The organism is Candidatus Accumulibacter vicinus, from assembly GCF_000584955.1.
Classification (GTDB): domain Bacteria; phylum Pseudomonadota; class Gammaproteobacteria; order Burkholderiales; family Rhodocyclaceae; genus Accumulibacter; species Accumulibacter vicinus.
Genome location: NZ_JDSS02000053.1, coordinates 46542 through 91369 on the forward strand (window position 1 = coordinate 46542; position 44828 = coordinate 91369).

The 44828-nt window shown below is 60.8% G+C and carries 39 protein-coding genes and 1 pseudogene; 22 read left to right on the plus strand and 18 right to left on the minus strand.

Features of this window, described 5'->3' with window-relative positions:
* A partial coding sequence (locus CAPSK01_RS20580; RefSeq protein WP_034931324.1) for an SDR family oxidoreductase occupies positions 1-372 on the plus strand: 372 nt, incomplete at its 5' end.
* A 12-nt stretch (positions 373-384) separates the two neighbouring features.
* Positions 385-1233 (plus strand): pyruvate, water dikinase regulatory protein, encoded by an 849-nt coding sequence (locus tag CAPSK01_RS20585; protein WP_034931328.1) that lies wholly within the window; start codon positions 385-387, stop codon positions 1231-1233.
* Positions 1234-1281: 48 nt separating this feature from the next.
* Here CAPSK01_RS20585 and CAPSK01_RS20590 read toward each other — a convergent pair whose 3' ends face one another.
* The gene (locus tag CAPSK01_RS20590) at positions 1282-1602 is read right to left on the minus strand and encodes an AzlD domain-containing protein (protein ID WP_034931331.1); all 321 of its coding nucleotides are present in this window, start codon (positions 1600-1602) and stop codon (positions 1282-1284) included.
* The gene (locus tag CAPSK01_RS20595; RefSeq protein ID WP_034931336.1) at positions 1599-2327 is read right to left on the minus strand and encodes an AzlC family ABC transporter permease; all 729 of its coding nucleotides are present in this window, start codon (positions 2325-2327) and stop codon (positions 1599-1601) included. The genes CAPSK01_RS20590 and CAPSK01_RS20595 overlap by 4 nt, the downstream gene beginning before the upstream one ends.
* Before the next feature lie 208 nt (positions 2328-2535).
* Here CAPSK01_RS20595 and aroC point away from each other — a divergent pair, with 208 nt between their 5' ends.
* The 4 genes from aroC (at position 2536) to ald (ending at position 6497) form a co-directional block, all read left to right on the plus strand.
* A complete protein-coding gene (aroC, locus tag CAPSK01_RS20600) occupies positions 2536-3639 on the plus strand; it encodes a chorismate synthase (RefSeq protein ID WP_034931343.1) in 1104 nt (367 codons plus the stop codon).
* An 81-nt stretch (positions 3640-3720) separates the two neighbouring features.
* Positions 3721-3972: a DUF465 domain-containing protein gene (locus CAPSK01_RS20605; RefSeq protein WP_034931672.1), complete on the plus strand. Its 252-nt coding sequence runs from the start codon at positions 3721-3723 to the stop codon at positions 3970-3972.
* Positions 3973-4018: 46 nt separating this feature from the next.
* Entirely contained in the window at positions 4019-5200 is a 1182-nt protein-coding gene (locus CAPSK01_RS20610; RefSeq protein WP_034931347.1) for a major facilitator superfamily domain-containing protein 6, read from the plus strand.
* Positions 5201-5378: 178 nt separating this feature from the next.
* Complete coding sequence (gene ald, locus CAPSK01_RS20615) at positions 5379-6497, plus strand: alanine dehydrogenase (protein WP_034931350.1); 1119 nt, start codon at positions 5379-5381, stop codon at positions 6495-6497.
* Between the two features lie 192 nt (positions 6498-6689).
* On the opposite strand, the gene CAPSK01_RS20620 is transcribed toward ald, so the two are convergent.
* From CAPSK01_RS20620 to CAPSK01_RS20690, 15 genes are all read right to left on the minus strand, one after another.
* The gene (locus CAPSK01_RS20620) at positions 6690-7058 is read right to left on the minus strand and encodes a hypothetical protein (protein ID WP_273704208.1); all 369 of its coding nucleotides are present in this window, start codon (positions 7056-7058) and stop codon (positions 6690-6692) included.
* A gap of 51 nt (positions 7059-7109) precedes the next feature.
* Positions 7110-8054: a protein translocase subunit SecF gene (gene secF / locus CAPSK01_RS20625; RefSeq protein ID WP_034931357.1), complete on the minus strand. Its 945-nt coding sequence runs from the start codon at positions 8052-8054 to the stop codon at positions 7110-7112.
* 12 nt (positions 8055-8066) lie between these two features.
* The gene (gene secD, locus CAPSK01_RS20630) at positions 8067-9953 is read right to left on the minus strand and encodes a protein translocase subunit SecD (protein ID WP_034931360.1); all 1887 of its coding nucleotides are present in this window, start codon (positions 9951-9953) and stop codon (positions 8067-8069) included.
* A gap of 65 nt (positions 9954-10018) precedes the next feature.
* On the minus strand, positions 10019-10345 hold the full coding sequence (gene yajC, locus CAPSK01_RS20635; RefSeq protein ID WP_034931364.1) for a preprotein translocase subunit YajC: 327 nt from the start codon (positions 10343-10345) through the stop codon (positions 10019-10021).
* A gap of 55 nt (positions 10346-10400) precedes the next feature.
* Positions 10401-11510 (minus strand): tRNA guanosine(34) transglycosylase Tgt, encoded by a 1110-nt coding sequence (gene tgt / locus CAPSK01_RS20640; protein ID WP_034931366.1) that lies wholly within the window; start codon positions 11508-11510, stop codon positions 10401-10403.
* Positions 11511-11601: 91 nt separating this feature from the next.
* Positions 11602-14334: a pyruvate, phosphate dikinase gene (gene ppdK / locus CAPSK01_RS20645; protein WP_034931370.1), complete on the minus strand. Its 2733-nt coding sequence runs from the start codon at positions 14332-14334 to the stop codon at positions 11602-11604.
* Between the two features lie 158 nt (positions 14335-14492).
* Positions 14493-16115: an NAD(P)-binding protein gene (locus CAPSK01_RS20650; protein ID WP_034931372.1), complete on the minus strand. Its 1623-nt coding sequence runs from the start codon at positions 16113-16115 to the stop codon at positions 14493-14495.
* Positions 16115-17128 (minus strand): thiamine pyrophosphate-dependent enzyme, encoded by a 1014-nt coding sequence (locus CAPSK01_RS20655; protein ID WP_034931374.1) that lies wholly within the window; start codon positions 17126-17128, stop codon positions 16115-16117. Before CAPSK01_RS20655 ends, CAPSK01_RS20650 begins: the two co-directional genes overlap by 1 nt.
* Before the next feature lie 11 nt (positions 17129-17139).
* Positions 17140-18393, minus strand: coding sequence for a pyruvate ferredoxin oxidoreductase (gene porA, locus CAPSK01_RS20660; protein ID WP_034931377.1), 1254 nt, complete (start codon positions 18391-18393; stop codon positions 17140-17142).
* Positions 18386-18982, minus strand: a complete 597-nt coding sequence (locus CAPSK01_RS20665; protein WP_034931380.1) for a 2-oxoacid:acceptor oxidoreductase family protein — start codon at positions 18980-18982, stop codon at positions 18386-18388. Before CAPSK01_RS20665 ends, porA begins: the two co-directional genes overlap by 8 nt.
* Before the next feature lie 175 nt (positions 18983-19157).
* A complete protein-coding gene (locus tag CAPSK01_RS20670; RefSeq protein WP_034931383.1) occupies positions 19158-20213 on the minus strand; it encodes a MaoC family dehydratase in 1056 nt (351 codons plus the stop codon).
* Between the two features lie 33 nt (positions 20214-20246).
* Positions 20247-21290 carry a CoA ester lyase gene (locus CAPSK01_RS20675; protein ID WP_034931385.1) on the minus strand — a complete coding sequence of 348 codons (1044 nt, stop codon included), beginning with the start codon at positions 21288-21290 and terminating at the stop codon, positions 20247-20249.
* Positions 21291-21347: 57 nt separating this feature from the next.
* The gene (locus CAPSK01_RS20680) at positions 21348-22568 is read right to left on the minus strand and encodes a 2-methylfumaryl-CoA isomerase (RefSeq protein WP_034931388.1); all 1221 of its coding nucleotides are present in this window, start codon (positions 22566-22568) and stop codon (positions 21348-21350) included.
* 24 nt (positions 22569-22592) lie between these two features.
* Entirely contained in the window at positions 22593-23822 is a 1230-nt protein-coding gene (locus tag CAPSK01_RS20685; RefSeq protein WP_034931392.1) for a CoA transferase, read from the minus strand.
* A 21-nt stretch (positions 23823-23843) separates the two neighbouring features.
* Positions 23844-25031, minus strand: coding sequence for a CaiB/BaiF CoA-transferase family protein (locus CAPSK01_RS20690; protein WP_034931676.1), 1188 nt, complete (start codon positions 25029-25031; stop codon positions 23844-23846).
* Between the two features lie 387 nt (positions 25032-25418).
* Between CAPSK01_RS20690 and CAPSK01_RS20695 the strand changes: the two genes are divergently transcribed.
* The 10 genes and pseudogenes from CAPSK01_RS20695 (at position 25419) to CAPSK01_RS20735 (ending at position 37855) form a co-directional block, all read left to right on the plus strand.
* Positions 25419-26288, plus strand: coding sequence for an acyl-CoA dehydrogenase (locus CAPSK01_RS20695; RefSeq protein ID WP_034931679.1), 870 nt, complete (start codon positions 25419-25421; stop codon positions 26286-26288).
* A gap of 713 nt (positions 26289-27001) precedes the next feature.
* Complete coding sequence (locus CAPSK01_RS20700) at positions 27002-28444, plus strand: phosphoenolpyruvate kinase (RefSeq protein WP_273704209.1); 1443 nt, start codon at positions 27002-27004, stop codon at positions 28442-28444.
* A 21-nt stretch (positions 28445-28465) separates the two neighbouring features.
* A complete protein-coding gene (locus CAPSK01_RS20705) occupies positions 28466-30136 on the plus strand; it encodes an acyl-CoA dehydrogenase family protein (protein WP_034931395.1) in 1671 nt (556 codons plus the stop codon).
* A gap of 12 nt (positions 30137-30148) precedes the next feature.
* Positions 30149-31330 carry a MaoC family dehydratase gene (locus CAPSK01_RS20710; protein WP_034931398.1) on the plus strand — a complete coding sequence of 394 codons (1182 nt, stop codon included), beginning with the start codon at positions 30149-30151 and terminating at the stop codon, positions 31328-31330.
* A gap of 2 nt (positions 31331-31332) precedes the next feature.
* The gene (locus CAPSK01_RS20715) at positions 31333-33351 is read left to right on the plus strand and encodes a protein meaA (protein WP_034931400.1); all 2019 of its coding nucleotides are present in this window, start codon (positions 31333-31335) and stop codon (positions 33349-33351) included.
* 64 nt (positions 33352-33415) lie between these two features.
* Positions 33416-34417, plus strand: a complete 1002-nt coding sequence (locus tag CAPSK01_RS20720) for a methylmalonyl Co-A mutase-associated GTPase MeaB (protein WP_273704239.1) — start codon at positions 33416-33418, stop codon at positions 34415-34417.
* Positions 34398-35630: pseudogene (gene ccrA / locus CAPSK01_RS20725) on the plus strand (crotonyl-CoA carboxylase/reductase); the annotation flags it as partial. The gene CAPSK01_RS20720 and the pseudogene ccrA, both read left to right, overlap by 20 nt.
* 159 nt (positions 35631-35789) lie before the next feature.
* Complete coding sequence (locus CAPSK01_RS24255; RefSeq protein ID WP_246148582.1) at positions 35790-36152, plus strand: CBS domain-containing protein; 363 nt, start codon at positions 35790-35792, stop codon at positions 36150-36152.
* Positions 36153-36265: 113 nt separating this feature from the next.
* Positions 36266-37243, plus strand: a complete 978-nt coding sequence (locus CAPSK01_RS20730) for an NADPH:quinone oxidoreductase family protein (protein WP_034931406.1) — start codon at positions 36266-36268, stop codon at positions 37241-37243.
* Between the two features lie 162 nt (positions 37244-37405).
* Positions 37406-37855, plus strand: coding sequence for a MaoC family dehydratase (locus CAPSK01_RS20735; protein WP_034912642.1), 450 nt, complete (start codon positions 37406-37408; stop codon positions 37853-37855).
* 23 nt (positions 37856-37878) lie between these two features.
* Here the strand turns inward: CAPSK01_RS20735 and CAPSK01_RS20740 are convergent, their stop codons facing one another.
* Positions 37879-38778, minus strand: a complete 900-nt coding sequence (locus tag CAPSK01_RS20740) for an alkaline phosphatase family protein (RefSeq protein ID WP_273704210.1) — start codon at positions 38776-38778, stop codon at positions 37879-37881.
* 150 nt (positions 38779-38928) lie between these two features.
* Between CAPSK01_RS20740 and CAPSK01_RS20745 the strand changes: the two genes are divergently transcribed.
* The 6 genes from CAPSK01_RS20745 to CAPSK01_RS20775 all read left to right on the plus strand — a co-directional run bounded on the left by CAPSK01_RS20745 (position 38929) and on the right by CAPSK01_RS20775 (position 44759).
* The gene (locus CAPSK01_RS20745) at positions 38929-39933 is read left to right on the plus strand and encodes a cytochrome c peroxidase (RefSeq protein WP_034931409.1); all 1005 of its coding nucleotides are present in this window, start codon (positions 38929-38931) and stop codon (positions 39931-39933) included.
* 1 nt (position 39934) lies between these two features.
* Positions 39935-40630, plus strand: coding sequence for a DUF599 domain-containing protein (locus CAPSK01_RS20750; RefSeq protein ID WP_034931413.1), 696 nt, complete (start codon positions 39935-39937; stop codon positions 40628-40630).
* Positions 40631-40633: 3 nt separating this feature from the next.
* Positions 40634-41536, plus strand: a complete 903-nt coding sequence (gene rarD / locus CAPSK01_RS20755; protein ID WP_034931415.1) for an EamA family transporter RarD — start codon at positions 40634-40636, stop codon at positions 41534-41536.
* 260 nt (positions 41537-41796) lie between these two features.
* A complete protein-coding gene (locus CAPSK01_RS20765; RefSeq protein WP_273704211.1) occupies positions 41797-43002 on the plus strand; it encodes a hypothetical protein in 1206 nt (401 codons plus the stop codon).
* A gap of 99 nt (positions 43003-43101) precedes the next feature.
* Entirely contained in the window at positions 43102-43569 is a 468-nt protein-coding gene (gene phaP / locus CAPSK01_RS20770; RefSeq protein WP_273704212.1) for a TIGR01841 family phasin, read from the plus strand.
* A 29-nt stretch (positions 43570-43598) separates the two neighbouring features.
* Positions 43599-44759 carry an acyl-CoA dehydrogenase family protein gene (locus tag CAPSK01_RS20775; RefSeq protein WP_034931422.1) on the plus strand — a complete coding sequence of 387 codons (1161 nt, stop codon included), beginning with the start codon at positions 43599-43601 and terminating at the stop codon, positions 44757-44759.
* Positions 44760-44828: the final 69 nt, after the last annotated feature.

The window sequence follows — 44828 nt, forward strand, 5'->3', positions numbered from 1 at the left end:
GCGGGCCTGCAGCCACTGACCAACGGCGAGCGCGGCGTCATTCTGTCGACGGCATCGGTCTCGGCCTACGAAGGACAGAGCGGTGAGGCGGCGTATGCCGCCTCGAAGGGCGGCGTCGTCAGCATGATCCTGCCGGCTTCACGCGAACTCGGTCCCCTCGGTATCCGTGTCGTCGGCATCGCGCCCGGCCTGTTCGGCACGCAGACACTGTTCGATATGGAAAAGAACCTCGACTCGCGGCTGGCCAGGCAGATTCCGTTTCCGCACCGCTTCGGCGATCCCGCCGAGTTCGCGATGCTGGTTCTGCATGTACTCAAGAATGTCATGATCAACGGCAGCGTGCTGCGCCTCGACGGCGGTTACCATCGCTGAAAGGGTGGCGTGATGAAGGAGAAGGGACGAAAGGCTGAGCACAGCAGGACCATCGTCCTGTATCTTGTCTCGCATGCCTCGGGCGAGCTGGTCGAGATGCTGGCGCGCAATGCTGTCACCCAGCTTGCCGGACTCGAGGTGAAACGACGGCTGTGGAAGATGGTCCGCCACCTCGACCAGGTTCCCGAGATCCTCGGCACATTCGCCAGTTCGCCGGGCTATGTTCTGCACAGCATCAGCCACCGCGATATTCGCGAGGCACTCGAGGAAGGCTGTCGCCGGCTCAACCTTCCTTACCAGTTTGCGCTCGAGCCGCTGCTCGGCCGGCTCTCCGTATACTCTGGCGCCACGGTGCAGTTTCACAACAGTTCGGGCGACGCTTTTGACGAGGACTACTACCGCCGCGTCGAGGCCATGAAGTACACCCTGGCCCACGACGACGGCATCGGCAGCGATGATCTCGAGGGCGCCGACGTGATCGTCGTCGGCGTGTCACGGGCGACCAAGACCCCGACCTGCATGTACCTCGCCTCGCGCGGCATCAAGGCCGCCAATGTGCCGCTGGTGCCGGGAGCGCCGCCGCCGCTGGCGCTGTTGCACGTGAGCAAGCCGTTGATCGTCGGCTTGACCGTGGATCCCGTGCGGCTGGCGATGGTCCGCGCAGCCCGCCTGACGGCACTGCAGGACGACACCAATACCGACTACGCGGATATCGACGGTCTGCGCAAGGAAGTGCTCGAAGCGCGTCGCCTGTTCATCCGGCGTGGCTGGCCAATCATCGACGCCAGCCATCGTTCGATCGAGCAGACGGCGTCAATGATCGTCGAAATGCTGCGCAAACGGGCGATCGAGGGTCATTAGCAGGCGACGGCTCGGCCAAGCAGCGTTTCGCAACCGCCGCTTGCGTCGCTAGACAAAATATCGATGGACGAAGAACGCCGCGAGACCCATGCCTATCGTCACCAACAGATTGCGCGTGACGATGCCGGCGGCCAGGCTGAGCAGCGCGGCAACCAGGTAGGAATTGGCAAAAGAAACCTGCCACTCGCCATTCGGCAGCAGGACGGCTGGTACGGTGATGGCTGTCAGCACCGCCGGCGGGATGAACTTGAGCGAGAGTTCGAGCCACGGCGCCAGGCGAATCCGGTCTGCCACTGCGAACAGAAAATAACGGATGCCGAAGGTCACGATCACCATCCCGACAAGCATCCAGGCTTCAGCACCGCTCATTGCCGGTGGGCCTCCCGGCGTGCGTCAATGATGCGTTGCGCCAGCAGGCCCGAGGCGATGCCGGCGAAAGCGGAAACGACGATCCCGAGCTTGTAGGGCATCGCCAGCGTGAGCAGCGATGCCGCCCCGGCCGTGAGAACGGAGACCAGGACCGGGATGGTTTTGACAAAGGGGATGATCATCCCGATGAAGGTCACCGGCATCGCTACATCGAGTCCCCAACTCTGCGCGTCGGGAATGCGGTGGCCGAGTACCAGGCCGAGAAAGCACCAGAATTGCCAGTTGAGATACATGGCGATCGACGAGCCGAGCTGGTACCAGTGCTTGCAAGGTGACGAATCGCTCCTTTGAAAGCGGTGCACGGTCACCGCGAAGGTTTCGTCGGTCAGCCAGAACGCCAGCATAATCCGCCATCTTTGCGGCAGTTCCTTGAGATACGGGAGGAGAGTGGCGCTGTAGAGCATGTGGCGCAGATTGACGATCAAGGTCGTCAGCACGATGATCGCGACTGGCGTCTGTGCGGCGACCAGCCCGACGGCGATGAACTGCGATGAACCGGCAAAAACCAGCGCGGACATCAGGATTGCTGCCGTCATCGACAGGCCCGAGGTGGCAGCGATGGCGCCGTAAATCAGCCCGAACGGCAGCGCGCCGAGCAGCAGCGGCAGGGTATCGCGGATTCCCGAGAGGAATTCGTGCTTGTTTAGAGACTCAGGGTGATTCATGGGAGTGGCTCGCTGAAGTACACTTTGAACGGCCATAACCGAGTCTTAGTTCAGGCTCAACAAGGAATTCGGCGTCTTGGCGTGGATGGTATGGATATCCTGCAGTCAGTCAGAATGTGTCGGCTTGGTGGTCGTCAGGACGCGCTCGGCGAGGGGAAGATGGCGCTATGGTAGACTGCTGTTCAATTTTAACGCTCAAGAGGCCGCCATGTCCGGCAATACCTTCGGCACTCTGTTTGCCGTGACTTCTTTTGGTGAGTCGCATGGGCCGGCGATCGGCTGCGTGGTCGATGGCTGCCCACCTGGACTTGCGATCAGCGAGGCCGATATTCAGGCCGATCTGGACCGCCGCAAACCGGGAACCTCGCGGCATGTGACGCAGCGGCGCGAGCCCGATGCCGTCGAGATTCTGTCGGGAGTCTTTGCCGGTCGGACCACGGGCGCGCCGATTGCTCTCCTGATCCGCAATCAGGATCAGCGCAGCAAGGACTACGGCAACCTCGCCGAGACCTTCCGTCCGGGACACGCCGACTATGTTTACACACAGAAGTACGGTTTTCGCGACCATCGCGGTGGCGGTCGCTCCTCGGCGCGTGAGACGGCAGTTCGCGTCGCCGCCGGGGCGATCGCCCGCAAGTGGCTGGCGGAACGTTACGGCGTCTGCATCCGTGGCTGGATGAGCCAGCTTGGTCCGATCGAAATCCCCTTCGTCACCACGCGCGAGATCGACGGCAATGCCTTCTTTGCCCCGAACGCGGCCATCGTTCCGCAACTCGAGGAGTACATGGATCTGTTGCGCAAGTCCGGTGATTCAGTGGGGGCGAAGATCACGGTCACGGCAACGGGTGTTCCACCGGGCTGGGGGGAACCGGTTTATGGTCGTCTCGATGCCGAGATTGCCTATGCGATGATGGGTATCAATGCGGTCAAAGGGGTCGAAATTGGCGCCGGTTTTGCCAGCATCTCTCAGAAGGGTAGCGAACATGGTGACGAAATGACACCGCAGGGCTTTCTCGGCAATCATGCCGGTGGTGTGCTCGGAGGTATCTCGAGCGGCCAGGATCTGGTCGTCAATCTGGCGATCAAGCCGACCTCGAGCATTCGTCTGCCGCGCCGCTCGGTGACTCTCGACGGCCAGCCGGTGGTGGTCGCAACGCATGGTCGACACGACCCCTGTGTGGGCATCCGCGCGACCCCGATTGCCGAGGCCATGCTGGCCCTGGTGTTGATCGATCAGGCCTTGCGGCATCGCGCCCAGTGCGCCGACGTGGTCTGCCCGACGCGAGTGATTCCGGCGCGTCCGGTGGGGTGACTGGCAGGCCTGGCAATGGGTATAATCGCGTTGTCCGGTCACGCATGGGGCGGGCCGGGACCAGCCACAGGGGCGATGATCATGCAAGTTGAGCACCACGACCTTCACCATGAGTTTCCCGAGTATTTGGATTACATTCACTCGCTGAAAACGGCAAGCGAGCAGTTTGGCCACATGTATGACGAGTACCATCAACTGACCCGAGAGGTCGAGCGGCTCGAAGAAGAAGACCTGCCGGTCGACGACTTCACCATCGAGAACATGAAGAAGCAACGCGTGTGGCTGAAGGACCAGATGTACCGAATGCTGGTTGCACACAAGAAGGGCGTCTGATTCGATCGACGCCGGTGTCGTCGGATGCATCCGGTAGAATTGCCAGATGCATGACCTGCCCTACTGGCGACTTTCCGGCTACTACTTCTTCTATTTCGCCTTCGTCGGCGCGTTTTCGCCTTATTTCGGGCTCTATCTCCAGTCGCTGTCGTTTTCGGCCTGGGACATTGGCCTGCTGATGTCGCAAATGCAGCTGATGCGCCTTTGCGCGCCTTATCTATGGGGCGCGCTCGCGGATCGTCTGGCGCAGCGGGTGAGGATCGTCCGTCTCGCGGCCCTGCTCAGCCTGTTCGGGTTTTCGGCCTTTTTTGTCGTGCAGAGCTTTGTGGCGATGCTGGTCGCCATGGCCTTGCTGGCCTTTTTCTGGAGTGCCGCGCTGCCGCTGGTCGAAACCGTGACTTTCGACCATCTGCGTGACAAGCCTGACCAGTACAGCCGCATCCGCCTATGGGGATCGATCGGCTTCATCGTTGCCGTCATGGGAACCGGTGCGCTGCTCGACAGCATGCCCTTGCCCAGGCTGCTGTGGGTGATCGTCGGCACGCTGGCCGGCATTCTGGTCTGCGCGCTGGTGGTTCCCGAGGTGGCGTCGTATGGATCGGCAGATGAACAGCTCCCGGTGGCCACGATCATCCGCCAGGCGCGTGTCCGGGCCCTGTTTGCCGCGTGCTTCCTGATGTCGGCGGCGCATGGCGCGCTCTATGTGTTCTACTCGATCCACCTCACCGATCATCACTACAGCAAGCTCCTGGTCGGTTGTCTGTGGTCGCTCGGCGTTCTCGCCGAAATCGGTGTCTTCTTTTTCATGGCCGCCATGCAGCGCAGCCTTGGCCTGCGGGTCATTCTTCTCATCAGTTTTGCAGCGACGGTGTTGCGTTTCCTGATGATCGGCTGGTGCATCGAGTGGCTGTCGGTAATCATTTTTGCTCAACTCCTGCACGGGCTGACCTTCGGTGCCTATCATGCGGCGGCGATTGCCGCAGTCAACCGCTGGTTTCCAGGGCACTGCCAAGCGCGCGGACAAGCGCTGTATTCGAGTATCTCGTTTGGCGCCGGCGGCCTGCTCGGCAGTCTGCTCAGCGGCTGGACCTGGGATCGCCTGGGGGCCGGGCTGACCTATACCTTGAGTTCGGCGTTTGCTGCCGCCGGCCTGATCTTCGTGGTGCTTTGGGTGAAACGCAGCGATCTCGACGACACCTGCGAGAAGCGCCCCTTGCGAGTTGCTTGACGTTAATTGAAAGTCGCGTCAGCGACGCACGAGTCAGCGGTGTTCTGACGGTCTCATGGAAACCGCTGTGGGCTTGGGGGAGATGGCCTGCTGGCACCGGGACGGCAGTCGAAAAAACGCCGTTCGTTGAAAAATGGCCTAAGATGATCAGCTCGCAACCACTGGCAAGGAGACGGAGATGCACATCGGTGTACCCAGAGAAATCAAGAACCACGAATACCGCGTTGGCCTGACCCCGTCATCGGTCCGGGAAATGGTCGCCCACGGCCATCAGGTGACAGTTGAAACCGGCGCCGGTAAAGGTATTGGCGCCACCGACGAGGTCTACCAGAAGGCTGGCGCAGCCATTGCCCCCACCGCTGCGGAGATTTTTGCCAGTGCAGAAATGATTGTCAAGGTCAAGGAACCGCAGGCCGAGGAGCGTGCGATGCTGCGCGAAGGGCAAATTCTCTATACCTATCTGCATCTTGCGCCCGATCCGGCGCAGTGTGCCGATCTGGTCAAGAGCGGTGCGGTCTGTATCGCCTACGAAACGGTCACTCAGGCCGGTGGTGGCCTGCCACTGCTGGCGCCAATGTCCGAAGTCGCCGGCCGCCTGTCGGTCCAGGCCGGTGCCTACTGCCTCGAAAAAGCGCATGGCGGCATGGGTGTCCTGCTCGGCGGCGTCGCCGGCGTGCCGTCGGCCAGGATTGTCATCCTGGGTGGCGGTGTCGTCGGCTCGAATGCAGCGCAGATCGCAGTGGGCAGCGGTGCCCAGGTGGTGGTCATCGATCGCAACATTGATGTGCTGCGGCGCATGGATCGCCTGCTTGGCGCGCGCGTGATCACCGTCTTTTCCAACCGGGACAACGTCGAGCAGCATGTGCTGCGCGCCGATCTGGTCATCGGTGGTGTGCTGATCCCTGGCGCCGCTGCACCCAAGCTGGTCACCCGCCAGATGGTCGAGGCGATGAAGCCGGGTTCGGTGATCGTCGACGTCGCCATCGACCAGGGCGGCTGCTGCGAAACGGCCAAGGCGACGACACATGCCAATCCGACCTACCTGGTCGGCAACGTCGTGCATTACTGTGTCGCCAACATGCCGGGCGGCGTGCCACGCACCTCGACCTATGCGCTCAACAACGCGACTCTGCCTTTTGCACTGCAGATTGCCGACAAAGGCTGGCGGCAGGCGCTCCAGGACGACGCACACCTGCGCAATGGCCTCAACGTCGCCCTCGGAAAAGTCACCTGCCGTGAGGTCGCCGAGGACCTCGACTACGACTATCACGATGCGCTGTCGGTGATCGCTGGCTAAGGTTCGGCCCGACGACCGAAGGGTAGGGGAAGGTTCATGTGAAGGTCGTATTAGCGGCTCACGAACCTCCCCTCACCCACGGGCGGGAAGAGCGTACATGGGGAATTTGCAGTGCATGCTCTGCGCCCATCGAACGATTCCGGCGTGCAAGCCGGAATGCGCCCGGCAAGGGAGGGAAACGGTTGCGGCTTACTACTCGATATGGGTATATATCCTGCCGCCACAGTTCACGAAACACCGGCGATAGTCCTCTTCGCAACGCCAGGTGCTTTCGGTGGCCGAACAATAGCCGCGCTGCTTGTCACACTTCTTGACATCATTCTTGTTGCTGGCACGGGAAATGCAATGATGGTAGGTCGATTCATTACGCCGTTCACAGTCCGCCTTGTCCCACTGAGCTCGCTGCATTTCGTTGCCACGACAGGTCTCCTGAACACCCGCACAGTGCGTAATGCAGATGCGACCCGGTTCGGTAGCCGGCAACACATATTCATAACGGGTGCTCGTGCAGGCAGACATCGTGAGCGTGAACAGGGCAAAGGCCACGATTCTCGGTGCCACAAATCTTGAACCAGCTCGGATCAACGTAATGCTCGCTCGAAACCGGGTCATCTAAACGACGGCACCCTCATCATTGGCACCTTCGATCTGCTTCTTGGGCCTGATGAACTGCTCGCGCGAGACGCCGAGCCACATCACCAGCGGACTTGCCACCAGCACGGACGAATAGATGCCGAAACAGATGCCGATGGTCAGTGCCAGGGCGAAGTAATACAAGGTCTCGCCACCGAAGAGCAGCATCGACAGCACCATCATTTGCGTCGAGGCATGCGTGATGATGGTTCGCGAAATGGTGCTGGTGATCGCGTGGTCGAGCACCTGCGGTGTGGTGAGTCCACGGACTTTCTTGAAGGTCTCGCGGACGCGGTCGAAAACGACGACCGACTCGTTGACCGAGTAGCCAAGGACGGCCAGTACGGCTGCCAACACCGAAAGTGAGAATTCCCACTGGAAAAAGGCAAAGAAACCGAGAATGATGATTACATCATGCAGATTGGCGATGATTGCTGACACCGAAAAACGCCACTCGAAGCGAAAAGCCAGGTAGACGACGATGCCGATGACTACCAGCAAGAGCGCCAGGGCGCCGTTTTCCGCCAGCTCCTTGCCAACCTGCGGGCCGACGAACTCGACCCGGCGCAGGGTCGCGCCCGGCGCTTCGGTGGCGAGGGACTGCATCACGGCCTCGCCGATCTTGGCGGTGTTCTGCTCGGCCTTGAGGGGCAGGCGAATCAGAACATCCTGACTGGAACCGAAATTCTGTACCGAGAGATCAGTGTAGCCCGCCTTGCCAAGGCCGTCTCGGACTTTTTCCAGATCGGCCGCCTGCGCATAGTTGAGTTCGATCAGCGTTCCGCCAGTGAACTCGACCGAGAGATGCAGGCCACGGCTGAAAAGGAAAAACACGGCCAGCAGGAAGGTCAAAAGCGAGATGATATTGAATACCAGGGCATGCCGCATGAACGGGATGTCTTTACTGATCCGGAAAAATTCCATCTGTGTGTGTTCCTATTTGGCTGCGCCGGTGTTCGCTACGCTGTTGGCCGGTTTCCAGATCTGGCCGATGGCCAGCGATTCGACCTTGCGCCGACGGCCGTAGATCAGGTTGATCAACGCCCGTGAGACGACCACCGCCGAGAACAGGGAGGTAAGAATTCCCAGACAATGCACCACCGCGAAGCCACGGACCGGCCCGGATCCGAAAATCAGCAAGGCGATGCCGGCAATCAGCGTCGTGATATTGGAGTCGAGAATTGTCCCGAAGGCACGCTCGTAACCGGTATGAATCGCCGCTTGTGGCGTCGAGCCATTGCGCAGTTCTTCGCGGATCCGCTCGTTGATCAGGACGTTGGCGTCGATCGCCATGCCCAGCGCCAGCGCGATGGCAGCGATTCCCGGCAGGGTCAGCGTCGCTTGCAGCAGGGAGAGCAGGGCGACCAGGAAAAGCAGGTTGGATGCCAGGGCGATCACCGAAACCAGACCAAAGAGCATGTAGTAGGCGATCATGAATGCGGCAATCGCTGCAAACCCCCACATCGTCGACAGAAAACCCTTCTTGATGTTCTCGGCCCCGAGGCTCGGGCCGATGGTACGTTCCTCGATGATCTCCATTGGTGCCGCAAGCGAACCGGCACGCAGCAGCAGCGCCGTATCATTGGCTTCGACGGTGCTCATGCGGCCGGAAATCTGCACGCGACCGCCGCCGATCTCGGCCCGGATGACCGGCGCGGTGACGACTTCGCCCTTGCCTTTTTCGACCAGTACGATGGCCATGCGTTTGCCGACATTGTCGCGCGTGATGTCCTTGAAGATGCGGGCACCGGCCGAGTCGAGAGTCAGGTGGACGGCGGGCTCATGTGTCTGGTTGTCGAAACCCGGCTGCGCGTCGGTGAGTCGTTCGCCGGTCAGCACCACCTGTTTCTTGACCAGCAGCGGCATACCGCCACGTTCCACATAGAGTTCAGCGCCCAAAGGTGGCTGACCGCCGGCCTGCGCTGCTTCGATGGCGCCGGGGGTGTCATCGACCATGCGGATCTCCAGCGTCGCGGTGCGGCCGAGAATGTCCTTCGCCTTGGCCGTGTCCTGCACCCCCGGCAACTGTACAACGATGCGGTCGGCGCCCTGCTGGGCGATCACCGGTTCAGCGACGCCGAGTTCGTTGATCCGATTGTGCAGGGTGGTCATGTTCTGCTTGATCGCGAATTCCTGGATGCGTTTGATCGCTTCGGGCTTGAGCGTCGCGACCAGCTTCAACTCATCGCCCTCTCCCTGGTCAGCCAGGAGCAGGTCGGATTGGTTGTCCTCGAGAGCGATGCGCGCCTTGCTGCGCGTCTCGTGGTCGCGGAAGCGAATCACCACCCGCTCGCCTTCACGGATGATTCCGGCGTGACGGATGGTCTTGTCGCGCAGTAGCGTGCGCAGGTCGCCACTGATCGCGTCGAGGCGTTTGGTGATGGCCCCCTTCATATCGACCTGCAGCAGGAAATGAACACCTCCACGCAGGTCCAGACCGAGATACATCGGCAAGGCGTGCAAACTGCTCAGCCACTGCGGCGAACTCGACAGCAGATTCAGTGCGACCACATACTGTGGATTACTGGCATCGGGGTTGAACTGCTTTTCCAGCAGATCTTTGGCTTGCAACTGGGTATCCGTGCTCCGCAGACGCACCTTGACACCGTTGCTGTCGAGGAAGATCCCGCTGTGCTCGATGCCTGCCGTCTGCAGGCCGCTGGCGACGCGTTCGCGGGTCTTCTCATCCACCTTGAGCGTGGCCTTGGCACTGGAAACCTGAACCGCTGGGGATTCGCCGAAGAAGTTCGGCAGGGTGTACACCAGGCCGAAAAGCACTGCGAAGGCGACGATGAGGTATTTCCAGAGCGGATAACGATTCATGGATATGGAGGCTTGCGTTCAGATGACGCGGGTGCGACTTGCAAGGCAAGCCGCCCGCAGGGTGGCTAGAGCGCCTTCAGCGTTCCTTTGGGCAGAAGCACCGTAACGGCCTGCTTCTGTACCTGGATTTCGACGGCAGGGGCAACCTCGAGAGTCAGGAAGTTGTCGCTGACCCGTGTGACACGGCCGGCAATGCCGCCGCCGGTGACGACTTCATCGCCCTTGACAAGGGCCTCGATCAGCGCCTTGTGTTCCTTCGCACGCTTCATTTGCGGGCGAATCATCAGGAAGTAGAGGACGACGAACATCAGGATGATCGGCAGCAGCTGCATGAAGCCGCCCATTGGGTCGGTGGCGGCAGCTTGTTGGGCGTGGGCGGTGCTGATCAGCACATCAGTCTCCTATGGCAGAATGTTTGAATTGAGCCGGCGATTGTACCACTACCGTTCAACTCTGCTGACGACGCCCGCTATGGAAAGCGGCCACTATTGCGGGAAGCGTGCCGGCGGAAATCGCATCACGCAACTCGTTCATCAATTGGTGGTAGTAGTGCAGGTTGTGCAGCGTGCCGAGCTGCGCGGCGAGAATCTCGCCGACACGGTTGAGGTGGTGCAGGTAGGCGCGCGAAAAGTTTCGGCAGGTATAGCACGCGCAGCTTTCGTCAAGCGGCTGGGGGTCGTTCTTGTGTTTGGCATTGCGGATCCGGATGTCGCCATGGCGAGTGAAGAAATGGCCATTGCGCGCGTTACGCGTTGGTAGAACGCAATCGAACAGGTCGATTCCAGCCTGTACGGCAGCTACCAGATCCTCCGGTGTACCCACCCCCATCAGATAGCGCGGCTTGTTTTGCGGCAGACGCGGCGTGCTGTGGGTGAGGATGCGCGCCATTTCGTGCTTCGGTTCGCCGACTGACAGCCCGCCGAGAGCAAAGCCATCGAAGCCGATTTCGGCCAGCCCGGCCAACGATTCGTCCCGCAGGTCTTCATACATGCCGCCCTGCACGATTCCGAACAGCGCGTTGCTGTTCCCCAGTTGATCGTGCTGCAGACGCGAGCGCCTGGCCCAGCGCAGCGACAGCCGCATCGAACTGGCCGCTTCGGAACGGGTGGCAGGGTAGGGCGTGCATTCGTCAAGGATCATGACGATATCTGAATCGAGGACATGCTGGATACGCATCGATTCTTCAGGGGTCAGCAACAGGCGGTCGCCGTTGATCGGCGACTGGAAGCGCACTCCCTCTTCGCTGATCTTGCGCAGCGCACCCAGCGAAAATACCTGGAAGCCACCGGAGTCGGTGAGAATCGGGCCGTTCCAGCCCATGAAGCGGTGCAGGCCGGCATGTGCGGCGATGACCTCCAGACCGGGGCGCAGCCAGAGATGGAAGGTGTTGCCCAGACAGATTTGCGCGCCGGTCTCGATGAGGTCGCGCGGGGTCATCGCCTTGACCGTTCCATAGGTGCCGACCGGCATGAAGACGGGGGTTTCGATGCGGCCATGAGCGAGGCTGAGGCGGCCTCGACGGGCCTCGCCATGGCTGGCGAGAAGTTCAAAGTTCATGTGAGCAATGAAAAGACACCTCTGGCAGGCCAGAGGTGTCGGGAGAGGAAAAGCCCCGGCACCAACCAGGTGCCGGGCTTGTTGAACCAGGTTACTTGCTGTCGTCGAGGGCCGATTGCGCTGCAGCTAGGCGGGCCAGCGGTACCCGGAACGGCGAGCAACTGACGTAATCGAGACCCGTCCGGTGGAAGAACGCGACCGAAGCCGGGTCACCACCGTGCTCGCCGCAGACGCCCAGCTTGATTCCCGGACGTACCGAACGACCTTTCTCGACAGCCATCTTGACCAGCAGTCCGACGCCTTTCTGGTCGATCGACTGGAAAGGATCCTGCTCGTACATGCCGTCTTTCAGATAGCTGGGCAGGAACTTGCCGGCGTCATCGCGCGAGAAGCCCATGGTCATCTGCGTCAGGTCGTTGGTGCCGAACGAGAAGAACTCCGCCTGTCCGCCGATGCTGTCGGCGATCAGGGCGGCGCGTGGCGTTTCGATCATCGTACCGAGCAGGTAGTCGAGTTTCTCGCCGCGCTCGGCAAAGACCGCCGCTGCCGTCTGGCGAATGACCTTGGCCTGGGCGTTGAATTCACGGACCGTTCCGACCAGCGGAATCATGATTTCGGCCTTGACGTCGAAACCCTTGGCCTTCATGTTGAGGCCCGCTTCGAGGATCGCGCGCGTCTGCATTTCGGTGATTTCCGGGTAGGTGATGCCGAGGCGGCAGCCGCGGTGACCCATCATCGGGTTGAACTCATGCAGATCGTCGACACGCATCTTGATTACGCCCAGCGGTACATTCATCTCGTGGGCCATGATCCGCTGGTTTTCTTCATCGTGCGGGACGAACTCGTGCAGCGGTGGATCGAGCAGGCGGATGGTGACTGGCAGACCACTCATCTCGCGGAACAGGCCTTCGAAGTCGCCGCGCTGCATCGGCAGCAGTTTGGCCAGCGCTCGCCGCCGACCGGCTTCGTCATCGGCGAGGATCATTTCGCGAACCGCCTTGATGCGGTCGCCCTCGAAGAACATGTGTTCGGTGCGGCACAGGCCGATGCCCTTGGCACCGAAATTGCGCGCCACCTTGGCGTCATCGGGGGTGTCGGCATTGGCGCGCACACCGAGCCGCTTGTAGCGGTCGGTCAGTTCCATCAAGGCACCGAAGTCGCCGGTGAGTTCGGCTTCCTTGGTCGGTATCTGACCCTCGTAGACTTCACCGGTTGAACCATCGAGCGAGATCCAGTCACCTTCCCTGTAAATCTGGTCGCCGATCGACATCGAACGTGCGTGGTAATCGACCCGTACGGCGCCCGCGCCGGAGATGCAGCATTTGCCCATGCCACGCGCGACGACGGCCGCGTGCGAGGTCATGCCACCGCGAGCGGTGAGGATTCCCTTGGCGACGCTCATGCCGCGCAGGTCTTCGGGTGACGTTTCCTGACGAACCAGGATCACGGTCCTGCCCTTTCTGACCCACTCCTCGGCTTCATCGGCAAAGAAGACGATCTGTCCGGTTGCCGCGCCCGGAGAAGCCGGCAGGCCATGCGCGATGGAGCGGGCCTTCTTGATCGCTGCCGGATCGAAAACCGGATGCAGAAGCTCGTTCAAACGTTCCGGGTCAACCCGTCGCAAGGCCTCCTTTTCATCGATCATGCCTTGCTTGAGCATCTGCATGGCGATGCGCACCATGGCCGCACCGGTGCGCTTGCCGTTGCGCGTCTGGAGCATCCACAGGCGGCCTTCCTGGATCGTGAACTCGACGTCCTGCATGTCCCGGTAATGGTTCTCGAGCGTTGTTTCCGCCTGCAGGAGTTGCCGGTAGATGTCGGGCATCAGTTCCTCGAGCGACGGGAACCTGCTGCGGCGTTCCTCTTCGCTGACCAGTGCCAGCTGTGCCCAGCGGCGCGACCCCTCGAGAGTGATCTGTTGCGGTGTACGGGTCCCGGCAACGACGTCTTCTCCCTGTGCATTGACCAGGAATTCACCGTTGAACAGGTCTTCACCAGTGCCTGCATCGCGCGTGAAGGCGACGCCGGTGCCGCTTTGATCGCCCAGATTTCCGAAGACCATGGCCTGTACATTCACGGCCGTACCCCAGGAGTCGGGGATGTCGTTCAGTTCGCGGTAGACCTTGGCGCGGTCGTTGTTCCAGCTCTGGAAAACGGCCATCACCGCACCCCACAGCTGTTCCCAGGGATCGGTCGGGAACTCGCGGCCGACCCGAGCACGAATCAGTCCCTTGAAACGCAGCACCAGTTCCTTGAGGTCATTGGTGTCGAGTTCGGTATCGAGCTGTACGCCCTTTTTCTCCTTGAGCGCGTCGATGACCACTTCGAAGGGATCGTGTTCCTGTTTCGATACCGGTTTGAGGCCCATCACCACGTCGCCATACATCTGTACGAAACGACGGTACGAATCCCAGGCAAAACGTTCGTTGCCAGCCTTGCTCGCCAGTCCGGCAACCGCGTCGTCATTGAGGCCGAGATTCAGGATGGTGTCCATCATGCCCGGCATCGAAGCGCGCGAACCCGAGCGCACCGACAGCAGTAGCGGATCAGACGCGTCGCCGAATTTCTTGCCCATCTCTTTTTCGACGAAAGCCACGCCCTCGCGGACGTTCGCCTCGATCAGCTTGACCACGGCATCCTGGCCCTGTTCGCTATAGACGGTGCACACCTCGGTGCTGATCGTGAAACCGGGGGGTACGAGAATCCCCAGGCGGCACATTTCGGCCAGGTTGGCGCCCTTGCCTCCGAGCAGATTCTTCATCGTGGCGTCGCCGTCAGTTCGAGCAGCACCAAATACGTAGACGTTCTTTGTTTCAGTGGACATACATACCTCGCGGTTTAGGGAACAAGGAAGGGACACTTCAAACGCCAGGTTCGAAGTGTCCCCGGATTGGGCGATCCGGATCACGATGCCGGATCACGTGGTTTGCGCTTCGGTTGCGGCAAGCGGCCAGGAGCGTCAATGCCAGTATTGCTCAGCGCTCAGATTTCTTCTGCCTCCATCTTGATCGCGCCGCAGGGACATTCGGCGACACACATGCCGCAGCCCTTGCAATAGTCGTAGTTGAACTCGAAGCGCTTGCCGGCACCGAGTTTGATGACCGCATTGTCCGGACAGACGCCGTAGCAGTTGTCGCATTCGAAGCAGTTGCCGCAGGAAAGACAGCGCCGCGCCTCGAACAGCGCGGTGCTTTCATCCAGTCCGCCCTGGACTTCATCGAAGGTCGATTGACGACGAATGATGTCCAGCATCGGGCGAACGGTTTTCGGTGCATCGGTGTAATACCAGGTGTTGAGGTTCTCGAAAACTGCAACCTCGTGTTTGGGTGGTGCGACATACTGCTCGTTGCGCAGCCAGGCGTCGATATGTTTTGCCGCCGCCTTGCCGTGACCGATGCCGACCGTGACGTTGCGTTCGGCCGGGACCATGTCGCCACCCGCGAAAATGCCCGGATGGCCGGTCATCATGTTGGCGCCGACCTGCACCACGCCATCGCTGACCTGCAATCCGGGAACGCCTTCGAGCAAACCGAGATCGACGTCCTGCCCGAGCGCGAGCACCAGCGAGTCGGCCTCGATGGTTTCAATCTCACCCGTCGGTTGTGGAAAGCCATTGCTGTCGAGGGCCATCTTTTCAATGGTCAACGAGGATTCGTCGGCCTGTTTGATGGTCGACAGCCATTTGACCATGATGCCTTCCTGGAGCGCCTCCTCGACCTCGAAATCATGTGCCGGCATTTTCTCGCGCGTACGGCGATAGACGATCAGCGGCTCGGCACCCATGCGCTTGGCGGTGCGCGCCACGTCGATGGCCGTGTTGCCGCCACCGTAAACGACGACCCGCCGGCCCAGCATGGGCTTGTCTTCACCTTCCATGCTGCGCAGCAGCGAAATGGCGTCGATGATTCTTGCGGCGTCACCGGCCGGAATCCTCGCCCTTTTGCCGATGTGTGCACCGACCGCCAGGAAAGCGGCGTCAAACTTGCCGGCCTGCATGGTGTCGAGGATATTGTCGACCTTGCTGTTCAGTCTCACCGTGACCCCAAGTTCCACGACACGCTGCATCTCGGCCTCGAGTACATCGCGCGGCAAGCGGTACTTGGGAATGCCGAAGCGCATCATGCCGCCCAGCAGCGGGCCCGCCTCATGGACCGTGACGCGGTGACCGAGCCGGCGCAGGTGGTAGGCCGCCGACATGCCCGAGGGGCCGGCGCCGACGATCAGGATATGCTTGCCGGATTCGGTGGTCGGTGCCGTCAGCTTCCAGCCGCGCTTGAGCGCTTCATCACCGAGAAAGCGTTCGACCGAATTGATGCCGACGGCTGCATCGATCTTGCTGCGGTTGCAGACGTTCTCGCAACTGTGGTAGCAGACGCGTCCCATGATTGCCGGGAAGGGGTTATCCTTGGTCAGGTGGCGCCAGGCGCTTTCATAATCGCCGGATTCGGCATGGAACAGCCAGCCCTGGATGTCCTCACCGGCCGGGCATTGATTGTTGCAGGGCGGCAGGCGGTCAACATACACCGGTCTAGACGTGCGCCACGAGCCGGTCCGGTTGGCCAGCGAAGAGCCGGGGTCTAGGGTTATGGCAAAGGGTTTTTCCATCAGTTCGCCTCCTGGTCAAGCAGTCCGTACTTGCGAATGTTCTTGTCTGCCGCCGCTTGCAGGCGGGCGATCGTTGCCACTGCCGGCGCCTTGCCGAACAGGTGGGCATAGCGTTTCTGCAGTCGCAGGTATTCCTCGACTGGCTGTTGCCGGCGGATTTTCAGGACGCCGGTGACTTCGCCGTGTTCCGCTTCGAAAACCGGAAAGATACCGGTTTCCTTGGCCAGGCGTGCCAGTTTGATGGTGTCCTGCGACGCTGCGCCCCAGCCAAGAGGGCAGGGCACCAGGATATGGATGTAGCGTGCGCCGCGCATGCCCATGGCTTTGGTGACCTTGTATTCGAGGTCGTGCAGGCCGGCAACGGTCGCCGTTGCGACGTAAGGAATCTCATGCGCCATGGCGATCGCCGGAACGAATTTGCCCTGGCCGAAGACGTTGCCGGGCTCCGGGCCGACCGGCATGGTGGTCGCCGTGCGGGCGGCCGGCGGCGTGGCCGAACTGCGCTGCACGCCGGTGTTCATGTAGCCGCCGTTGTCGTAGCAGATATACAGAACGTCATCATTGCGCTCGAACATCCCCGACAGGCAGCCGAAACCGATGTCGGTGGTGCCACCGTCGCCGCCCTGGGCAACGACGCGGACATCAGCCATCTCGCCCTTCTGTCTTTTCACCTTGATCGCCGCAGCGATGCCGGTGGCGACCGCGGCAGTGTTGCCGAAGAGCGAGTGAATCCATGGGATCTGCCACGAGGTCTCGGGGTAGGGGGTCGAGAAGACTTCGAGGCAACCGGTGGCATTGGCCGCAATCAGTCGGCCACGCGCGGCATTCATCGCCGCATCGATGGCGAACCGCGCGCCGAGTGCTTCACCACAGCCCTGGCAGGCGCGATGCCCCGAATTGAGTGAATTGGTGCGGCGGATGTCGGACTGCACCGTCCGGTCTTCTTCGCCGAGCAGGCGGTTGCCGATGGTGAAGGTGCCGGTCTGGTAGAAATGCAGGGGTTGGAAGCTCATCGTAGATGTCCTCAGCCAATACGGGCGGCAATGACGCCCACGTCGCGCAGCATGCTTTCGGCTGCCGGACCCGAACGGCGAGTCGTGCGCTCGCGTTCGAGCTGCTTGTTGACCACGTTCCAGTCGAGATCGAGGAAGGTCAGATGTTCGAGTTCGCCGCGAGCGGCCTTGGCGAACAGCGCGCGCAGGGATTTGCGGGTGATCGCCCGCCCGCCGAGTCCGGCGACGACGGTGTGGCCGTGCAATTGCAGGCCCGACATCGCCATGCGGACGTCGGTAGACAGAATGCCGCCGATGCCGACGGCCAGGCTCTTCTCGAGCACCACCACGCGCTGCGCATTCTGCAGCGCAGCCCGGACGCTGTCGATCGGGAAAGGCCGGTAGGAAGTGATTCCCAGCACGCCGATCTTCTCGCCGGCAGCACGCATTTCGTCGACGGTGTCCTTGATCGTTCCCAACACCGAACCCATCGCCACGACGATGGTTTCAGCATCCTCGGTCAGATACGAACGCGTCAGGCCGCCCGACTCACGACCGAATGCCGTTCTGAACTGTTCGGCCATTTTCGGGATCAGGCCAAGAGCCTGCATCTGCTTGGCGTGCGCGAGGTAGCGGACCTCCGCGAAAGCCTCGGGGCCGACCATCGCGCCAATGGACACCGGCTCCCTGGGGTCAAGCGCCTGGCGGGGTTCGTAAGGCGGCAGGAAGGCGTCGACCTGCTCCTGGGTGGGAACGTCAACCCGCTCGTAAGCGTGCGTCAGAATGAAGCCATCCATGCAGACCATTACCGGCAGGCTGACTTCCTCAGCCAGCTTGAAGGCCTGGATGTGCAGATCGAGCGCTTCCTGGTTGGTCTCGGCGAACAACTGGATCCAGCCGCAGTCGCGTTGCGAGAGCGAATCCGAGTGATCGTTCCAGATATTGATCGGTGCGCCGATGGCGCGGTTGGCAACGGTCATCACGATCGGCAGGCCAAGGCCGGAAGCGTTGAATACGGCTTCGACCATGAACAGCAGGCCCTGCGAAGCGGTCGCAGTGTAGGTGCGGGCGCCGGTGGCCGATGAGCCGATGGCGACGCTCATCGCGGCGAACTCGGATTCGACGTTGATGAACTCGCAGTTCTCGACCTCGCCGGCCTTGACCATCTCGCCAAGGCCTTCGACGATGTGCGTCTGCGGTGAAATGGGGTAGGCACAGATCACCTCGGGCCGGCACAGGGCGACTGCCTCGGCAACGGCGTGTGAACCTTCGGTCTGTTTAAGCATGTGCAGCCTCCTCTTGACGTACGCTTTCGATTTCGTCGAGGACGAACTGATAAGCCTCGGTGGCGGCAGTGATATTGTTGCTGGCCACCTTTTCGGAGAATTTGTCGTTGATCGCCATGATCACCGACTCCAGCCGGATGATGCCTGATGCAGCCGCAAAACCGGCGAGCAAGGGGACATTGGGCATCGGACGACCGACATGCTTGCGACTGAGATCGGTGGCCGGGACCGTGCACAATCTCTCCTTCGGCCAGTCGCGGAGGAAATCGCCAAGACCCAGTTCATCGAAACTGCGGGTGGTGTTGATCAGGATGTAACCGCCTTTTTTCAGGCCGGAGAAGACATCGACCTGGAACAGCAGCGTCGGATCCTGAATGATCAGGGCATCGGGTTCCATGATCGGTTCGCGTAGCCGGATCTCCTGGTCGGCGATGCGGCAGAAGGCGACGACCGGGGCCCCGGTACGTTCGGAACCAAAGCTCGGGAAGGCCTGAGCATAGCGGCCTTCCTCAAACGCAGCAATAGACAACATCTCGGCAGCCGTCACCACACCCTGGCCGCCGCGACCGTGTATTCGGACTTGGAACATAATTCCTCCATTAGTTTACATCGTTCTTTCGACGTTCGCGAAGCATAGCGGAGTTCAAGTCTGATGAAAACAACGATACTTCGGCGTATGGCCGAACTTTTTGCAAGGAGGAAAGGAGAAGAAAAGAACCAGAGGGAAGAACCAGGCGAAGGAAGCAACGCGACAACCCTCGCGGCTACTCTCTTCTCGGGATCAGCACCGTATAGTCGAAGTCAAGCAGCACGCTCGGATCGTAACGGCCGTCGGCAGTCTTGTAGGGAAAATCCGCGCAGGGCTGGTCCTTGGTCGCTACGGTACGCAGCCGCAGCGCGCCGATATCGTTGCGTCCCGGCACGATCAGTTGTTCGAGCACTTCCGACCAGGCGTAGATCGTGTCATTGGCAAAGGCTGGCGCGACATGCCAGCCACCGTTGATCGCCGCGATGCTGAAGGCGTTGGCCAGCCCGTTGAAGGACAGCGAGCGAGCCAGGCTGATGATGTGGCCACCGTAGATCAGACGGCGGCCGAAACGCCCGGTTTTTTCGGCCTGCTGGTTGAAGTGCACGCGTGCGTTGTTCTGGTACAGACGGGTAGCCATCATGTGTTCGCTTTCTTCGATGGTCATGCCGTCCACATGATCCATCCGTTCGCCGACCTGGTAGTCATTCCAGAGGTCGGTGCTACCGGACAAGGCGGTGTCGTACTCGCCAATCCTGATCCCGGTCGGAACCAGCAGATCGCCAGCCGCGACGGCAGCAGGCAGTTCCGGCACGACGGTTTCCGGAGGCGGCGAAGCCGGGTCGCGCTTGCGGACCATGACCCAACGGCAGTAGTCGAGGGCGATCTGCCCGCGCTGATTGACCCCGCACGAACGCACATAAACGATACCGGTCTTGCCGTCGCTGTTCTCTTTCAGCCCGATCACGGTGGAATCGGCGCTGAGCGTGTCGCCCGGATAGACCGGATGGCCGAAGCGGCCAGTCGCGTAACCGAGGGTGGCGACGGCATTGAGCGAAATGTCCGGCACGGTCCGGCCAAAGACCATGTTAAAGGCCAGCAGATCGTCTACCGGTGCCCGCGGGAAGCCGAGGCGGTGCGCGAAGGTGTCGGCTGAAGTGGCAAAGCGCGACCCGGTCAAGGCGGTGTACAGTGCCACGTCGCCCTCGGTGATGGTTCGCGGTGTGGCGTGCACAATTTTCTGCCCGACGCAGAAATCTTCGAAAAAGTTGCCCAGTCTGGTTTTTTCGCTCACTGAACGCTCTCCCCAAGGTGTTGAAAGAATGTCCTACAGTCCATATGCGGCGGCCAGTTCCGGGTCGCGCCTGGCCACCAGGCGCGCCAGATCGACAATCACCCTGGCCTGTTTCCAGGTCGCATCGTCCTGCATTTTACCGTCGATCGTCGCTACACCACTGCCATCGGGCATCGCTTCGAGAATGCGTTTGGCGAACAGCACTTCCTTCACGTCGGGGCTGAAGACGCGCTTGGCGATGGCGATCTGGTTCGGTGCCAGCGACCAGGCGCCGGAGCAACCCATCAGGAAGGCATTGCGGAACTGCGCTTCGCAGGCCGCTTCGTCCTTGAGGTCGCCGAAGGGACCATAGAACGAGCGCAGGCCATGTGCCACCGCGGCATCGACCATGCGCGCGACGGTGTAATGCCAGAGGTCCTGCTGGAAAAAGGCACGCTGGTTCTGACCGGGTTCGGGGTCGGCAAGGACGCCGTAGCCAGGATGGCCGCCTCCGACGCGGGTGGTCTTCATGCCGCGCGAGGCGGCCAGGTCAGCCGGGCCGAGACTCAGTCCATGCATGCGCGGACTGGCACCACAAATGGATTCGACGTTGGTCACGCCCTGCGCGGTTTCGAGCAGGGCGTGCAGCAGAATCGGTTTCCTGATCGCGTACTTGGCTTCGAGCAGCGCAACGTACTGGTCGACGAAATGAATGTCCCACGCGCCTTCGACCTTGGGAATCATGATCACATCGAGTTTGTTCCCGACATGTCTGATGATTTGTTCGAGGTCGTCGAGTATCCACGGGCTGTTCAAGGCATTGACGCGCACCCACATCGCGGTATCCCCGAAATCATGGTTGCTGAGCAGTTCGATGAAACCGGCGCGCGCTGCGTTCTTGGCGTCGATTGGAATGGCATCCTCGAGGTTGCCGCACATGACGTCACAAGACCTCGCGGTTTCGGGCGCCTTGGCACGAATCTTGTCGATGTGCGGCGGAAAGAAATGGATCATTCGTTCCGGCCGCACCGGCAGTTCACGCAGGGGCTGAGGCGCACCGATGGCGAGTGGCTTGTAGAAATGAATGGGTAGCTTCATGGCGGTTGTCCCTGACGAAAGAAAGGCGGGTGGAGTCGACGGCGTTGACAGCGGTTTTCAATCCGGACCGGCAACGACGCGCGCGTCGTGCAGGCGGCCGACCTCGGCCTCGCTCAAACCGAGAATGTCGAGCAGGATCTGGTCGGTGTGTTCGCCAAGGCGTGGCGCCGGCGTTGCCGGCAGGCGTGGCACGCGGCTGAACTGGAGCGGTGTTGCGGGCATCAGGTAGGTGCCGATCCCGGGTTGTTCGGTCATGGTGAACAGCGGATTGTCGGTCGAGCAATCGGGGTCGCAGGCAATGGTTTCACGCACACTGCGATAGGGGCCCCAGCTGACACGGTGGGCATCGAGGATGGTAGCGGCTTCGGCGAGCGTGCGCGCATGGAACCACGGTTCGAGCAGTGCAGCAATCTGTTGTCGGGCGCGGAAGCGATGACCCTCGTCTTCGAGGTCGAGACCCAGTCGGGCGCCGAGTGCCGCGATGGCCTCCTGCAGGCCGGTGGCCTTGATCAGGCAACGCCACTGCATGCTGGTGAGACCGACGACCATCAGGCGCTTGCCGTCGAGCGTGGTGAAATCGCGGCCGAAAGCGCCGTAGAGATAGTTGCCCTGTCTGGGCCGGTCGGTGTCATTGATCATCACCTCGGCAAGCATGCCGAAATTGCCGAGCATGGCCAGTGCCACGTCCTTCAGTGCGAGACGAATCAGTTGTCCTTCGCCGGTCAGCCGCCGGTGTCTTTCGGCGGCGAGCAGGCCGAGGGCGATCATCTGGCCACTGATGAAGTCCCAGGCCGGAAAGACGTGGTTCACCACCTCCGGCGACGAGTTGGGCCCGGTCATCAAGGGCAGGCCGAGCTGCGGATTGAGCGTGTAATCGACTTCCGAACTGCCGTCACGGCGTCCGGTCAGATTGACCATGATCAAATCCTGACGCCGTGCCTGCAGTGTCTCGTAAGCGAGCCAGCCTTTGGCCGGAAAGTTGGTGCTGAACAGACCCGCATTTTCGCCCGGCGCACAGATCAGCTGCGTCAACAACTCCTGACCACGCGGCTTGCGAAAGTCTACGGCAATCGAGCGCTTGCCCTTGTTCAGGCCCGCCCAGAACAGGCTGTGTTGGCCGTCGAGGGTGAGCGGCCAGCGGCGATGGTCGAGGCCGCCGCCGAGCGGGTCGAAACGGATGACATCCGCTCCGAGCTGGGCCAGCGTCATGCCGCCCAGCGGAGCGGCGACAAAAGCGGAGCCTTCGATAATGCGCAAGCCCTTCAGGATCCCATCCATTCTATTCACCCATTCCTTCGCTGTTCAGATCACACGTTTCTTGCGCAGTTCATTGATCTCGTCTGTGGTCAGGCCGAGCAGATCCACGAGCACTTCGTCGGTGTGTTGCCCGAGCCGTGGACCCAGGTGCTTGATCCGGCCCGGCGTAACCGATAGACGTGGCAGCACTGACGGGACAATCACCGTCTCGCCGATGTCCTGCTCGTCGATAGCCACCAGGTTGCGGCGGGCATGGAACTGCCGGTCGCCAAAAATATCGGCAATGCTGTTCAATGGTCCGGCGGGCGCACCGGCAGCGAAGCAGCGGTTGAGCAGGTCGTCGCGATGCAGCGAACCGCACCAGTCGCGGACGATTTCGTTGACATCATGACGGTTTTCAAGGCGTGTCTTCTGGTTTCCGTAGACATGTGGCGCGGCCAGTTCGGGGCGTCCCATGGCGATCGCCAGGCGCTCGAAAAGCTTGTCGGTGACACACGAAATGGCCACCCATTTGCCGTCGTCCTTGGTCGGAAAATGACCGTGTGGGCAAGCGAAGTCGTTATGCGTCGGTCCGTGCCGCTCGCGAATCCGACCGAACATGCCGTAGGCCGGCGCCAGCTCGTCGGTGCAGCGAAACACCGATTCGTACAGGGCGGCATCGATATATTGCCCTTGGCCAGTGCGCTCGCGGTGGCGCAAGGCCATCAGAATGCCGATGCAACCGTAGAGGCCGGTCAGGTAGTCGCCGAGGGTGGTCGACCCCGGTGTCACCGGGGTTCCCCTCGGCATGCCGGCGAGAAAGGCGATGCCGCCGACCGCGTGCGCGACCCGCGCAAAACCGGGACGGTCGCGGTAGGGGCCGGTCTGGCCGTAACCGGTGACGCGCAGCATGATCAGGCCAGGATTGACCGCGCGCAGAACCTCCCAGCCGAGACCCCATTTTTCGAGGGTGCCGGGCCGGAAGTTTTCGCATAGCACGTCGGACTTGGCAATCAGTTGCTTGAATAGCTCGACGCCTTCGGGCAGGTGCAGGTCGAGGGTCACCGATTTCTTGTTGCGCGCTTCGCTGAGCCAGGCGAGCGTGTCCTTGCGTTTGGTCGGAGTTCCGAAGTAACGCATTGGGTCGCCGCCGATCGGGTTTTCGACTTTCAACACCTCGGCGCCGAATTCACTCAGGATGGTCGCGCTGTAAGGTGCAGCGATGACCGTTGCCGCATCGATGACGCGAATCCCTTCGAGTGGCAGCCGGGTCACGGCGGGATCAGGGGTAGTCATGGAACCCTCGCGATGGCCTGTTCAGATGATCTTGTGTTGTCGTAGCCGCTTGATTTCCCTTGCCGAAATCCCGAGTAGCTCGCGCAGCACTTCATAGGTCGCGTTGCCGAGTGGGGGACCGAGGTTGGAAATCCTGCCCGGCGTTTCGGACAGTGTCGGTACCACGCCCGGAATCACCACTTCACCCAGACCTTCTTCCTGTAGATGGGCGAGGTTGCCGCGCGCCTGGAAATGCTCGTCCTCGAAAATGTCGGCGATGCTGTTGAGCTTGCCGATCGGCACTTCGCCGTCGATGCAGCGCTTCATGACCTCGTTGCGAGACATCGAACCGACCCATTCGATGACGATCCGGTTGACCTCGTCGCGCGCTGCCAGGCGCTTGCGCTGATTGCCGTAGCGATCGGCGTCAGCGAGTTCCGCTTTGCCCATCACCGCCGCGAAGCGTTCGAACATCTTGTCGGTGGTGCAGGCAATGGCGACCCATTTGTCGTCGATGGTGCGGAAGTGGCCATGCGGAACGGCGACAAAGCTGCCGGCGCCTTCGCGCTCGCGCACCTTGCCGAACAGGCCGTAAGCAGCGGCAATTTCGTCCATCTGGCGGAACACCGCCTCGTAGATGCCGATGTCGATGATCTGGCCTTGTCCGGTCGCCTCGCGGTGGCGCAGGGCCAACAGGATGCCGATTGCGCCGTACAGGCTGGACAGGTAGTCCCCCATCGGTGCGGTCCCCGGGACCACCGGCGTTTCACCGGGAAAACCGGCAAGGTACGAGAGTCCGGCAAAACCATGCGCAATGTGCGCAAAACCCGAACGTCTGCGATACGGCCCGGTCTGTCCGTAGCCCGAGACGCGCAGCATCACCAGGCCCGGGTTGGCCTTGCTCAACTCGTTCCAACCGAGTCCCCATTCCTCCATCGTGCCGGGGCGAAAGTTCTCGATCAGTACATCCGACTTGGCGACCAGCTTCAGGAACAGATCGACGCCCTGCTGTTGGCGCAGATCGAGAGTGACCGATTTCCGGTTGCGGCCTTCGCTGAGCCAGGCCAGTGTCGCATCGTGACGCTTCGACGCCGTTCCGAAACGGCGCATCGGATCGCCGGCGATCGGGTGCTCGACTTTCAGCACCTCGGCGCCGAATTCGCCAAGAATCGACGCCGCATAAGGGCCGGCGAGAAAGGTGCCGACGTCGATGATGCGCAGGCCGCTCATCGGCAGCGGACCGATCTCGGTCGAGAGATCCTGATCCGCATCGTCCTGCCGCGACTGCTCGCGGACGGACTGACCGCCTGTCGGCATGGCCTCGACGTTGCCAGCCAGTCCGGCGCGCAGCGGCGCAGGATCCGTCGAAGCTGTTTCTTCTTTCATCACTGTGATTGACCCCCCCGACAAGCTCGCCGGAAAACCCCTCAAGGCCTGACTCGAAACGGGCGCGGCACCGACGACAGCGGAACAGTATATGAGCAAATCGGTTTCATTGGCGCAAAGATCTCAGGATAGCCCTGCATTGGCGCCACGCGTGTGCGTCAACCTGCGTTTGGCCGTATGCTGTGCGTTACTTGCAGAACCGTTCAAGGAACTCAGGAAAGGATGAATGGCATGAGCGACGTGACAGCAGACTACGCAGAGTGGATTGGTCACCAGGAGACCACTGACGATGATCTGAGTCCGACAGTGGCGCTGGCAGCGGCGGCAGTGCTCGACGACACGCAGACCGCTCTGGGGAGCGGGAGCGCGCTGCCCCCGCTGTGGCACTGGTTCTATTTTCTGCCCAGGGTGCCGCAGGTGCTGCTTGGCATCGACGGACATCCACAGCGCGGTGGTTTCATGCCACCGATTCCCTATCCGAGGCGGATGTTTGCAGGCGCGCGCATGCGCTTCCATCATTCGCTGCGGATCGGCCAGCCGGCGCGACGTGTGGCCACCATTCGCGATGTCCGGCTGACATCGGGCCGCTCCGGCAAGCTGGCTTTTGTTTCGGTGCTCTACGGCTATTATCAGGATGGCAAGCTGTGTATCGAGGAGGAGCAGGACATCGTCTATCGCGAACCAGGGCCAGCGATGGCGTGCCCACGCCTGCTCGACGACTGGCCGCCGTTACCGGCAGGCGCCTGTGCACGCCTCGTGACGCCGGATCCAAGACTCCTGTTCCGCTTCTCGGCGCTGACCTTCAATGCGCACCGGATTCACTACGATCGTTCTTATGCAATGAAGGAAGAGGGCTATCCGGGCCTGGTGGTGCACGGACCGCTGACCGCGGTGCTGCTGCTGGAACTGGTTCGTCAGGAAGTGGCACGACCGGTGCAGGAATTCAGCTTCCGTGGTCTGGTGCCGCTGTTCGATCTGGCGCCGTTTCGCATCGTCTGCACCCCGGTCAACGAAAGGCAATGCGCTCTTGAGGCGCAAGCGCCCGACGGTGCAACGGCGATGCGCGCCAGCGTCGAACTCGCACCAGTCCAACGGCCATGACTTTTCCAGGCGCCCCGATCATGAAAGTCATGACCGTTTACCTGCCCTCAAGTGTCTCCCCAGGCGCTGTTTGTTCCCGATAAATCGTCACGATCGAGCTTGCGGGGACACCTCGTGAAGCGCTAGAATCCTATGGCGCCGTGTAGTGTTTCGGTGAGTGTGGATTGACCAGGGGGAGGCGATGGCTGTCGTGCAGCAATGCGTCCGGGCGGGGCTGGTGCTTGCCTCGGTGCATGTGCAACCTGGACATTCGCTGGTTGACGCAAGTGTTCCGCTACACCGTCGACCGTTCCCATCGGAATATTTACGGCCACCGTTCCGCGGCATGCACAGAAAGCCGGATCATGCCGTCAATCGCCAGCGGGCCGGCTGCCTAATGCCGTCCATGCCCTTGGTCGATAGGGCCGCGGGGCCATCCTCCGCCCACTCCTCTCCTGAGCAGCCGTTCCGTCCTTGCCTGCCCCATGGCGCCCTCCTGGTCGAATCCTACCCAGTCTGGAGCCCGGCGGGCCATGCCTGCGCGCCTCTGGTCGCGCTCATCGATGACCGCAAGGTGATCGGTTGGCGAATCAGCCACCCCATTGAAGCCGTCGTTCGTCTTGACTCCGGGGTCCGTTTTAACTGTTGATGGAACCCGACCATGGCGTCGGGATATTTGCATGCGAATGTTGAACGTGTTTTGAGCAACGATTAACGTATTTCGGAGGCAACACATGAAGCTCACGCTGACCCACGACGAAATGAATTCCTATTGCAGCGATCTGCACGATTCCAATGCGGCTTTCAAGTCCGATTACCCTGCGGACTCCTTTGAGAGGCAGCCGGTGCACACGGTTTACGGCGGGGCCAATCTGTTCAAGGCCGGCTTCGCGGCCAAATTGGGAGAAGTGGCGCTCAAGACTCTCGACACCTATGCGCCCAACTACCTGGTGTTTGGCCGCGTTCTGGGTCTGCCGGGGTCGGAAACACTGCCGACGAACCCCATCTACCAGGAAAGCCTGACGCATGCCCTGGAAAGCAATCCCGAGCAGGTGCGCGGGGTCAAACCGGCGGCATGGCTGGCTTACACGGTCTTCAACCGGGTGCTGAAAAAGCTGCAGACCGAGCCGATCGAGGATAACCGCATCGATTTCGAGGATGGCTATGGCAATCGTCCCGACGATGAGGAAGACGGCCATGCCGTCGCGGCTGCCGATGAAGTCGCCAAAGGCATGCGCGAGAATCTGCTCTCGCCATTTATCGGTATTCGCATTAAAACGTTTTCGGACGAGTGCAAGGTTCGCTCGATTCGTACCCTGGACATTTTTCTGACCCGCCTGGCCGAGAATACCGGTGGCAAATTGCCACCAAATTTCATCGTCACGCTTCCCAAGGTAGTCACCGCGACGCAGGTTTCCACCTGTGCCAGGATTCTCGAGAATCTCGAAGCCCGACTCGGTTTTGCGAAGGATTCCCTGAGAATGGAAATCATGATCGAAACCACTCAGTCGATCATCAATTTCAAGGGGGAAAACACGGTGCCGCTGCTGGTCGCGGCAGCGGGTGGCCGCTGCCGCTCGGCGATTTTCGGGACTTACGATTACACGGCTTCGTGCAACATCACGGCGGCGCACCAGAGTCACACTCATCCGGCCTGCGATTTTGCCCGCCATGTGTTGCAGGTCAGCCTCGCCGGAACCGGCATCACCATCAGCGACGGTGCGACCACCAGCATGCCGATCGGACCCCACAAGGCTGCCAGGGACACCGTGCTGACGGCCCAGCAGATGGATGAGAATCGCGCCGTCGTGCATGCTGCCTGGAAGCTGCACTACGACAATATCATGCACTCGATGCGACACGCCTACTATCAGGGGTGGGATCTCAATCCGGGGCAGTTGCCGGTGCGCTATGCGGCGGTCGATACCTTCTTCCTTAGCGGTCTGCAGGATGCCTCGGCTAGGCTGAACGCATTCCTGAACAAGGCTGCCCAGGCGACGCTGGTGGGCAATACCTTCGACGATGCGGCCACAGGGCAGGGCCTGCTGAACTTCTTCCTGCGGGGGATGGCGTGCGGGGCGATCACCGAGCAGGAAGTGCTGGCGACCGGGATCACCCTGGACGAGCTGCGCTCGCGTTCGTTTGTTCGCATTGTCAATAATCGGGCCAAACAATAGCCACCCGGAAAGGAATCAACCATGACTGAGGTCACGAGTGACATGCAGGACGGATTGCAGTATCTCGAATCAGCCGATTCGGTGATCAGGAAATCGCTGACCTGGATCAAGCAGCAATGCCTCGGCGGCAAGGGCGTCTCGAACGAAAAACTGGACGCACACCAGATGGCCAGCTTCGATCTGGCCTGGTGTGCCGCCGAATCGACGGCAGCCCGCTTTGCGGCGGAATATGCTCGCAAGGCGGCGGCTGCGACGGGCAATGGCGTTTGCCTGGAAGAGCGGATGGCCCGGGTTTTTTGCGCCGAGGCCTTGCAGAACATCCACAATCGTTTGCGGGCGCGACCGCAGAGTTTTGGTCTGAACGACGCCGATGTGGCGGACCTGGCCTCTTCGACTCTCAGCCGTTTCTGCCAGACGCAACTGGATGCAGGCAATCTGGAAGCGCTGGGCAGGGAGGTCATCGCCTTGAACGGCGCCAGCGGTGCCTACCTGCTCGACGATCACGCCATGATGATGCAGGACACCTTCCGCAAACTGGCAACCAACGTGGTGATGCCTCTGGCCGAGGAGATCCATCGGGAAGACCGGATCATTCCGCCGGAGATACTCGATCCTCTGACCGAAATGGGTTGCTTCGGTCTGTCGATCCCCGAGCGTTACGGTGGCCTCCAGAGCGATGACCATGAAGATAACATGGGTATGATCGTGGTCACCGAAGAGCTCTCGCGCGGCTCGCTCGGTGCAGCGGGGAGCCTGATCACGCGTCCGGAAATCCTCAGCCGCGCCCTGCTCAAGGGGGGAACCGAAGAGCAGCGGCAAAAGTGGCTGCCTCAGGTGGCGCTCGGCGATCCTTTGTGTGCCATTGCCGTCACTGAACCGGATACCGGTTCCGATGTCGCCGCCATGCGCCTCAAAGCAAGCAAGTGCGATGGCGGCTGGATCCTCGACGGCGTCAAGACCTGGTGCACCATGGCCGGCAAGGCTGGACTTCTCCTGGTGCTGGCGCGCTCCAATCCGGACCGTTCGCTCGGCCATCGGGGGCTCAGCATGTTCCTGGTCGAAAAGGACTCGTATGAAGGGCACGACTTCGAATATCGACAAGCACAGGGCGGCGTATTGACCGGCCGGGCGATTTCGACCATCGGTTATCGCGGGATGCATTCCTACGAGGTCTTCTTCGACAATGTCTTTGTCCCCGATGAAAATCTGGTGGGTGGGCCGGCGGGCGAAGGCAAGGGCTTTTACTTCACCATGGCCGGATTTGCTGGCGGGCGCATTCAGACGGCTGCGCGTGCGATTGGTGTCATGCAGGCCGCTTTCGAACGGGCGATCTCGTATTCCCAGGAGCGCAAGGCGTTCGGCAAGCCGATCGGCGATTTTCAGCTCACCCTCGTCAAGCTGGCGCGCATGGCGACGCTACTGACCGTTTCCCGCCAATTCACTTACGCCGTGGGCAGTTTGATGGATCAGGGTTTGGGGCAGATGGAAGCCAGTATGGTGAAACTGTTCACCTGCCGGACAGCCGAGTGGCTCACCCGCGAAGCGATGCAGATTCATGGGGGCATGGGTTATGCCGAGGAGTCGCCGGTCAGCCGTTATTTCCTCGATGCCCGCGTGTTGTCGATATTCGAAGGAGCCGAAGAAACACTGGCTCTGAAGGTGATCGCCCGCTCGCTCATCGATGCTGTGTAACAGGAGGATTCCATGTCGCAGGCAATTCGTTTCCGGCCACAGGCCGAACTGGCCGCCAAAGTGCAGGTGGACGTGCAGCAAGTCCGCCATCCGCACTATGGCCGCTATCTGGAGGAGTTCGTGCCGGGGCAGGTGTTTGTTCACCCGCGTGGTTTCACCTTCTTCCGTGCCCAGATGGAGGCCTTTGCCCGGACCTACATGCAGTGCAATCCGCTCTACCTCAATGAGGAATATGCCAGGGCCAGCGGCTTCGCGGGTCTGGTGGCCTCACCGCAGATGGTCTTCAATGTCGTTCTCTCGCTGGGTGTGCAGAATGATTCGGAAAAGGCGATGGCCAACCTCGGCTATTACGATGCCCAGTACCTGCGGCCGGTTCATGAGCTGGACAGCATTCGCTCGCTGACCAAGGTCATCGACCGCAAGGAGCGCGGTGCCGGCAAGCCGGGTATCGTGACCATCCGGACCCTGGGCATCAACCAGAACGACCAGGTGGTCCTGCAGTACGAGCGGAAAATCATGGTTGCCGGCCAGGGAGACCGTCCCTCAACCACCCCCTTGCCGGCGGCAGCGGTGATGCCCGCTTTTCCCTGGGTCGACGAGGCCGAGGTCTTTCTGCCGGAATTCCCTGAACCGCTTCCGTCCGGATTGACCGGCCCCAATTCCTGGTTCGAGGATTTTTCCGTTGGCGACATCATCGTTCATGCCAATGGCCGAACGATCACCGACGAGCATCTGTCGCTGACCTATGCGGTGGGCAATACCCATCCGCTGCATTTCGATCGGGTTTTCAGTTCCGGCTTGTCGGGCAAGATGAGTGGTGATCCGATCGTTTATGGGGGCCTGGTCTTCGCCTGGCTGGAGGGGCTGGCCAGCCGCGATGTCAGTGAAAACAGCGTTTGGGAACTCGGCTTTACCGAGGGCTATCACACCCAGCCGTCGATCGCCGGCGATACCGTTGCCGCCCTGTCGCGGGTACTGGCGGTCGAAGACGCTCCGGGCGAACTGGGCGCAAAGTTCGGCATCGTCAGTTTTCAGCTGATTGGCGTCAAGAACATCAGTGCGTCCGCCGCGCTTGCCAGCCATGGCGAGGACCTGTTCATCAAGGAAAACGACAAGAAAGCAATGAACAAGGAAAAGATTGATGAGAAGATTTTTGAGATCGAAAGACGTCTCTTGATCAGGAAAAGGGGATAGTCATGCCTGCTGCCCGGAAAAATCGCGATCAACCCTGGTTGATGCGGACCTATAGTGGTCACAGCTCGGCCAGGGCATCCAACGCCCTGTATCGAACCAATCTTGCCAAAGGCCAGACGGGACTATCGGTGGCCTTCGATCTGCCGACGCAGACCGGTTACGACGCCGATAGTCCCCTGGCAAGGGGCGAGGTCGGCAAGGTGGGTGTGCCCATCTCGTCGATCGAGGATATGGATCAGTTGTTCGACCAGATCCCGCTTGATCAGATGAACACCTCGATGACCATCAACGCCACGGCGGCGTGGCTCTTGTCGCTATACATCGGCCTGGCGCAACGGCGAGGCATCGATCCGACCAGACTGAGCGGTACCACCCAGAACGACATCATCAAGGAATATCTCTCGCGGGGTACCTACATCTATCCGCCGGGTCCATCGATGCGCCTGATCGCGGATACGATCAATTACACGGTCAGGCATGTACCGAAATGGAATCCGACCAATATCTGCAGCTATCACCTGCAGGAGGCGGGAGCGACACCGGTTCAGGAGCTGGCCTACGCCCTGTGCACCGCGATGGCGGTTCTCGATCGGGTCAAGGCTTCCGGTGAAATCGCCTCGGAGGCGTTTCCACAGGTCGTCGAGCGGATCTCGTTCTTTGTCAATGCCGGCATACGTTTCGTCGAAGAGTGTTGCAAGCTGAGGGCATTTGGCGAGATGTGGGACGAGCTGACCCTGTCCCGCTACCAGGTGGCAGATCCCAAGCTGCGCCGATTCCGTTATGGCGTGCAGGTGAATTCCCTGGGGCTGACCGAGCCGCAGCCGGAAAACAATGTACAGAGAATCGTGCTCGAAATGATGTCGGTGGTGCTTTCGAAACGCGCAAGAGCCCGCGCCATCCAGCTCCCGGCGTGGAACGAAGCGATGGGTCTGCCGCGCCCCTGGGATCAGCAATGGGCGCTGCGGATGCAGCAGGTGATGGCCTTTGAAACCGATCTGCTGGAGTACGACGATATTCTCGATGGGTCACCGGTCATTGCCGCCAAGGTCAGTGAGCTGATCGAAGGTGCCAAGAGGGAAATCGAGAATGTCGAAGCCCAGGGCGGGATCATTGCCGCGATCGAGTCCGGCTACATCAAGCGCGAACTGGTCGGCAGTCACATGAACCGCTTGCGCGCCATCGAGTCGGGCGACCTCAAGATCATCGGAGTGAACTGCTTCCAGGAAACGGCCGAATCGCCGCTGACCGTGGGCAGCGATGGCGCCATCATGAAGACCGATCCGGCAGCCGAGCGTGAGCAAATCGAGCGGCTGCAGGCGCATCGCAAGAACCGCAACGATGCCGAAGTCCGGGCCGCCTTGCAGGGACTCAGTGATGCCGCCAGGAGTGGCGAAAACATCATGCCCAGTTCGATTCGTTGTGCGCTGGCGGGAGTCAGCACCGGCGAATGGGGCGATTCATTGCGTGCGGTTTTTGGCGAGTTCAGGCCACCGACAGGGATCGACATTGCCATTGACAGCCGCGAAGTCCTGGGCAAGAAGGATCGAGTCACCGACCTCAGGACCCGGGTCGCCAGTACGGGCAACGCGCTCGGCCGCCCGCTCAAGCTGCTGGTCGGCAAACCCGGGCTGGACGGGCATTCCAATGGGGCCGAACAGGTGGCCGTCAAGGCCAGGGATGTCGGCTTCGAGGTCGTCTACGATGGCATCCGGCTGACGCCGCAACAGATTGCCCAGGCAGCTCAGGAGGAAGGGGTGCATATGGTTGGCCTGTCGATCCTTTCCGGAAGTCATATGGAGCTGGTGGAGTCGGTTCTTCAGGAACTGCGCCTGCGCGATCTCTCGAATGTGCCGGTGATTGCCGGCGGAATCATCCCGCGGGAAGATGCCGACAAGCTGGTGGCACTCGGTGTGCGCGCGGTCTACACGCCCAAGGACTTCAATCTGAATGCCATCATGGAGGACATGGTGAACGTGATCCGCGAATGCAACGGGCTCGAACGGTTTGCCTTGCCACAGTGATCGATCGATGAGTCCAGTCAATCCAGTCAATCTTCCCGATCCCGAGCAGTTGGCTGTACGGATCATGCGCGGAGAGCGGGCGGCGGTTGCCAGTGGCCTGAATCTGCTGGACAACAAGCTTGCCGAGGCGCGTAACCGCTCGGCAAGCCTGCTGGCTTCGCTGACCGGCGAGCGATGGCTGAATGATGGTCACCTGATCGGGGTGACGGGACCTCCGGGTGCCGGAAAGTCCTCGCTCGTTTCCGCGATGATTCGCGAATGGCGCTTGTCAGGCAGGACGGTCGGGGTGCTCGCGGTCGACCCGTCCAGCCGCCCCGAGTTGGGTGGTGGCGCTCTGCTCGGGGATCGCATCCGTATCAAGAACTCGTCGCACGACGAAGGTCTGTTCATCCGCTCGCTGGCCAATCGCAACCAGCTGGGTGGGGTGGCCACCGAGGTCTGGCCGATGAGTTGGCTGCTGTTGGCCTGTTTCGATATCGTCGTGATCGAGACGGTCGGCGTCGGCCAGACCGAGATCGATATTGCCGAAATCGGCGATACGGTCTGTTACGTGGCGCAGCCGGCCTCGGGCGATACAATCCAGTATCTGAAATCGGGGATCATCGAAATCCCGGATATTTTCGCGGTCAATAAATCCGACCTGGGTGCCCCGGCACGCAAGACGGCCAGTGAAATTGGACGCAGCGCTTCCCGGCAGGATCGCCGGGAGAATTGGGATTATCCGGTGTGTCTGGTGAGTGCGACGATGAATACCGGGATCAAACCGTTTCACGATCATTTTGACAGGCACCGCAAGTTTCTCGCCAATGCCGGTTTGCTGGACAAACTGCGGATCCGCCATCAGAGTGCCTGGGTAATGCGCTTGCTGAAAGAGGAATTCGGAACTTTCGGCCTGGAGCTGGCCGGCGGCCAAACCGTTATTGGCGAGCGGTTGAGAGAAAATAGATTCAATCAGTTCGAAGAATACGAGCGTATGCGCAAGCATATTCTCTCCAGATTTTTGTCGGTAAACCAACCGAGCAGTCTAACCACAAAGGAGCATCTTGATGAGCAAATCATTGTATGAATTAGGTGAAAAGCCGCCCTTGGGCGAAGTTCCGGAGAAAATGCACGCCTGGCTGATCCGCCCGGAACGTTTTGGCAAGCCCACCGAAGCGTTTCAGAAGGAAGTGGTCAATACCCCGTCGATCGCCGATGACGAAGTGTTGGTGTATGTGATGGCTGCCGGCATCAACTACAACAACGTCTGGGCCGGACTCGGCATTCCGGTCAATGTCATTGCTGCCCGCAACAAGGGTGGTGAACCCGAAGACTTCCATATTGGCGGTAGCGATGCGTCCGGAATCGTCTACAAGGTCGGCAAGGACGTCACCAACGTCAAGGTGGGTGACGAAGTGGTGATGCATTGCGGCCAGTACAGCCGCAATTGCGAGTGGGTCAAGAAAGGCGGCGATCCGATGTACTCGCCGACCTTCAAGATCTGGGGTTACGAAACCAATTATGGCAGTTTTGCCCAGTTCACCCGGGTGCAGGCCCAGCAGTGCATGCCCAAGCCCAAGCACATGAACTGGGAAGAGTCGGCGGCGTATACGCTGGTCGCGGCCACCGCCTGGCGGATGCTGCATGGCTGGGGTGCCAGCTCGATCAAGAAGGGCGATGTCGTGCTGATCTGGGGCGGTGCCGGCGGCCTCGGATCGATGGCGATCCAGATTGCCAAGGCGGTCGGTGCAACGTCGGTAGCCATGGTTTCAGGCGAGGACAAGTTCGACTATTGCATGAAACTGGGCGCCAAAGGCTGCATCAATCGCAATGACTTCGATCACTGGGGAATGCTCCCGCACTGGAAGGACAACGCCGGCTATGCCAAGTGGCTGAAGGGCGTGCGCTCCTTCGGCGCGAAGATTTGGGAAGTACTGGGCGAGAAGCGGGCGCCGAACATCGTCTTCGAGCATCCCGGCGAAACCACCATCCCGACGTCGATCTTCGTTTGCGAGACCGGTGGCATGGTGGTCGTCTGCGCCGGCACCACCGGCTATAACGCGACCGTTGATCTGCGCTATCTGTGGATGCGGCAGAAGCGCCTGCAGGGCTCGCATTTCGCCAATACCGAGCAGTCCAACCAGATGAATGAACTGGCGCTGCGTGGCCAGCTCGATCCCTGCATGTCGCGTGCCTTCACCTACGAAGAGTTACCGATCGCCCATCAGTTGATGCACGACAACAAACATCCACACGGCAACATGTCGGTACTGGTCGGCGCCACCGAGTTCGGTCAGGGCGCCAGTGGCAAGCCGCCCGTGGCGATGGTGCACCCGATGCTGCCCAAGGGGGATGTCCATACCACACCGGCGCCTTATCCGATGTCCGTACCGCTGCCGAGCATCGCCGAGGGCGAAGCGCTGACCATTGCCGACGATGGCAGCAAGGTTCGCGATCTGATGCATCGTGGCATCATCTCCTGTACGCCGGACGATACCGTCGGCACCGTCGCCAAGATCATGGTGGACAAGGAAATTCATGCGGTGGTGGTGATGGATGAGCAGGGCATGGCCGTCGGCGTCGTATCGCAAACCGATATGGTGCTGGCGCGGCAGGGCCGGACACCGGATCAGGCGCGCGCGATGCTGGCCAGGGAGGTCATGACCCCAGGTTGCGCGACCTGCGACGCGGACATGCTGTTGAGCGATGCGGTCAGCCTGCTGACGGCCCGGCGCATGCATCGCCTGGTGGTGACCGAGAAGGATCAGCCGGTCGGCGTGCTTTCGATGACCGACGTGGTGCGCAAGATCATCGGCGAGTAAGCAGCGCTCGGTCAAATCCTGGCGTTTCCCAGCCCCCTTCTTCTCCAGGGAGGGGGAAATGCAAAACTCCCTTTTCATTCCTCGGGGTTTTACACGATGGAGATGATTTCGCCATGCAAGCCATCGTCTGCCATGAACTCACCGGTCCGGCCGCGTTGCGGCTGGATGAGGTTCCGGAACCACGCCCCGGACCCGGCCAGGTGCGAGTCCGTGTCCGTGCCTGTGGGGTCAACTTCGCTGATAGCCTGATCACCCGTGGCCAATACCAGAAGCAGCCAGCCCCCCCCTTCACTCCCGGCTTTGAAGTTTCCGGCGAGGTGATGGAATTGGGCGCCGGCGTTGGCGGAATCGCCATCGGGGCTCGGGTGATCGCCATCACGCCGTATGGTGGCTATGCCGAACAGGTCATTGCGGACATCGAGCGCTGTGTACCGATGCCGGCGGCGATGTCCTGGGAACACGGCGCGGCTTTTCCCGTGGTCTTCGGTACCTCGCATCTGGCCTTGTGGCATCGGGCACGCTTGCGGATCGGGGAGACGCTGGTCGTGCACGGCGCATCCGGCGGGGTCGGGTTGACCGCCGTCGCCATTGGCAAGCAATTGGGGGCGACGGTGATCGCCACGGCCAACGGCCCGGCAAAGCTGCAGGTGGCCCGCGATCACGGCGCAGATCATCTGCTTGATTCCAGCCACGAGGACCTGCGGACGCGGATCAGGGAATTCACCGACGGCCGCGGTGCCGACGTGGTCTACGACCCGGTTGGCGGTGAGTTATTCAACGCTTCGCTACGCAGCATCGCCTTTGAAGGGCGCATCCTGATCATCGGTTTTGCGGGTGGCGCCGTACCGCAGATTCCCGCCAATCATCTGCTGGTCAAGAATGTGGACGTGATTGGCGTCAACTGGCCAGCTTATGCGGAATTGAATCCGCAGGTGATGACCGAGAGTTTCCAGACCCTGATGCAATGGTATCTGGAGGGCGCGATCAAGCCGCATGTTTCGGCGACCTACCCACTGGCTCAAGCAGTTGAAGCGCTCAATCAAGTGGTGACGCGCAAATCTACGGGCAAAATCGTCATTATGATGGCTTAGGATATATACTTGTCGTCATCCGGTGGTCATGCCTGTCCTTGCGATGGACCAGCTTCAAGGCATCCGGAAACCTCAAGAAAATCGACTGGCGCTGGCAAGGGCGAGCGCCGTATTTAATGGGCGCGGCCATCTCCGCGCTGATAATCACGAGAAAGGACTTTCATGAATCCCCAGAATGGTTACGATATTGAAGATTTGTCTGTCGGCATGAGCGCAGAAATCGCCAAGACCATTACCGATGCAGACCTCGTTTTATTTGCCGGAGTATCGACCGACGTCAATGCGGTGCACATGGATGAAGATTTTGCGAAAACCACGATGTTTGGCGGCCGCATCGCACACGGGATGTTGTCCGCGAGCCTGATTTCAGCGGTGCTGGGCAATCGTTTACCCGGGCCTGGCACGATTTACATGAGCCAGTCCCTGCGCTTCCGCGCGCCGGTGCGTCCGGGTGAAACGGTCCATGCCAAGGTGACGGTCAAGGAGGTCATCACCGAGAAGTCGCGGGTGGTCGTCGATACCGTGTGCACCGTGGGTGACAAGGTGGTCATCGATGGCGAAGCGACGCTGATGGCGACCTCCCGCCAGAAGCGAGAAGCCGCCGGCAAGTAGTCAGTCCTACACCGCCGCCGTGCTCACTTGGTCGTCCAGATGTTGGTGATCGGCGCCACGGCGGCGGTATTTTCGATCGGTGCCAGCCCGAACATTGCCTGCAGGGTGCGCAAGACATGGTAATGGTTGATGGTGGTGCGGTAATTTCCAGGCTTCACTGTCGCTCCTGCCATGACCGTTGGAATGTGATTGTCCTTCCGTGACGCGTCTTCATCCCATGTCAGGATGAACAGGCTGTTATGCGTCCTGGCCCATTGTACATAATCATCGAACCTGGCCTTCAGCCACGCATCGCCGGTCTGGATCGGGCAATCATGGTGGTCGTTGCACAAGTTCGGGACGACAATTGAAACCGTTGGCAAGGCGGCAAAATCCGTGCCCGGGAAGGCAGTAAACGGCTGATTGCTGCTGGCATCCACGTTATCGAAATTCACCCATGGATTATGCTTGCGCCGATACTTGCCGGCTTTGCAGCCAGTATATCCGGCTGTCGGTAGATCTTCCGAAAAGCCGCTGAAGGTCAGTTTGGCGGCGACCAACTGGCTCGCCAGATTAGCTTTTTTCCTAAACGTCAGGGGGCAGCTATTGTCAGTCACATCCTGGGTGGAGCCGGAAAACAGCGCCAGGTAGTTTGGCTGGCTGGGATGGGTAAGGGCGTGGGCATCGGTGAAATTGGCACCGGCTTGCGCCAGGTGATTGATGTACGGGGCATTGGCATTGCCGATGATCTGTTCCTGGTCTTCGTTTTCCATGATCACGATCACTACGTGATCGAAACGAGGCACTAGCGGCTTGGCGGCGGTGGCATCCGTACCTGGCTTTATTTTGCCTGCTTCCTTGGCCGTTGCAGCATCAGTAGCGTGGCTGTTGGTGAACAAGGAGAACAAAAAGAGGGCAAGGGTGAATCTGGTCAGGGTAGGCATCAGGGGTTCTCGTGAGGACAGGTCGACGAGTCTATAGATCAATGGCTGCCGCCTCAAGAATGCGAGTGCTATCAAAAATGATCGCACTTTGCACTGCGGGTTTCGGCAGTGTTACCCTATTTGCCGTGACCAACCCAGGAGGAGACAAGATTGAAACCGACATTCCGTTACCGGCTTCTCGCCGCAGCCCTCGCCGCCGTACTGATCGGTTGTGTCGCACTGCCGCAGGGTGGCGCAGGCTACGCTCGTTCTCCAGCTTTACCGGCCCCCCCCGATCCGCCTGACAATCCGACGACGCCGGAAAAAGCGGCGCTCGGCAAGAAACTTTTCTTCGATCCGCGTCTCTCGGGCGACGGCAGCATGGCCTGCCAGGGCTGCCACTACCGCCATCTCGGCTGGACTGACGCGCTGCCGCTGTCGCGCAAGGTCGGTGGCGGCATGAATACTCGCCATACGCCCAGCGTATACAACACCGGCTACTACACCAGCTGGTACTGGGATGGCCGTGCCAAGACCCTCGAAGGTCAGGTCACGGCCGCCTGGAAGGCACAGATCGGTGCCGAACCGGCCAAAGCCGCTGCGGTGATCGCTGCGATACCCGGCTATCAGGTCGAGTTCAGGAAAGTCTTCGGCAGTGCGCCGGACGCCGACAACATTGTCAAGGCGCTGGCCGCTTTCCTGCGTACGCTCAATAGCGGCGAGGCGCCCTGGGACCGTCATGCAGCCGGCGACAAGACGGCGGTCTCGGCCGATGCGCAGGCCGGTCATGAACTTTTCGTTGGCAAGGCGGGTTGTGCCACCTGCCACCAGCCGCCACTCTACAGCGACAACCGGTTCCATAACATCGGCCTCGAAGCCGACAAGGCCAATCCCGACCCCGGCCGCTACGCAGTGACCAAGGACCTGCAAGACAGGTCGGCATTCAAGACACCAACGTTGCGTTCGGTCGGCATTTCCGGCCCTTACTTCCACGACGGAAGCGTCGCCAATCTGGAGCAGGCGGTGCGTTATATGGCGTCAGGCGGCAAGGCCGATGCCCACAAGAGTACGCTGCTGGTCGACCACAAACTTTCCGACCAGGAGATCCGACAACTTGTGGCCTTCCTCCATACGCTGACCAGCGAGGAACACTTCCAACCGCCGACGTTACCCTAAGGTGTCTGGTGCACTCCACCATCTGGCGATTGCCGACTGGCTGGCGCTCTTCGCTTTTTTCTCCTGCTGGGCCGGTTACGGCTGGTTTTCCGAGCATAGCCGCTGGGCATCCGGGGGGCTGATCAGCAGTGCCCGCGAATTCCGGCTGGAATGGGCTTACCGGATGCTGGCACGCGAGGTGCGGGTCACCGACTCGACACTGATCGGCAATCTGGTGAACAGTGTCACTTTCTACGCCAATACCACCATCTATATCATCGCCGGCCTGGTCGCCGCACTTGGCGCTGCCGACAAGCTGCTGAACTTCACCAGCGACCTGGCCTTGTCCGGTGCGGGCAACCGGGAACTTCTGGAGATCAAGCTGATGCTGGTGCTGGCGAGTTTCGTCTACGCCTACTTCAAATTCACCTGGTCGCTGCGGCAGTTCAACCTGCTCTCGATCCTGGTTGGGGCGGCACCGCTGGGCGAGCGCGGGGATGCCGACATCGAAAGCTATGCGCGCCGCCTGGCTGGTGCCAACAATCTTGCCGGCGACGACTTCAATCGCGGTATCCGTGCCTATTATTTCGGCCTCGCGGCCTCGGGCTGGCTGCTCAGTCCACTGCTGCTCAGCATTCTCGCGGTGCTGATTCTGCTGGTGCTCTACCGGCGCGACTACCGCTCGGCAGCACTCGGCATTCTGCGTCGGCAACGCTGAACAGTGAATCCCCAGCGCCACCTGATCGGCATCGCCTGTGGCCTGCTCGCCTATGGCATCTGGGGATTCTTTCCGCTGTTCTTCCGCCAGCTCGCGCATGTTTCGCCGATGGATGTGTTGAGCAACCGCGCCGTCTGGGCATGCGTATTTGTCGGCCTGCTGCTGACACTGCGCAGGCAATGGCACAAGGTCGCTGCGGTCTTCCGGATCTGGCGGCAGTTGTTGATGCTGACGGTCGCGGCACTGCTGATCGGCAGCAACTGGCTGGTTTTCCTGTGGGCGGTCGCCAATCGGCAGGTCGTCGCTTCCAGCCTCGGGTACTTTCTGACGCCACTGGTCAATATCCTGCTCGGCCTGGTTGTGCTCAAGGAACGGCTGAACCGGCTGGAGTGGCTGTCGGTACTCCTGGCTTTGGCGGCAATGACCAACGAGATCATCGCCATCGGTGGCCTGCCATGGGTGTCGCTGTTCCTTGCCGGTACCTTCGGTACCTACGGCCTGGTGCGCAAGCAACTCCCGGTCGATGCCGTCTCCGGCCTGTGGCTGGAAACTCTGGTGATGCTGCCGGTTTGTGCGCTCTACGCCTTCTATCAGGCCGGCAACGGCCATGCGGTGTTCACCGGACATGACCTTTCGACCTCCTGGCTGTTGATCGGTGCCGGTGCGCTGACCGCGCTGCCGCTGCTGGCCTTCGCCGCCGCTGCGCAACGACTCGACCTGGCGACCGTCGGGATGCTGATGTACATCAATCCGACGCTGCAGTTCGTCACCGCGATCTGGCTTTTCGGCGAACCGATGCGGGCCGAACAGTTGCTCAGTTTCGGGTTGATCTGGCTGGGACTGTTGGTTTATAGCTGGAGTGCCTGGGGCAAATACCGGCGTCCGGACTGCATCGATTCCCGTTGACTTTCCACTCGCCTGAACTATGCTGGATATTGCGTTGCAGCATATTTTTCCGTTAAATGAGTGTAGACGAAAGGGGGATCATTACCATGTCACGGCAAAAGGAAAAGGCGATCAGAGCGTGGTCGGGGGAGGCGCTGGCAGTCTGCTCACTGGCTTTTGCATGCTCCGCAAGCGGAGCGCCAGCACTGGAAGATTTGGCCGCAGGCGTCAAGATAGACGTTAGCCAGATCTCCGTGTCAGGGATCTCTTCAGGGGGCTTCATGGCTCACCAGTTCCATGTCGCACACTCCGCACACATCATGGGCGCGGGTATTGTCGCGGGTGGCCCGTACTACTGCGCGCGCGGGTCGATCATGGACGCTGTAACCAGGTGCAGCCAGTTCGTCATGCTCGAATGCACGGCCATCGGTCTGGATCCCAAGTGGTGTAAAAAAACCGACCTGGCGCCGAAGAACAAGACCGAGGTCGAGCGGGCGGCGCGTGCCGCTTTTGCAGAGGCAAAGAAACAGGAGGCAGCAGGAAGCATCAGCAAGCTTGCCAACCTCAAGAATGCCAAGGTTTATCTGTTCAGCGGTACCTATGACGCCATCGTCTCACGAGGCGTGATGGACTCGCTCTTCCACTTCTATGCCGATGCCGACAAGGGGGGGATGGCAGAGGCCAACATTGCCTACAGTCGAACCTTTCCTGCCCGCCATACGATGGTCAGGGACAGTTTCAACAAGCCGGCCGGCGAGGTGGTAGGCAAGTGTACGCTGCCGCCCGCAGTCGCACCACCAACCGACCAGAACGCTTTCATCGACGATTGCGAGGCGGTTGCCAAGCAGCGCGAGAAGCAGAATGGCTGCATTTGTCCAGTGACCGCAGGGGTCGGAATGAGTGGCGCTGCGACCTGTCCACCAAGCAACAAGCAGGCGCTGTGCAAGGATCTGAAGGACGTCGATCTCGCAGGAGCAATCCTGAAACGCATTTACGGCGAGTCCGCACTGAAAGCTGCCCGTGTGCCTGTAGCGGAGAGCGCAGTACAGGCGTTCGACCAGCGGCGGGTGTTCAGCAAATTCTCGGATACTTCTTACAACGCTTTGCAAAACGCCTCGATGGCCAGAGAAGGCTATGTGTTCATCCCGCAGGCCTGCAAGAATGGTCGGCAGTGCAAGCTGCATGTCGCGTTCCACGGGTGCCTGCAGGGCGGTGAGACGGACCGGCGGAGTAGCCATTCCGGCAATCTGTTCGCCAAGTTTGCGGGTTACAACGAATGGGCACAGGCCAATGACATCATCGTCCTTTATCCGCAGATCCAGGCGCGAACCTTGCCACTCAATCCTCGGGGATGTTGGGACTGGTGGGGGCAGGATTACACCCACGAGGCTTATCACACGCAAGGAGGCAAACAGATCAAGGCGGTGGCACAGATGATCAACCTTCTCGCTGGAGGACAGCAAGCGCTGAACATACCAGCAGAGTAAAGTTGAGGACAAGGGCGCGTCGGCAAGAGAGGGACGTCAAATGCCGAACGAACGCTGTTTGGGTAAATTGAATCGTATCTTTAAGCGGAGGAATCGAAAATGGCAGACCTTTCCAAATTATTGAGTGATTGGAGCAAGGCGATTGCGAGTATGGACGTGACCAAGGGCAGCGAAGAGCTAATGAACATCATGGCTGGGCTCAAGGTGCCGGGTGTCAACATGGACGCCGTGGTGGCCAGTCAGCGCGAAAACCTCGAAGCCCTGAATGCTTCCAACCGAGCAGCGCTTGCAGGGATGAAAGCCGTCGGGGAGTGGCAAGTGAAGATCCTGCAGGAGACGATGCAGGGATTGACGGCCGCGATCAGCGGCCTGACCAAGGGTGGCTCGCCGCAGGAGATCGCCGCAGCGGAGGCCGAACTGGCCAGAAAAGCTTTCGAAACCGCGGTCGGTGAGATGCGGGAACTCGCGGAGATCGTGGGCAAGGCCAATCAGCAGGCCAGCGAAGCCATTGCCAAGCGAATTCCCGAGAGCCTGAACGAAATCAAGGAGGTGCTGAAGTTTTCGTAGACGATTCACGAAGCCAGGAAAGGACCGCGATGCTCAACGCCCCAGACGAACACCAGGAGATTCGCGACGCCGTGCGCGACCTCTGCCGCCAGTTTCCCGACGAGTATTTCCGCCGCATCGACGAACAGCGCGCGTATCCCGAGGCCTTCGTCGATGCGCTGATCGGTGCCGGCTGGCTGTCGGCGATGATTCCCGAGGAATACGGCGGCTCTGGTCTCGGGCTGACGGCGGCGAGCGTGATCATGGAGGAAATCAACCGCAGTGGTGGCAACGCCGGCGCCGTGCACGGGCAGATGTACAACATGGGCACGCTGCTGCGCAACGGCAGCCAGGCGCAGAAGGAAAAATACCTGCCGGGAATCGCCGCCGGCAGGCTGCGCATCCAGTCGATGGCGGTCACCGAGCCGACCACCGGTACCGACACCACCAAGATCAGGACCAGCGCCGTGAAGAAGGACGGCCGCTACCGGGTGAACGGCCAGAAGGTCTGGATCTCGCGCGTGCAGCACTCGGACCTGATGATTCTGCTGGCGCGCACGACGCCGCTCGCCGAGGTGAAGCGGAAATCCGAAGGCCTGTCGATCTTCATCGTCGATCTGCACGACGCCATCGGCAACGGCCTCAGCGTGCGGCCGATCGCCAACATGGTCAATCACGAGACCAACGAACTGTTCTTCGACAACCTGGAGGTTCCCGACGAGAACCTGATCGGCGAGGAAGGGCAGGGTTTTCGCTACCTGCTCGATGGCCTCAATGCCGAGCGGGCGCTGATTGCCGCCGAGTGCATCGGCGACGGCTACTGGTTTATCGAACGCGCCACACGCTATGCCAAGGAGCGGATCGTTTTCGATCGGCCGATCGGCCAGAACCAGGGCGTGCAGTTCCCGATCGCCGACGCCTTGATCGAGATTGAGGCGGCGAACCTGATGCGCTTCAGGGCCTGCGCGCTGTTCGACGCGCAGCAGCCCTGCGGTGCCGAGGCGAACATGGCCAAGTACCTTGCCGCCAAGGCCTCGTGGGAGGCGGCCAATGTCTGTCTGCAGACGCATGGCGGCTTTGGCTTTGCCAACGAATACGATATCGAGCGCAAGTTCCGCGAGACACGCCTCTACCAGGTAGCGCCGATCTCGACCAACCTGATCTACGCCTATGTGGCCGAGCACCTGCTCGGCCTGCCACGCTCGTTCTGAACACTCGATGAGTTGTGCAGGCCGATTTCTGCGGCGCTGACGGGCGCTTCTGCCCTGGGTCTTGCCAAT

Excerpts from the sequence above, each read along its gene's own strand:
- CAPSK01_RS20690 (WP_034931676.1), bottom strand. The coding sequence starts at position 25,031 with ATGAGCGGCCTGCGCATCATCGACGTCGGCACCTTTCTCGCCGGCCCT.
- secD (WP_034931360.1), bottom strand. The coding sequence starts at position 9,953 with ATGAATCGTTATCCGCTCTGGAAATACCTCATCGTCGCCTTCGCAGTG.
- CAPSK01_RS20715 (WP_034931400.1), top strand. The coding sequence starts at position 31,333 with ATGCCTGCTGCCCGGAAAAATCGCGATCAACCCTGGTTGATGCGGACC.
- CAPSK01_RS20705 (WP_034931395.1), top strand. The coding sequence starts at position 28,466 with ATGACTGAGGTCACGAGTGACATGCAGGACGGATTGCAGTATCTCGAA.
- CAPSK01_RS24255 (WP_246148582.1), top strand. The coding sequence starts at position 35,790 with ATGCATCGTGGCATCATCTCCTGTACGCCGGACGATACCGTCGGCACC.
- phaP (WP_273704212.1), top strand. The coding sequence starts at position 43,102 with ATGGCAGACCTTTCCAAATTATTGAGTGATTGGAGCAAGGCGATTGCG.
- ald (WP_034931350.1), top strand. The coding sequence starts at position 5,379 with ATGCACATCGGTGTACCCAGAGAAATCAAGAACCACGAATACCGCGTT.
- CAPSK01_RS20720 (WP_273704239.1), top strand. The coding sequence starts at position 33,416 with ATGCGCGGAGAGCGGGCGGCGGTTGCCAGTGGCCTGAATCTGCTGGAC.
- CAPSK01_RS20710 (WP_034931398.1), top strand. The coding sequence starts at position 30,149 with ATGTCGCAGGCAATTCGTTTCCGGCCACAGGCCGAACTGGCCGCCAAA.
- CAPSK01_RS20655 (WP_034931374.1), bottom strand. The coding sequence starts at position 17,128 with ATGAGCTTCCAACCCCTGCATTTCTACCAGACCGGCACCTTCACCATC.
- CAPSK01_RS20775 (WP_034931422.1), top strand. The coding sequence starts at position 43,599 with ATGCTCAACGCCCCAGACGAACACCAGGAGATTCGCGACGCCGTGCGC.
- CAPSK01_RS20685 (WP_034931392.1), bottom strand. The coding sequence starts at position 23,822 with ATGACTACCCCTGATCCCGCCGTGACCCGGCTGCCACTCGAAGGGATT.
- CAPSK01_RS20605 (WP_034931672.1), top strand. The coding sequence starts at position 3,721 with ATGCAAGTTGAGCACCACGACCTTCACCATGAGTTTCCCGAGTATTTG.
- CAPSK01_RS20610 (WP_034931347.1), top strand. The coding sequence starts at position 4,019 with ATGCATGACCTGCCCTACTGGCGACTTTCCGGCTACTACTTCTTCTAT.
- CAPSK01_RS20650 (WP_034931372.1), bottom strand. The coding sequence starts at position 16,115 with ATGGAAAAACCCTTTGCCATAACCCTAGACCCCGGCTCTTCGCTGGCC.
- CAPSK01_RS20740 (WP_273704210.1), bottom strand. The coding sequence starts at position 38,778 with ATGCCTACCCTGACCAGATTCACCCTTGCCCTCTTTTTGTTCTCCTTG.
- CAPSK01_RS20765 (WP_273704211.1), top strand. The coding sequence starts at position 41,797 with ATGGCTCACCAGTTCCATGTCGCACACTCCGCACACATCATGGGCGCG.
- CAPSK01_RS20595 (WP_034931336.1), bottom strand. The coding sequence starts at position 2,327 with ATGAATCACCCTGAGTCTCTAAACAAGCACGAATTCCTCTCGGGAATC.
- CAPSK01_RS20695 (WP_034931679.1), top strand. The coding sequence starts at position 25,419 with ATGAGCGACGTGACAGCAGACTACGCAGAGTGGATTGGTCACCAGGAG.
- CAPSK01_RS20730 (WP_034931406.1), top strand. The coding sequence starts at position 36,266 with ATGCAAGCCATCGTCTGCCATGAACTCACCGGTCCGGCCGCGTTGCGG.
- CAPSK01_RS20665 (WP_034931380.1), bottom strand. The coding sequence starts at position 18,982 with ATGTTCCAAGTCCGAATACACGGTCGCGGCGGCCAGGGTGTGGTGACG.
- CAPSK01_RS20675 (WP_034931385.1), bottom strand. The coding sequence starts at position 21,290 with ATGAAGCTACCCATTCATTTCTACAAGCCACTCGCCATCGGTGCGCCT.
- porA (WP_034931377.1), bottom strand. The coding sequence starts at position 18,393 with ATGCTTAAACAGACCGAAGGTTCACACGCCGTTGCCGAGGCAGTCGCC.
- CAPSK01_RS20680 (WP_034931388.1), bottom strand. The coding sequence starts at position 22,568 with ATGGATGGGATCCTGAAGGGCTTGCGCATTATCGAAGGCTCCGCTTTT.
- secF (WP_034931357.1), bottom strand. The coding sequence starts at position 8,054 with ATGGAATTTTTCCGGATCAGTAAAGACATCCCGTTCATGCGGCATGCC.
- CAPSK01_RS20735 (WP_034912642.1), top strand. The coding sequence starts at position 37,406 with ATGAATCCCCAGAATGGTTACGATATTGAAGATTTGTCTGTCGGCATG.
- CAPSK01_RS20590 (WP_034931331.1), bottom strand. The coding sequence starts at position 1,602 with ATGAGCGGTGCTGAAGCCTGGATGCTTGTCGGGATGGTGATCGTGACC.
- aroC (WP_034931343.1), top strand. The coding sequence starts at position 2,536 with ATGTCCGGCAATACCTTCGGCACTCTGTTTGCCGTGACTTCTTTTGGT.
- CAPSK01_RS20585 (WP_034931328.1), top strand. The coding sequence starts at position 385 with ATGAAGGAGAAGGGACGAAAGGCTGAGCACAGCAGGACCATCGTCCTG.
- ppdK (WP_034931370.1), bottom strand. The coding sequence starts at position 14,334 with ATGTCCACTGAAACAAAGAACGTCTACGTATTTGGTGCTGCTCGAACT.
- CAPSK01_RS20700 (WP_273704209.1), top strand. The coding sequence starts at position 27,002 with ATGAAGCTCACGCTGACCCACGACGAAATGAATTCCTATTGCAGCGAT.
- tgt (WP_034931366.1), bottom strand. The coding sequence starts at position 11,510 with ATGAACTTTGAACTTCTCGCCAGCCATGGCGAGGCCCGTCGAGGCCGC.